We start from the raw sequence: 47,501 nt of genomic DNA, 5'->3' as shown, positions 1-47,501 counted from the left end.
TTCCGCTTGAGGCCGGCCGCTCTAGCGAGCCGCACCTTTGGGGTGATGAGTATTACTTTACGCAGGTTCCAGGGTTCCGGCAAATCCGGCCCGCCTGATGGCGTGTCGGAACAGCACTCCCCCGGAAACATGCGGATCCCCTCGTTTCGCCCGTACGCGGGGAAAACGAGGGGATCCGAAAATGGTGCGAACTAGTGCGTGAGCGTGACCTTGTTCAGGCCGGCCGGGGAATCCGGATCGAGTCCGCGCTGGAGCGCAAGCTCGAGGGCGAGTGACTGGAGCGGGATGGTCTCCAGGATCGGCACCCCTCCCATCGGGACCTGTGGCAGGGTGATGTGCGCATCGGCGAACTCGATCACACCCGGGCCCACCTCCAGTACGTCGGCACCCAGTGCGTGGGCCTTCTCGGCAAACTCGATCACCGAGTCTCGTCCCAGTGCGGTCCCGGTCAGCACCACCGCGACCGTTCCCGGAGTCACCTGGCCGAGCGGGCCGTGGATCGCATCGGCGGCGCTCCAGCCCGACGCGGCGATCGCGTTGGTTTCCATGAGCTTGAGCGCACCCTCGCGAGCCGAGGACATCGAGACTCCGCGGCCCACCACCACGATGCGCTCCCGTCCCGAGAGCAGGGCGAGCGCCGCGGCCGATGCCGAAGGGTCCGCTAGGAAGGCCTCGGCGCTGTCGGCGAGCAGATCAACCCGCGGCAGAATCGCGTCCCACTCCTCCCCCGCCGCACGCAGCACCAGTAGCACGATGGCCAGCAGTGAGGCGGTGTAGGTCTTGGTCGCGGCCACCGAGAGCTCGGGACCGGCGGACAGGTCCACTGCGACGTCCGCGAGCTCGGCCAGCGGGCTGTCACCGTTATTGGTGAGACTGAGCACCGGGGTACCACCCGCGCGGATCGACTCCACGGTGGCGATCAGGTCCGGGGAGCGTCCCGACTGAGAGATCGCGATGGCCAGCGCATTGGGGTAGCGCAGCTGCGGGGCATTCGGGTGCACGCTGGCCGGGGTGGCCAGCGCAACCGGGATCCCCAGCACCGCGTGAATCAGATACTGCGCGTAGTTGGCGGCGTGGTCGCTAGATCCGCGGGCCACCATCACGATCAGTTCGGGCTTGCCCTCGGTGATCAGCGCGGCCGCCGCATCAATCTGTGCGCGGGATTCGCGGACCAGCTCGCGCCAGCGCACGGGTTGTTCGGCGATCTCCGCACGCATCAGCGCACCGGGCACACGCACGTCTTTGTTCGGGGCATCCAGGTTGTTCTCGGTCGACATGGCTCCCAGGCTATAGTCTGCGCCGGGCTCCGTGGGGAATTCTTTTTCGCTCATGAGGTGAGCCCGGTGATCATCGCGATCAGCTCGTTGTGGGTGACCTCGTCGATGCGCTTGGTCGCCACCTGGGTCCCGCGGCGCAGGACCGTCACCCGATCGGCCACCCGGAAGACCTGTTCCATGTTGTGGCTGACGATCAGGACCCCGGCTCCACGCTCGCGCAGGCGCATGATGATCTGCTCCACCCGGGCGGTCTCGGCCACACCGAGGGCCGCGGTGGGCTCATCCATCAGCACCAGGCTGCTCGCCCAGTTGGTGGCCCGAGCGATGGCGATGCCCTGCCGCTGACCACCGGAGAGGTCGCTCAGCGGTGCCTTGGCCGAGGGGATACGCACGTCCAGCTCGTCCACCAGAGCCTGGGTCTGCGCCGCCATCTCGCGACGGTCCAGGGTCCCAAAGGGCTTCTTGCGTAGCTCGCGCCCCAGGAACATGTTCATGTAGACGGGCTGCAGGTCCACCAGGGCCAGGTCCTGATAGACCACCTCGACACCCTTGGTGCGGGCATCCGAGGGATCGCGGAAGTTGGTGGGGGCACCGTTCAAGCGGATCTCGCCGGCGGTGGGCTGGTACATCCCCGAGATGATCTTGACCAGGGTGGATTTGCCCGCTCCGTTATCGCCGACCAGGGCGACGATCTCACCGGGTTTGATCTGCAGGTCGAAGTGCTTGATCGCGACGATGCCACCAAAGTGCTTGGTGATCCCGTCCAGCTGGAGGGCAAAGGTGTCGGTACTGGTGCTCATGAGTTGCTCCCGGCGTTGTGGGCTGCGGTGTGGGTACCCGACGTACCGGTGGCGAAACCATCGGCGGCGTGGGTGAGGGGTGCCGAACCATCGGCGGACCAGATGCCCGCGAGGACCGGGTTTCCGGTGGAGAGGCCGGAGATCCCCGCGGTCAAACCGCGGGTGACAAACACCTGGGGGCGGAATCCGAAGATGACGGTATCCCCCGGGCAGGCCCGGTGCGCGCCCGCCCCCGGGATGGTGGCGTAGTAGTCGATGGCCGAGGCGTCGGGCATATCTACCTGCTGCGGGACCGCCGTAGCCGGGTCGTCCTGGGCACCGAGCACCAGCGCCTCGGTGCGTGCCGAACCCAGGACCGGGTCCACGTAGAGTCCGCCGCCAAACACATAGGCGCGGTCGTTCCACAGGTGCGAGACCTCGGAGACGTAGGCGATGGCCGGGTCCTCGGCGAGGTCCTGGACCGCGTGCAGCGGGGTGGTCCCGGTGAGCCCGTGTCCGGGCTCCACCTGGGTCGCCCCGGCTTCGGCGAGCGCGGGGAAGATCGCCGTCGAGGTGGTGCCGGGGGCATTCACCACGATGTTGTGCCGGCCCGCCCAGTCCAGCTCGTGCAGCGCCTCGGTCAGGGTCCCCAGGTTCGGGGTGGGCTTAGCGGTGCCGGATTCGGGATCGAACAGGGTCGCCGGGAAGGTGGTAATCCCGGCGAAACGCACTCCGGGGATCGCATCCAGGCGGTCGGCCACCCGGGCAATCTGGTCGGCCTCGAACCCGCCCTCGTGTCCCGGGTAGAAGCGGTCTCCGGGGGCGAAGATGCGGGCGAGCACATCCTGCTCTCGCCCCAGCTCCAGCGCCGCGGCACCGGCCTCGCGGGCCTTCTGCTCGGAGAAAACGGTCCAGTACAGCGGGTTCAGCGCGGCGGCGGTCGCCGCGCTGTGCCGCGGGATCTGGACCAGGTGTCCGAGGTGTCCGGTGGCCAGTCCGCCCGAGGCCGCGGCCACCGCACACTCGAGGTCTACCCCCACCGCGTGGGTGATTCCCCCGGCACGGATCGCGGCCGAGGCATCGGGGTTGCGGCCGATCTGCTTGGTCATCGCAAACGGGGTGAACCCAAAGCGGGCGGCCTCGGTCGCAATGTAACCGGCATTGCGGGTGACCGCATCCAGGTCGATTACATAGGTGTTCGGCGGGATCAATCCGTCGCGGTGGAACTGGGTGGCAACCCGCAGGAGTTCGGGGTTGCGGCGGCGCAGGAGATCAAGAAACATGACGGGTCCTAACTGCTCTTCTTGGCGCGGAGGGAGAGGGAGACGGCGATCAGGATGATCACGCCGCGCACGATCATCTGCTGGGCCACGGTGAGGCCGCCGAGCAGCAGGCCGTAGTTAATCATGCTCATGAACAAACTGCCCACCAGGGCGCCGATCATCGAGGCCTTACCACCGGTGAGCGCGGTGCCGCCGACGATGACCGCCGCCAGCACACTCATCAGGTCCGATCCACCCAGGGTGTAGGTTGCACCGGCCAGACGGCCCGAGTAGAGCAGACCCGCGAGACCCGCGGTCACCCCACTCAGGGCAAACACGATGAGCTTGACCCGGTTCACCCGAATCCCGCTGACCGAGGCGGCGGCCGCGCGGTTACCCACCGCAAGCACGTGGGCACCGAAGCGGCGCTGACGCAGCACATGCCAGCCCAGGGCCACCATCACGATGCTCCAGACCACCAGGATCGGCATCCCGGCGATGTCTCCGGCACCGAAGATCCAGCTGAAGACCGGCTCGGTCACCGGAACCGACTGCAGGTTGGTGAGCTGCTGGGCGAGCCCGGCGACCAGACCCATCGTGGCCAGGGTGACCAGGAAGGAGGGCAGGCGCACCAGGGTGACAAACAGTCCGTTGACCAGACCCACCACCGCGCCGATCGCCAATCCGGCGAGCGCCGCGAGCCACCACTGTCCGGTGGCCTGGAGGGAGACCGCGGCCACCAGGGCCGAGAGCGCAACCGTGGAGCCGATCGACAGGTCGATCTCGCCGAGGCTCAGCATGAACACCGTGCCCACCGCCATCACGGTGATCGGGGTCGCCTGAGTGATGATGGTCACCAGGGTGGTGGGGTTCACAAAGTTCGCCCCCTGGGTTGCGGCGAAGTAGATAAATACAACGATAAATCCGATGTAGACGACGTACTGCCGCCAGTTCACCCGGCGGAAACGACCGCCGACGGTGAGTGTTCCGTCTGCCTGGGTCACGGTCATGATGCTTCACTTTCTCTGGGGAGGGAGGAGGGGGTGATCGCCGCGGCGAGCGCGAGGTGGACGGCACCGTGCAGCGGGGCGTCATCGCCCAGTTCGCTGCTGCGGACACGCAGTCCCGGGCGTCCCAGACGCGCCAGCCAGTGATCAAGGGGGGCGAGGAGCTCGGGTCTGGACCCGATTCCCCCGCCGAGAATGTAGAGGCCCGGATCCACCACCGCGTCGATGGCGAGCAGGGTGTGGGCGAGCCAGCGCGCCTGGGTGTCCAGTGCCCGGATCGCGAGCGGATCCCCCGCCTCGGCCGCGGCGAAAACCTCGCGGGCGGTGTGCGGGGGTTCCCCGGCGGGCTGCGGGAGGCGCTGGGCCAGCACGTTGCCGGCCACAACCTCCTCGAGGGCACCGCGGCGCTGATTGCGGGGATCGAGAGGATCGCTGCCAAACGGAAGATATCCAACCTCCCCGGCGGCGCCGCTGACCCCAGGCCAGACGGACCCCGCAAGCACCAGTCCCACGCCGATCCCGGTGCCCACCGAGACAAAGGCGAAGCTCTCGCTCTCGCGGCCGGCACCGGCGTGCAGCTCGCCGAGGGCGGCGATGTTGACGTCGTTCTCGATCACCACCGGGTGACCCAGCCGACGCCGCAGCTCGGCGACCAGCGAAACCTCGCCCAATTCGCCGAGATTCGGCGCCTGGGTGAATCCGCTCCCATCGGGCAGCGGAACCCCGGCACCGCCGATAGCCGTGCCCACCACCAGTGCATCCGGGGCCAGGACCGAAAGCCGGGTGACGATATCGGTGAGCTGGGCGATCAGCGCGATTCCCGGACGGGTGGGCTCGGTGAGCCGGTGTAGGAGTCTGCCCCGGGTATCGGCCAGGGCCGCGCGCACCTTGGTGCCACCCAGGTCGATGCCCACCACCACGGCGGGGTGTGTGGCGGCACTCACAGTCCCAACACCTCCCCGGGACCGGTGGCCAGCAGGAGTTCAAGATTGGACTCGGAGACGCCGCGCTCGATCAGCATCGGCACAAACACCTCACCCAAATAGGAGTAGCCGTGCTGGCCGTGGGTATCGGGGTTCAGCCACACCTCGGCACCGGTGAGGTCCTGGGCCAGCAGGATGCGGCCGGCCAGACCCTCGGCGGCGAGCGCGGCCACCAGGTCGGCGCGGCCCCGATCGGAGCGGTGGAACGCGCGCTTGGGATACTCCCCCTCGCCGCGCTCCCCCGCGGGGGCCGGGCCCAGGAAGAAGTCCCAGTCCTGCTTGCCGATGGTGTCGATCGCGATTCGGGCGCCGGTGTCGAGGATCCGGCGGGGCAGGTCGGGGTCGAGCTGGGTATCGAGGTGGCCGATGACCACCCGGTCCAGATCCACACCCTCCGCGCGCAGCAGGGCGATCTGCTCCAGCGCCATCGAACCGTGGGTTGTGTGGGTCATGATCGACAACCCGGTCTCCCGGTGTGCGCGGGCGATGGCCCGCAGACACTTCTCCTCATGGGCGGAGATCACATTCAGTCCGGTGGCCTGCTCGCCAAAGACGCCGGCGCGTACCCCGGAGGATCCGATTCCTTCGGTGGCGTCGCGCACCAGGCGGGTGACCAGCTCATCGAGGCTGGCCTCGCGGGCCCACCCGGGCGAATACGACTCCAGGTACAGTGCGGTGCCCGAGATGATGTGCAGTCCGCTGCGCCGGGAAACCTCGCGCAGCAGGGCCGCGTTGTCCCCCTGGGCATCGCGACCCACAACCCCGTAGGGGCTGAGATCCACCACGGTGAAGAAGCCGAGTTCGGGGAGCCGAGACAAGGCATCCACCGCGAGATCCACCGCGTTCGCGGCGGCCGCCTCGCTGCCAGGGCCACCCACCTGCCAGGGGCCGGGGGTGAGGGAGAGCAGGTGCTCGTGGGGCATGATCCGCCCCAGTTCCGAAACCGGAACCGGACCGAGAACGGTCATTGCCTGGGTCATGATGTGCTCCTAGATCACACCCGACGGTGCGGGGAGAGGGGATGACGGGGAGGAAATGATGGGTGGCCGCGCGGGGGAACACGACCACCCATCGGTCTTTGGGGCGTGTTACTTGCCCACGCTCGCGGGGAGGTCGGAGCCGTAGTCGGCCTTCCAGGCGTCCTTGAGGTTGTCGCCGGTGACCGAGGTCGGGTCCGAGGCCACCAGGGCCGGGGCCGGCTTGTTCAGGACACCGAAGGCACCGGCGAGGGCCAGGCCCTGCCCGATTCCCAGCGAACCATTGCCCACCAGGCCGGCGACCGGACCGTTCCCCACCATGGCCGCGGCCAGGGTCGTGTCGAGGTCGTTGGTGACCACCTTGATGTCGGTGCGTCCGGCGGCCCGAATGGCGGCCACCACACCCTGAGCCGCGGTGGCCCAGGAGACGTAGATCGCCTTCATGTTCGGGTGCTTGGCGATCATCGCGGCGGCGATGGTCTGGGTCGCGGTCTCGTCGGCGAAACCCTCGCTGTCGACGATCTGCATCTTCGGGTAGGAGTAGCCCAGCCAGTCCTTGAAGGCCTGGTCGCGCTGGTTGGTGAACCAGAAGTTGGCGTTGTAGGAGAGGTAGCCAACCTCACCCTCACCCTTCATCTCCTTGCCGATGATGTCGGCGTTGGCTTTGCCGGCCTTGCTGAGGTCCTCGGTGACGATCGAGACGAAGTCCTTGCCCGCCTTATATCCGGCCGGCGGGGTGGTCATAATCACGAGCTTGGTGCCCGAGTCCACCACCGGCTGGAAAGCCTTGGCGGCGGAGGTGGGGTCCACGGCGATACCCACCACGATCGAGGGGTGCAGGGCGAGCACGGTCTGGACGTTATTGGCCTGGGTGGCCGCGTTGAAGCCGGCCTGGGTGCTGGCGACCACCTTGATGCCGAGTTTTTCGAACTCCTCGCGGGCACCCTTTTCTACGGCGGTCACGAAGTCGGAGGAGGTGTGCCAGACGAAGGCGGCGGTGAAGTTACCGGCCTTAACCTTGGCGATCTCGTCGGCGGTGAGCGAGAGCGCGCTGAGGGCGTCGGGCTTTTCGCCGTTGGGGCCGGCGAAGGTCAGGGTGGGCTGGGTGGCACTGCTGGTCGGCGTGGAGGCCGGACCGGAGGTGGCGGCACAGCCGCTGAGGGTGAGCGAGAGCGCGATGGCTCCGGCAATGGCGATGCGGGCGCCGAAGCGTCGGCCGGGGCGGGTGATGTGCATGGGGTGACCTTCCAGGTGCGACTGCTGATTGAGAGGGATATCGCGATCGGTTTTGCCCCCGAATAACCTGCCCACCATCGCGAACTCGATTCTGGTTTTATTTTCATCGAGCAATCAAATCTAAACTCGCGAATGTGTCGGGCGTGTTTCCAGGCCGTAAAAACCGCGATACGCCCACCGAGAACCCGAACATGCGGTACTTTTAGATTCAGGCTGAGCACAAAAGGGAGCACCATGGTCCAGGACACTCGAGAACTCAATCGCAGCGCCGTGCTCACCACCCTGCTGCTGGAGCGACCGGCCAGCCGCAAAAAACTCGCCACCGCCGCCGGGATCTCCGCCGCCACCGTGACCCGCGCCGTGGAACAGCTGATCGGCGAGAACCTGATTACCGAGACCCAGGAGATCGTCTCCGAGCAGCGCGGACGCCGGGCGGTGCAGCTCGACCTACGTGCAGACCTGGGCATCGTGGCCGGGGTGGATCTGGGTGCCAGCAAAACCCGGATCGTGATCGGCCATATCCACGGAACCCCGCTGGCCGTGCGCGAGCTGGCCACCCCCGGCACACTTGACCTCCCGGCGCTGATCGACTGGTTCGCCGGAGTCATCCTCGACCTCTCGGCCGGATTCGCCGCCCCCCTGCGCCAGGTCGCCCTCGGGGTCCCCGGCTCGCTGGAGATCCCTGAGCAGCGCATTTCCCACGCCCCCAACCTGCCGCAGATCGAGGGCACCGAATTCCTCGCCGCCCTGCGCACGGCACTGCCCTGCGCGGTCGTCTGCGATAACGACGCCAACTTTGCCCTGCTGGGCGAGCTGCACTTCGGTGCCGCCGCCCACTCCCCCAATGCCGCCCTGCTGAGCCTCGGGTTTGGACTGGGAAGCGCGCTGGCGATGGACGGTAGGGTTTTGCGTGGAACCCGCGGCCTGGTGGGTGAGTTCGGCCAGCTTCCGATCGGTCCGATGGGTGCCCGGCTTGAACACCTGGTCACCGGCGGCGGAATCCTGCGCCAGGCGGAGCTCGCGGGGATTGCACTGGAGAGCCCGGCCGATCTCTTCGTGAGCGATCCGGCCCCGCGCATCGCCGCACTCCGTCAGCAGTTTGAACAGGGACTGATGGTGGCCCTCACCGCGGTGTCGGTGTCATGCGACCCGGATACGGTGGTGCTCAGCGGCGGCCTCTCCCGCGCCCTCGCCCCCGAGCTGGCGCGCTATCAGGAACTGCTGGGCGGCCACCTCCGGCTCGCGCCGCGCCTGGAACTGGCAACCCTGGACGACTTCTCCGGCGCCGTGGGGGCGATGGTGTCGGCCCTGCAGCACTGCTACCGCGACCTGGGCGCACTCCCCGAGGCGCTCCCCCGACTGCCCCACGGGGTGCACGTCGATCGCGCACGCCTGGCGGCCCTGAAATCGGTTGAGCCGGTGGTGCCGGTCGGATAACCGATTCGGTGTGGTGGGAATAGATTCACTCCGATCCGGTTATTGTATGCAAATGCATCGAAATCGGTCGACCCTAGGAGAGCCATCATGACCAGACCCCTCGAGCTTGGACTCGACACCTTCGGCGATGCCACCGTCGACGCCACCGGCACCCGTCTGAGCGACGCCGAGGTTATCCGCAACGTGGTCGCCCAGGGTGTCCTGGCCGACCGGGTGGGAGTGGACTTCTTTGGCATCGGCGAGCACCACCGCGACGACTTCTCGGTCAGCGCCCCCGACATGATCCTGGCCTCACTGGCCGGTCAGACCTCGCGGATCAAGCTCGGCACCGCCGTGACCGTGCTCAGCAGCGATGACCCGATCCGCGTCTATGAGCGCTTCGCAACCCTCGACGCTCTCTCCAACGGGCGCGCCGAGGTCATCCTCGGCCGCGGCTCGTTCACCGAGTCCTTCCCGCTGTTCGGCTACGACCTCGCCGACTATGAGACCCTCTTCAGCGAGAAGCTGGACCTGTTTGCCACCCTGCGCAGCGAGGGTCCGGTGACCTGGTCGGGCACCATTCGCCCGCCCCTGAAGGACCAGCGTGTGTACCCGCGCACCGAGAAGGGCGCGGTGACCGCCTGGATCGGAGTGGGCGGTTCCCCCGAGTCCGTGGTGCGCTCGGTCGAGTACGGCATCCCGATGACCCTGGCGATCATCGGCGGCGACCCCGCACGCTTTGTCCCGTATGTGGACCTCTACCGCCGCGCGCAGGAGCAGGTCGGGTCCACCGGCATGCCGCTCGGCGTGCACTCCCCCGGACACATCGCCGCGACCGACGCCCAGGCCCGCGAGGAGCTGTGGCCGCACCAGCTGGTGATGCGTAACCGCATCGGTGCCGAGCGAGGCTGGCCGGCGATGACCGAGCAGGAGTACGTGGACGAAATCGAGCACGGGTCGCTGTATGTGGGTTCCCCGGACACCGTGGCGAAGAAGATCGCCCGGACCGTCAAGCTCCTGGGAACCGACCGGTTCGACCTCAAGTACGCTAACGGAACCATGCCACATGAGCAGCTGCTCTCGAGCATCGAGCTGTATGGGACCGAGGTGATCCCGCGGGTGCGGGCGATCCTGGATCGCGACTAACACGATAGACAACGGCCCCGGCCGGGAGAGATCCCGGTCGGGGCCGTTGCCGTGTGTGGAGCTAGAGCTCGGTTTCGGATTCCTCGAGGCGACGACGACGCAGGACAAACCATCCCACGGCGAGCGCGCCGAGGAGCAGGGCGCTGCTGGCCAACAGGGCGAGCGGCATCAGGTTTTCGGCCTCGAGACCGGCGGACACCAGCGCCCCCGCGGCCGCCGGGTGAGCCGAAAGCTTCGCGGAGGACGGACCGGTGCGCACCGTATCGTTCGGTGCCACGCTGGTCGGTGCCGGAGACGCCGTCGGAACCGCGGTCGGGTCCGGCGCCGAGGTCGGGTCCGGGCTCGCGGTCGGGTCCGGGCTCGCGGTCGGGTCCACGGGCGCGGCGGCGATCCGCGGATCCTCGATCCGCTCGGCTCCGTTCAGGCAGTGCTTGAGCTCCGACACCTTGTACCAGGTCGAGCCGGCGGCCACCGGAACACACGCATCGGTGAAGCCGATCTCCTGCTCGTTGTAGAGCATCCGCACCAGCGGGGTAAACGCCCGGCCGGTGGCCGGATCGGTGCCCACCCGGCCGGATACGTCCCACTGCACGTTGGCGGCCATCGGGGTCACAGCCTCCCCGCGCCACGGGTTGTTGGTGTAGTCAAACACGTCATTCAGTGACTGCGGGTGCGCGTTATCCGGGGCCTGCCGAGTGGATCCCGGGAGCTTGAGCAGGGCAGCAAACGGGATGATCGTCTCGGCGTGGGCGAAGCGGAATGTTGCGGCCACCTTATTCCCGGCCACCCGGTCATCGATGGTTGTGAAGAAGTCATCCAGCAGCGGCTGAGCCACCCGATAGGTATCGTCGTGCCCCGCGAGCCCCGGACCCTTCTCGTAGAAGTCCTCGGCGTCCAGCAGCGAGGCGAACCACTCCAGGTCGGCATCGCGCCCGTTGAGATAGGAACCAAAATCGAAGGTGTGGTCACCGGTGTTCTCGGCGGTCATGTCCGCACCGATGATGTAGAGGTTGTAGAGCGTCATGGCGGCATCCACCGGGGTCGCGATGACCTTCTTGGGGCTCCCGCAGGCCGACTTATCCTTGGCCGGATCGGCACCGGGCGCACAGCTCACCGCGCCCTTCTTAGTGCCATCCACGGTGTTGTACCAGACGTGACCAGGAGTCCCGATCTTGGCGATGAAGTCCGGGGTGAAGATGCCCGAGAGCACATCGTCGGCGGCGCTTACCGAACGCGGCAGAGCGTTGATGTAGTCGAGGGCCGCGGAAATGGTCCCGCCCGGGGCCGTCTGCGCGGCCACATAGGCCTCATAGGCCTGGGCACGCGCAAGCTCCGGTGAGCCGGCGGGCTTGGTGGTGCCGTCGGGGTTTTGTGATTTATGGAAGTAGAGCAGATCGGGGCGCGGTTCCGGAGTGATCCCCCGGGTCAACGCGCCGGCACCGGCCTTCGCCACCCCGGCCAGAAAGTTGGTGCCCGACTCGGTGGCGCGGGCCTCCCCCGAGGTTTCGGCGATGATCCGGTCGCCGTCCTTTTCGGCCTGGGCAAACAGGGCCGCGTTGCGGGCGACCGCGCGCTCCCCGAGACCCTGGTGCTGGGTCGCGCCCTGACCGGTCAGCTGGCCATAGCCGTTCTGCACGTTGGCGGCGGTGATCCCCCGCAGATCGGCCAGGAACCGCTGCCCGATCTCGGGACTCACAAACCCGTTTTCGGCGAGCGCGGTCTCGGACAGTCGGGTCAGCAGCGCATCGTACTTATACTCGGACAGCCCCCGCGATCCATGGCGGGCCACGGATTCGGTGAGCAGCGGGGTATAGCCATCCGGGGCGTGGGTGTATCCGGCCAGGGTCGCCGCGTCGGGCTCCCGATAGGGCTGCTTTGAGCTCAGGTGAGCGCCGGTCTCGGCACCGGCACCGGCGGCGACCGCGAGGGTCAGGGCAAATACTCCCGCGCCAAGCACAAGGCGTGCGGGGGTGGAACGAAGGGAAATCACGGATGTCCTAGACGGTGAGGTGTGCACGCCCGCGACATCACTCGCGGCGTGAGGGCCGCCTGCGACGCTATGTGTCGCGAATGAATGCCCGGTGTCTAGGCGGTAACATCCCCCGGACGGGGGTGCCACTTACCGGCCCGCACCATCCGAATTTCCCGCGTATCGTACTCCCACGCCTGGGCGGCCCCATCGGGAACAAAGCCGTGCTTGCGATAGAAGCGTTGGGCACGCGGGTTGGGGTCGAGCACCCATAAGACCGCGAGGGAGTCCGGGTCAAGGACGGAATTCAGGAGCCGCGCGCCGAGACCCGTCCCGTGTTGTTCAGCAAGGACATAGAGGACTTTGAGCTCGCTCGCTCCCGGGACATCCGGCTCCTCGGCGGGCCCAGACATCGCGATGCCCACCATGGTGCCCGCGATCTCGGCCACGTTTAAGAAACGATCGGATCCGATCGGCCTCGACAGCATTTTTCCCCACATATCCGCGCGACGCCGAGGCTCCTCGGGATCATCCAGTACCGCATCCGGCACGTCCCCCCGATAGGTTTCCTGCCAGGCACGAGCGTGCACGGCACCAATGGCGGCGGCGTCCGAGGCCCGAGCGGGACGAATGAGGGCGATGGGGATCATCCCAGGAATCTAACACCACGGGTGGGGAGACCTGGATGATTCGTGCCCGCACTCACCCACAAGCCCCCGTCACCGGCCGGGTGACGGGGGCTCGGAAAAACCTAGCAGCCGACGCGGGTGATACTGGCGCTGGTGTTGACCTGCGAGCCGGCCGGAACCACCAGCACCGGGGACGAACCGTTGTATCCGAAGGCGGTTCCCGAGGAGCGGGCGTTCGCCACCGACCGAACGGCGGATCCCAGCGGGGCCACCGAGTTCGTGGCCGTGCAGCTGGTGAATGAGATCTTTGATCCGGCCCCGCCCGTGGACGTATAGGCACACATGCTGCCCGTGGCACAGTTACCAACGGCGAAGGTCGAGAGACTCCCCTCCAGCACAATATTCAGGATGGTCTCACCGCCATTCCAGGTGACCTCACCCGGTCCGGTCTGCACACCACCGGGGAACTCAACCAAAACCTGGTTGACCCGGTCTTGAACCTGGTCGGAACGGCTCGGGGTGGCCGCCTGGGCGGCGGTGGTGCCACCGATCAGCAGCGTGGCCAGGAGTGCGGCGGCGGGGAGGACGCGGGCGCTCAGTTTCATGTGATGTTTCCCTTTCTAGAACCAGGCGTTGTAGTCAATTACTGCGGGTGCCTGGAGATCAGATCGGTCGGTGCCCGTATACACGTTTTCGTATGCGATTACACCGCGTGTGGGGGTCACCACCAAAACATCGAGGGTGCGTCCCGGATCGCGGGATTCGGTGCTGATGCTGACACCGGTCCGTCCGAGTCGGTCGGTCACGGTGCCGTCCACCCGAATATCCGGCAGAGTCGCGAGGAACGCCAGCATTTCTGCCTGCTGCAGGGAGGTCAGCGCCCGCTCCACCAGGAGGTTTTTGACCGCGGTGAAGTAGTCGCCCGTGCTCGGCGTTGCCCCCAGTCCCCCGCCGGAGCGCAGGTAGGCACCCCAGTCGGTGACCCCGTCGGGGCTGCTAAACAGATAGCCGTACTGGCCGGGCTGGTAGGTGTGTCGATCCAACAGGGTTCCGGGTGCGGGCCCGTCGGATCCGGAAAGCTGATGTCCGGCGGAATCAAAGTTGCCCGCCGCACGGCGCTCGGACACCGTGGATCCATCGGGCAGGCTGATGATGTCAAAGCGCTGCGGCACGATCGACCGGGGTGGATCATCGGGGGTAAAAGCCAGCGCCCAGTTTTGGAAGCGCACGCGTTGGGCCGCGGGCTGATGAGCCCCCCGCAGCGACTCGCTCATCGACTGCAGCAGGGTTTCGGGCTGCTGGTTGTCCAGGGGAACCGCAACCAGCGGCTGAGGGGTCACCGCACGGGCCAGCGGGGTCTGCCCGGGCCAGAGCGACATCGACGTGGCCGCCACCACAAGGATGGCGATGAGGGACGCAACAACCGCGAACGTGGGCACCCGGAACCGGCGAATGCGTGCAGCGCGGCCGTGGTTGGTGCCCCGGGATCGAAGACCCGTGTGGCTGTGAATGTGTGCGCTCGTGCTCTGAACACGCTCAAGGAGCGCGAGTTCGCGTTCACCGAGTGCGGAGCCGAGAGGAGTCGTGGCCGGATCGATGCCGGACATGAGCCTCGCGAGCGCGTCATTCCCCGTATTCATTTGCGTCCCCCATCGGTCATTCCAGCAACAAACGGCTCGCCCATCAGGACACGGAGTTTCTTCCGTGCCCGGCTGAGAATCGCCCAGGCCGACGCCACGGAACAGGAGAGAGCCACCGCAACTTCTGCGGCCCCAAGGCCCTCCCAATAGGTCAGCAGGATTGCTTCCCGTTCCCTGTCCGTGAGCTTCAACAGCGAGCGCCCGAGTGCGATCTTCTCCAGCGTGTCCGCGCCCTCCTCCTGCTCCGACAGCACGCGTTCGAGGGTCTCTTCGACGGCTCGTTTACGTTCGGCGGATCGGAAGTGGTCGTTGATCTTGTTGGATGCGACCCGATACAACCAGGGCAACTCGATCGAGTCTCCCTGTTGGTATCGGACCCAGGCGGCCGTAAACGTCTCGGCCGCGATGTCTTCGGCGAGCGCCGCGCTTGGTACGCGCCGCTCCGCATAGCGTCGAACAAGGACGTAGTTCGCATGGAACACGTGCTCGAACACCGCCGATTGCTGCCTAGTCATCCACTCAGTTTTCTTGCTTGCGTTGTTGCCTCCCACCCTGTCTATCGACGCAGTGGAGGATTCCTGACATTCAACCCGAAAAAATCTTTGAACGGTTAATAGGTCTCAACTGTTTCGTCCCGGATCATCAGGTGCTGGGTGGCGAGCTCCTGGACATCGGTCAGGGACTGGGTGGCCACCACAATCGTGGTCCCCGCCGCGTGCAGGTCGCGCAGGATCCGGATGACACGCTCTCGGTTGTCTGGATCCAGGTCCGAGAAGGGCTCATCCAAAATCAGGACCCGCGGATCCTCCATCAGGGCCTGGGCCAGTGCGAGCTGCTGAACCATGGCGGGTGAGTATCCGCGTACCCGGTGTGGGTTATCGGGCTCAAGGCCCACCCGGCGCATGGTGGCAACGAGGTGTTCCTCGCTCACCACCCCGGCAATGGCCGCCAGTGTGCGCAGGTTTTCCAGGCCGGTGCGTCCGGGGATAAACCGCGGACGATCGATGGTGATCCCAAAGCGTTCGGGGAAGGTCCGCCCGTAGGGAAGGTAGGCCGGGTCGATGCGCACGCTCCCACTATCGGGGGTGGTGAATCCGCACAGCATTCGCAGCAGCATCGATTTTCCGGTGCAGTGCGAACCGGTGATCACAGTGAAGGATCCCTCGAGGATGTCAAAACTCACGTCGCGATAGAGCGTGTTTCCGCGCACACACTTCCCCACCGCGGACACGGCAATCACCGGCACGGCCGGTGTTCCCGGGCGCTGCCGGGGCACCGAGTTGAGGGTGAACACTAGAGCAGACCGTCGGCGTTTTTGGCGGAGGAGCGCCACAGCGCCGCGGCGGCGAAGATGCTGGCGGCCACCAGGGCTCCGGCCGGGGCAAAGATCGGCGCACCCACGCTGGCGCCGTCGTGCAGGGCGCTGTAGGGGGCCACGACGTTGAGCCAGCCGATATCGGCGGGGATCAGATAGCCGAGCACGGCGGCAACCAGCATGGTGATACCCCAGGCGAGGACAACCTTTCGGGTGGACCAGACCAGCATGGTCGCCAGCGCACAAAAGACCAGCAGTGAGGCAAAGAGCCCCAGCAATCCCAGGTGGAACACCGCGGATTCGGCGACAAACATCGGCATCTGGTGTTCGAGCATCGCGGATCCGGTGACCAGCACGATCCCCACGCCGATCGTGAACGCGGCGGCGTGCGGAATCTCACGCATCAGGATCGCCGCGCTCCAGCGTCGATAGCTCCCGTGACGCAGGGCGGCGTACAGCTTCAGGCCACCATCGGCATCCTCGCTGCGCGCCAAAAACGCGCTGGCGTATCCGAGGGTGAGCAGGAGGGTCATGACGTAGTTCGGAATGTCTCCGTAGGCACCGGCAAAAAAGGCTTCGGTGATCCCGATTCCTCGGGCATCGGCCCCGAGGTGCGCGGTGGCCACCGAGAGCGCGGCAATCCCCAGCAGGATGACGGTGGATCCCAGCCGACTGCTCAGCATCGTGAACAGGGCGTGACGGATGGCGGCGCCGTTCAGGCGCCGCGTCACTCCCGGAACACCGGCATCGGGTACCCCGACTCCGAGGATTGATCCCACACTCTCTGCCACCGCTGATTCCCCTGTCCGCCGGTTTCGCCCCCTGGCAAAACCTCAGGTCCACAGACCCGCATCTACCTACTTAACGTCCCAGCGGGGAAATCCTGACAAAAGATTTTTAACGTTAGTTATGTGACAACGATGGGGTCCTCGATAACGATGCTCGAGCGGGGTGGCCATGCACAAAGTATCCGGAAACGACGAAAGGCTCCCCAGCTGGGGAGCCTTTCGATCAATTGTGCGCGAGGGGGGACTTGAACCCCCACGCCCTTACGGGCACTGGCACCTGAAGCCAGCGCGTCTGCCATTCCGCCACTCGCGCAATTGACACACTTTCGTGTATTCGTTCCTCACTTCCGTGCGGACTTCATGAGATTATCACAGCCCTCATTTGGATCCCTAATCGAGGGGCATTCTTCGGCACCGATGGGCGTGTCGCCCCGGTGTTACCCGGATTTTTTCGGCGCGAGTCCCGCCCGAAAACCTCCGGGAACCGGAAAAGATTTGAACAAATTCCAGGCCCGAGCGCGCGTTCTGAGATGCCAGGTTCAGCCTCGCCGACTAACATGGGCCTAGCCGATCGGCACCTCAACCAACACCCCGGGGAGATCTGTGGGCATTCTGGACAGTTTCGAGAAGGGTCTCGAGCGCGCCGTTAATGGTGCGTTCGCGAAGACCTTCCGCTCGGGATTGCAGCCGGTGGAAATCTCCTCGGCTCTTAAGCGTGAGCTGGACACCACGGCCGCCGTGGTGAGCCGAGATCGCATCCTGGCCGCCAACAGCTTTGCCGTGTACCTGGCCCCCACCGATTTCGAACGCATGTCGAAGATGGGCAGTGCTCTGGTGGAAGAGCTGGTGGCGATCGTCAAGAAGTACGGCCGAGCCCAGGGCTACACCTTCGCCGGCGCCGTGAGCATCTCGCTGCGCCCGGATCAGGGACTCAGCGAGGGCATCATGCGGGTGGACACCGAGGATCCGCAGACCGACGTGGTGTGGCTTCCCGCGCTGGATATTGCCGGTCAGCGCTATCCGCTGGCCCGAGCCCGCACCGTGATTGGACGCGGATCCGACGCCGATATCACCATTGCCGACCCCGGAACCTCACGGAAACACGTGGAGATCCTCTGGGATGGCAAGCGCGCCCAGGTCCACGACCTCGGTTCCACCAACGGCTCCGAGCTCAACGGACAGCGTGTCAGCCAGGCCCTGCTTGAGGACGGTTCGGTCATCCAGATCGGCCGCACCCAGATCACCTATCGCCTCCTGGCTCAGTCGGCACCCAAACCGGCCGAGAAAAACAACGACGGATTCTGGGGGAACCCCGTATGAGTGATCTCACCCTCCTCGTGCTTCGGCTGGGATTCCTGATCCTGCTCTGGCTCTTTGTTTTTGGCGTGGTCTATTCGCTGCGAGCCGACCTGTTTGGTCGCTCAGCCCGCAAGGTCAAACCCCGGGTGGCCGCCGCGGCTCCCGCACCCAAACCGGTGCCGGTCGCGGTTCCGCCCGCACCGGCGCCTCGTCCGGCAGCCCCAGCCCCGGTCTCCTCGGCCACCAGCCGCACCCGCGCCAACACCCACACCTGCGACCGCCTGGTGATCCTCTCCGGCCCGCGTGCCGGCCAGGACCGTCCGCTCGGCACCGGCCCGATCAGCATCGGCCGCTCCTCGGATTCCAATGTGATCCTCAAAGACGACTACACCTCGACCCACCACGCACGTCTGCTGCTCTGGGGCGAGGACTGGATGCTCCAGGATCTCGATTCCACCAACGGCACGTTCCTCGACGGCAAGCGAATTTCGGCTCCCACCCCGATCCATCTGGGTGACGTGATCAAGGTGGGGGCAACCACCTTCGAGCTGCGGTGATCGCATGACCGTCGGCGGTAAGAGCGCGGCACTCTCCCATGTGGGACGGGTGCGCAGCAACAATCAGGATTCCGGGTACGCCGGGAACTCGCTCTTTGTGGTCGCCGACGGCATGGGAGGGCACGCGGGTGGCGATGTGGCCAGCGCCGTGGCCCTGCGCCGCATCATCGAGGCGGATATCGACTACCCCACCGCTCAGGATGCCGCCGCCGCCCTGCAAACCGCGATAATCGCGGCCAACGGTCAGCTGACCGAGGCCGTCTTTGAACACCCCGAGCTCACCGGTATGGGCACCACGGTGGACGCCCTGGTCCGCGTGGGCGATGAGGTCGCGATCGCCCATATTGGCGACTCCCGCATCTACCTGCTGCGCGATGGTGAGCTCAGCCAGATCACCACCGATCACACCTTCGTCCAGCGTCTGGTGGATGCCGGTCGGATCACCGAGGAAGAAGCGCTGGTTCACCCGCGCCGCTCGGTACTGATGCGGGTTTTGGGCGACGTGGATCAGTCCCCCGAGGTGGATACCATCGTCCTGGGAACCCAGCCCGGGGATCGCTGGCTGCTGTGCTCGGATGGCCTCTCCGGTGTGGTGGATCGCGAACTTCTGCGTGCCACACTGATGGCCGACCTCTCCCCCGCCGAGGTGGCCGACCGGCTGGTGCGCTACACCCTGGATCGCGGCGCCCCGGACAATGTCACCGTGGTGATCTACGACGTTTCCACCGAGAGCGTAGAGGGCGACGTACAGACCGTCGGTTCCGCCGCGAAGCCCCTGGCCTTTGAGATCTCGGCGCCGCGCCGCACCAGCATCCTGCCGGCCCTGCGTCTGCCCGGAACCCGCGCTACCGCCGCGGCCACCCAGCTTCCGCCGGTTCCGGCCGGTGTGGAGTCCGACGAGTTTTATGGCGAGCTTCTGGAGGAGGACGCCCGTCGTATCCGGCGCCGCCGCCTCACCTGGGGTGTGGGAGCAATGGTTGTGCTGCTCGCGCTGCTGCTGGCAGCGGTCATCGGCTATTCCTGGACCCAGTCGCGCTACTTTGTGGGCCAGAGCCCCGACCGCAGCACGGTAACCATCTATCAGGGTGTGCCGCAGGATCTCGGTTTCATCTCGCTCTCCCATGAGTATCGCGATACCGATATCAAGCTCAGCAAGCTCCCGGAGTACGACCGTAATCTGGTCCGACAGAACGTCCCGGCCGACTCCCTCGATGATGCCGACGCGATCGTGAACCGACTCCGTCAGCTCAGCAAGGAGGGCGACCAGTGAGCACCGAAGCCCTGAACACGCGTGCGCCCGCGGCCGGTGGTGTCGCCCTCCAGGCCGATACCGGCGTGATCCGGACGATGCGAAAACTACGGATGCCCAAGACGCACCGTAACCGTGAACTCGCGCTGCTGATTTTTGCCTGCGTGGTCAACGCCGGTGCCCTGATGAGTGTTCAGCTGGGTGCTCTGGGGCAGATCGAACCCGAGATTCTGGCGCTGTGTGGGGCCCTGGCCTCGCTGGTATTCGGCCTGCACATCTGCCTGCGCTTTGTCGCCCGCGATGCCGACCCGATCATCCTGCCGGTGGCCACCGTGCTTAACGGCCTGGGTCTGGCGATGATCTACCGGATCGATGTGGCTCGCAACGTGTCGGGCTGGTCGGCTGCCTCGACCCGGCAGATCGTATGGAGCTCGATCGCGATCATCGCGGCGATCATCGTGATCCTGCTAATCCGCAACCACCGCGTGCTCTTCCGCTACACCTACCTCTTTGGGCTCGGCGCCTTCATCCTGCTCCTGCTGCCCCTGGTTCCCGGCCTGGGCCGTACCGTGGGCGGCGCGACCGTGTGGATCGGCATCGGCGACGTGGTCAACTTCCAGCCCGGTGAGATCGCCAAGATTTTCCTGGCTATCTTCTTCGCCGGTTATCTGGTGCGCACCCGCGACACCCTGGCCCTGGTGGGCAAGAAGTTCCTGGGCATTCGATTCCCCCGACTGCGGGATCTCGGGCCGATCTTTGTGGTCTGGCTGATGTCGATGGGCATCATCGTGTTCCAGCACGATATGGGTACCGCACTGCTGTACTTCGGCATGTTCACGATCATGATCTACGTGGCCACCGGACGCCTGAGCTGGGTACTGCTGGGTATGGCCCTGTTCCTCGGGGGCGCGTACTTTGCCAGTCAGCGACTCTCCTATGTGAGTGGCCGTTTTGATGCCTGGCTGGATCCGTTCTCGCAGGCAAACTACGACAAGGTTGGCGGGAGCTGGCAGCTCGTGCAGGGCATCTTTGGTCTCGCCCACGGTGGATTCACCGGGACCGGGCTCGGTCAGGGTCGCCCGAACCTCACCCCGCTGGCCGAGAGTGACTTCATCGTGACCAGCCTCGGCGAGGAGCTGGGGCTCGCCGGACTGTTCGCGATCCTCGCGCTGTTCCTGATCCTGGTCGCCCGCGGCCTACGGATCGGTTTCAGCACGCGTGATGACTTCGGCAAGCTCCTGGCCATCGGCCTGGCGTTCACGATCGCCCTACAGGTGTTCATCATGGTGGGCGGGGTGACCCGGGTGATCCCGCTGACCGGATTGGCGACGCCGTTCCTGGCCGCCGGCGGTTCGGCCCTGGTGGCCAACTGGATCATCGTCGCGCTGCTGCTCAAGCTCAGCGACGGTGCCAAGCCCGAACTCGAGGAGTCTCGCGATGCATAAGGAACTCCGCCGGGTCGGCGCGGTTGTGGTGCTGATGTTTGCCGCACTGTTTGTGTCCTCCACCGTGATTCAGGGTGTGCAGAGCGACGCGCTGGGCAAGGATCCCCGCAACACGCGAACCCGCTATGACAGTTACCAGGTGGAGCGCGGCCCGATCGTGCTCGCCGACGGCACGATCATTGCGCAGTCGGTGCCCTCCAACGATGAGTTCCGCTATCAGCGCGAGTACCCACAGGGGCCGCTCTATGCGGGCGTAACCGGCTATTTCAACCCGATTCAGGGTGCCACCGGTATTGAGCAGTCCATGAACGACTATCTCACCGGCACCTCGAGCGATCAGTTCCTCGCGGACCTGGCCCGGATCGTCAACGGCCAGCCCGCGCGCGGTGCCCGGGTTGAGCTCTCGATCGAGTCCAAGGTGCAGCAGGCGGCCTCCGAGGCCCTCGGGAATCGTCGCGGCGCCGTGGTGGCTATCGAACCCAAAACCGGCAAGATCCTGGCGATGGTGACCAACCCCACCTTTGATCCCAACGGGATGGCCTCACACAACTCGGATGCGGTCACCGCACTCTATAAGGACCTACTGGCCAACCCGCTGGACCCGCTGATCAACCGGGCCATCGGCGGAAACCTGAATCCTCCGGGTTCGAGCTTCAAGGTCATCGTGGCCGCCGCCGCCCTGGCCTCGGGCGAATACACGGCCGAGAGCGAGTTCCCCAACCCGCAGTTCATCGAGCTGCCCGGGACCAGCACCAAGGTGTACAACTTCACTCGTGAGGCCTGTGGCCCGGGCGAGACCGTCACCCTGGCCGAGGCGATCCGGCAGAGCTGTAACGTGCCGATGGCCGAACTGGGTATTCGTCTGGGGGCGGACAAGATCCGCGAGCAGGCCGAGAAGTTTGGGTTCAATACCCCGCTGGATGTGCCGCTGCGCGTCGAGCCGAGCGTCTACCCCAAGGGAGGCGACGTGCCCAGCACCGCGCTCTCGGCCTTCGGCCAGTGGGATGTACGCGCCTCGCCGATGCAGATGGCGATGGTTTCGGCCGGAATTGCCAACGGGGGCGTCATGATGAAACCCAACATGGTCAATCGGGTGATCGCTCCGAACCTGGATGTGGTCAAATCGTTCGACCCGGAGAAACTGCGCACGGTGGTGACGCCGGATCAGGCGTCGGAGCTGACCAAAATGATGATCGCCGCGGTCGCTACCGGGCAGTCCAATAATGCAAGAATAGAGGGGGTCGACGTGGCCGGAAAAACGGGCACCGCTCAAAACGGTGTCGATGATCCGTATACGCTCTGGTTTACCGGGTTTGCGCCCGCGCAAAACCCCGAAGTTGCGGTAGCGGTCGTGGTGGAAAACGACGGTGACCTGGGACACCATTCCTCGGGAAATATTGTTTCTTCTCCGATTGCAAAGAAAGTTATAGAGGCGGTGCTGAATAAATGAGACCCACGGCAGGACTGACCTTCGGGGGACGCTACGAGCTGGTTTCGCGAATCGCTATCGGCGGTATGGGCGAGGTCTGGCAGGCGACCGACTCGGTGATCGGACGTACCGTCGCGATCAAGATCCTCAAGGATGAGTACCTCGGCGACCCGAGCTTCCTCGAGCGTTTCCGCTCCGAGGCACGCCACGCGGCCCTGGTCAACCATGAGGGCATCGCCAATGTCTATGACTACGGTGAGGAGGAGGGCAGCGCGTTCCTCGTCATGGAGCTGGTGCCCGGCGAGGCGCTCTCCACGGTGCTTGAGCGCGAGCGTGTGCTCCCCTCGGATCGTGTGCTCGACATCGTCGCGCAGACCGCCCTGGCTCTCCAGGCGGCCCACTCGGCCGGTCTGGTGCACCGCGACATCAAGCCCGGCAACCTGCTGATCACCCCGGACCACCGGGTCAAGATCACCGACTTCGGTATCGCCCGGATCGCCGACCAGGTGCCGCTGACGGCCACCGGTCAGGTCATGGGGACCGTGCAGTACCTTTCCCCGGAGCAGGCGTCCGGTCACCCGGCATCGCCGTCCACCGACATCTACTCACTGGGCATCGTTGCCTATGAGGCACTGGCGGGCAAGCGTCCGTTCACCGGTGAGTCTCAGGTGGCCATCGCCATGGCGCAGATTAACGAGGCACCGCCGGAGCTTCCGGCGACCGTCGCCGAGCCCGTGCGCAACCTGGTCTTCTCGATGCTCGCGAAGAACCCGGCCGACCGCCCGGCTTCCTCGGTGCATGTGGCTCGTGCTGCCCAGGCACTGCGCCGCGGAGACGTGGCCGCGGCCACCGCCGCTGTGCCCTCGATCGCCGATGGCGTCGCGATCACCGGTGCCACCCAGCTGATCGGTTCCTCCGAGGCCGCCACGACCCTACTCAACACCTCGGCTACCCAGCGCCAGCAGCTTTTCGGGCTGGAGCCCGAGGCTGCAGACGCCGCCGAGGGTGCCGCAGACGAGGAAAAGAAGAAGCGGAGCCCGTGGACCTGGCCGCTGATCGCGCTGATCACGATCCTGGCCATCGTGCTGGGCTTCACGATCTTTGCGCTGGTCAAGCCCGGTGACGGTGGAGACGGGGCCACCAACACTCCGTCCAATACCGTGAGTTCCGACCCGTCGGATACCCCGTCCACGACGCCCACCCCCACCGAAACCACGGTGCTGGTGGATCCCAATGCGTACGTGGGAAAGAACGGCGATGAGGTCGTGAATGCACTGTCGGGGCTGGGGTTGAAGCCCACCCTGGCCACCGGTAACGCGGCCACAAGTCGCGACCAGGTCAATACCGTGAGCAAGCTCTCCAAGAGCGGCAATGTTCCGGTGGGGAGCGATATCGTGGTGACCGTCTACGGTCCGATGGCCACGATTCCCGCCCCGGGCAGCGCGCCCGCCGTGGCATGTGGGCCCAACGGCTGCGTGGAAAACTCCAAGGCCACCGTGACCTGGGCTCGCTATGACCAGTGCCCGGCCGGCCTGCAGCTTGAGGGCTACCGCATCACCGTGAACGGCGCCACGCTCTCGGGTTCGGGTACCGTGCCGCGCGACCAGACCTCGGTGGAAATCACCCTGGGCGGGTTCCCCGGACCGGCAACCATCTCGTATGTGGCCCTGTGTGGGGAAAACAACGAGTCGCCCGCATCGCCCACCACCTCGGTGCCGATCATCCAAGTGACCGTGCCCTCCAGCACGCCGTCGTCCACACCAAACAACTAGTACCAACCGGTGGCGTAAATCGTCGCCCACAGCACGGTCCCCGGCGGAAACGCCGGGGACCGTGTCATGATAGAAGCGATAGTGTCGCACGGGGAATCTGGAGAGTGTTGTGGCTGAGCAAGAGCGTCGGTTAGCTGACCGATACATCGTCGGAGCGCTGATTGGACGCGGCGGAATGGCCGACGTTTACCAGGCCACCGACACCAAGCTCGGCCGTACGGTCGCGCTCAAGATCCTCAAGGCCGACCTGGCCAGCGATCCGGCATTCAGACTGCGGTTCCGCCAGGAGGCTCAGGCGGCCTCGCGCATGGCCGACCCCACAATCGTTCGTGTCTATGACGCCGGCGAGGATGAGAGCCTGGACGCCTCGGGACACCGGGTTCTCCAGCCCTTCATCGTCATGGAGTATGTTCCCGGGCGCACGCTGCGCCAGGTGATCGCCGATCAGGGTGCCCTGTCCCCCGAGCGTGCCGTTCACATTGCCAGCAAGATTCTGACGGCGCTGGAGTACTCGCACCGAGCCGGTGTGGTTCACCGCGACATCAAGCCCGGCAACATCATGCTGGGTGCCGATGACGCAGTTAAGGTGATGGACTTTGGTATCGCCCGCGCCGTCTCGGACACCTCGGCCACCGTCGCGCAGACCACCGCGATCCTCGGCACCGCGTCCTATTTCTCCCCGGAGCAGGCCAAGGGCGAGACCGTGGATGCACGCACCGACCTGTACTCCACCGGCGTGGTGCTGTTTGAGATGCTCACCGGCCGCGCACCCTTCCGCGGGGAAACCGCCGTTGCGGTTGCCTATCAGCACGTGAGTGAGGCGCCGATGCGCCCCTCCGAGCTCAACCCGGGTGTCTCAACGGCCCTGGATATGGTGGTCGCCCGCGCGCTCAGCAAGAACCGTGATGACCGCTACCAGTCGGCCGCCGAGTTCCGTGAGGAGCTCATCGCCGCCGGTCAGGGTCAGGCACCCGCCGCGCGCCCCGAGCCCGAGGCCGCCACCATGCTGTTTGGTGCCACCGGCACCACCACCTCCAATGCCGAGCAGGCCCTGCGCCAGCTCACCGATGCCTCGGTGCAGACCAAAACCCAGCGTCGCCCCCCGGTGGTGTGGATTTGGGCCGGTGCCGCCGTGGTCGCGGTGATTCTGATCGCGATCCTGGTGTGGGTGCTCTCGCTCTCAAACACCGCGGACAACACCACTAAGCAAACCCTGCCGGATCTTGCCTCGATGAGTCAGCAGAACGCCGTGGACACCCTGCATGGGCTGAACCTGGTAGATAGCGTCTTCGAGGAAAACAGCGACACCGTCGCCACTGGGACGGTGATTCGGACCGATCCCGAGTCCGGCAGCGAGGTGGCCCCGGGCAGCGTGGTTAAGCTCTACGTTTCACTGGGTGCCAAGACCGTGGCCGTACCCGAGGTGCAGAACCTGAGCCAGGCCGACGCGACCGCAAAGCTTGCCGAGGCGGGACTCGAGGTGGGCACGATCAACTCGCAGAGCTCGCCCTCGGTTGCCAAGGACACCGTCATCTCCAGCACCCCGGCCGCCGGTGCCGCGGTCTCACCCGGCTCGCGGATCGATCTGACCGTCTCGGATGGCACCGTTCAGGTGAGCGATGTCCGCGGCAACAAGCTGGATGTGGCCACCTCAATGCTCGAAGCGCTGGGTCTGAACGTGGTACCGCGCCCGGACCCCACCTGTCCCGCGCAGCAGGACTCGATCGTGAACTCGCAGTCGGTAGCCCCGGGCTCGGCGCCGCAGGGCACCGAGGTTCAGCTGGGCTACTGCACCGGAACCACGGCACCGCCGAGCACCGACCCGTCCACGCCTCCGGCCGGCGGCTAATCGACCGAAACCAAAAAACCTCCCGCACACCGAGTGTGCGGGAGGTTTTTTGTGAACTGCTTAGCGACCGCTCGGCGTTGTCGCCAGCAGCGGGCTCAGGGTGCGCGCCCGCTCGGGTGCCTCGGCCAGGCCGGCCACCTCGAGCCAGTTGGCAATCATCTGGTAGCCACCCTCGGTGAGCACGCTCTCCGGGTGGAACTGGACTCCAAAGATGGGTGAGGTCGCATGCCGCAGACCCATGATCACGCCACCGGCGGTCCGCGAGGTCACCACGAGCTCGTCGGGGACCGTGTCATCCACCACCGCGAGCGAGTGATAGCGGGTCGCGGTAAAGGGCTGCGGGACCCCACGGTAGAAGGTGCTCTCATCGTGGGTCACGGCGGAGGTTTTGCCGTGCATCAGCTCCTCTGCCACGGTCACCGTGGCACCGAAGGCCTCGGCGATGGCCTGGTGTCCCAGGCATACACCGATCAGGGGCACCTGGTGGGCGTGAGCGGCCCGAACCATGGCAATGGACACTCCGGCGTCGCCGGGCGTTCCCGGGCCGGGAGAAACCAGAATAGCGTCGTACTCGTTCACCAGCCGGTCGGCCTCGGACGCGTCAAACGCATCGTTGCGAACAACCTCGGTCTCGGCGCCCAGCTGCTGCAGGTAGCCATTGAGGGTGTATACAAAGCTGTCGTAGTTATCAATGACTAAAACGCGGGTCATGGCCTTCACTTACTGTTCAATGGTGACTTCTTGATTATCTACGATCGACTGGACCCAGGGAAAGCCCCAGGTGACCAGCGCGTACACGGCGGCGCCGATCAGTACCAGGAGCAGGATCAGTCGGAGCCAGACCGGGCCGGGCAGGATGCGCCAGAGTGCTGCGTACATGTTAGCCCTCCACGGGGTTCAGCGATTTGGGCGCCCCATCGGCGCGCGGGGTAAAGGATTCAAACAGTCCGTAGGCGATGATTCGCTCGGCCGTCGACATGATCGGGTTACAGCTGGTGAGGGTGATGACCGACTGGGTGGCGGCCACCGAGTCCTCACGCGGAACCGCATTGAGCACATCCACCGCGGTGGGCGGCACGTATTCGGAGTTGCGGTAGCGGTAGGTGAACCAGCCCTCGGGTGTTTCGATCACGATCGCATCACCCACGCGGAGGTTAGCGACCTGGTTGAGCGGGGCACCGTGGGTATTGCGGTGACCGGCCAGCGCGAAGTTTCCGGGCTGCCCGGGGAGCTGGGTGTCGGAGTAGTGACCGATACCGGCCTTATCAAGGGTCTTGGCCTTGGACACACCGCCGGCCAGCGGAGCACCGTAGGACTCACCAAAGCGCGGAATACGCAGGTTGGCGAAGGTCTCTCCGTCTACCGGGGTAGGAATCACCGGTGCCGCACCCTCAAAGGCGGGGGCGGGGTTTTCCTTGGCGTCCTTGTCCCACTGCTGGGAGAGCGAGGCCGCGGCGCCGTCCTGCTGACCGCGCTCAACCATGTCGTTGTACCAGAGCTGCCACACCAGATAGAGCAGCATCAGTACGCCGGCGGTGAGCAGAATCTCCCCGAACGCTCCGATCACGCTGAAGCCCTCGAACGGACGCTTGCGGCGCCGCTTTCCGGAGCCTGCACCGGCCGCGGCCACGGGCGCCGCGGGCATGGCAACGGTCTGCGACTCATCATGACGTGAGGCTTCGAGTGCATCCGACGCGGACTGCGCGGTGGCAGGATCGGTCAGCCCAAACAGGGTCTCGATCGAGGGTGCGGACTCCCCGTGCGCAGGGGTCGGGACTGCAGCGGCTTCCGTCATGCTCTGGGGCACGACCGGTTCCGGTGCCACGGCGGGCTCGGCCGCCGCGGAAGATTCCGGCTGCTCGGGCACTCGGGCGGTGTCGCCGGCATCAAGAGGCACGGATGCAGACTCCGGCACGTCGGGCGTCGCAGAAGGCACGGATGCAGACTCCGGCACGTCGGGCGTCGCAGAAGGCACGGCGGGCTGGCGGGCGGCGAGGGCGTCGCGCTCTGCTGCCTGTTCGGCGGCCCGTTCGGCGGCGCGGCGCGCAGCGCGGGTGGGCGGAATCGAGCCGTCGGAATCGGAAGACATGGCCGTAATTCTATCCGCAGAGGGTGAAGTTTCGGCTGGCATTCGTCGCAGAGCCTGCGATCGCTGTCGCGGCTCGGCTACAATCGGGGACATGGCACGTGCAAAATCCAAGAAAACTCAGCCCGCGCAGGGCACCGAAACCAGCGGCGAGCCGGTACCCAACGCGGTCTGGTTCAAGCCGGTGATGTTCGGCTTCATGCTCCTCGGACTCGTCTGGATCATCGTCTTTTATGTGAGCCAGGGTGTGCTCCCGGTCCCGGCACTGGGCTCCTGGAACATTCTGGTCGGCTTCGGAATCGCGTTCATCGGATTCCTGATGACCACCCAGTGGCGATAATTACACTCAGGTAATTCCATCCACAGCGTCCTCCACAGTGTGGACAATTACACCGATGTAACTATCCCCAGGCTGTGGATAACCCTGGGGGTAACCCTGTGAATCCGTGTGGACAAGCACGTGGATAACCCGCCACACGCCCACAATGCTCAAACAAAACGCCGGCTCGGCATCCTCAACAGGATGCCGAGCCGGCGTTTTTGCTCCCCGGAATGCTAGCCGTAGGTGGGCACAAACAGGCGGAACAGCGAGAGCAGCACCATTACCGCGCCCAAACCGCCAACCAGGAGCCAGAACTTTCGCTTCTTGCCCTGGCCGCGGCACTCGTAGCAGATCCATCCAAAGATGGCGCCGCCGACCAGGCCGCCCAGGTGCGCCTGCCAGGAGATTCCGGCATTCGGCAAGAATCCGATCACCAGGTTGATTCCCACCAGAACCAGCAGGCTGCGCATCTCGTTACCGAGGCGCCGCTGAATGACGATAAAGGCACCCATCAGTCCGAAAATGGCACCGGATGCACCAACCACGGGCTGGTTGATCGGAGCGAGGAACATCACACCGAGCGAGCCGGCAAACCCGGCCATCAGATACAGGGTGAGGAACCTTCCCCGGCCCAGCTGCTGCTCGAGGGCTCGGCCGAAGATCCACAGCGTGTACATGTTCAGCAGGATGTGCAGGATGAAACCGGTGGAGTGCAGGAATACGGCTGTCAGCATCCGCCAGGGCTCAAACAGCTGCGGTTCAGAAAACAGCGGGGCGTACCAGAACGCCTGGGTGAAGCCGGGAATGATCCACTGCAGGATAAAGGCAACCACCGTGACTGCAATGATCACGTTGGTGACGCTGGCAAATCGCGGGGCGACTCCCCCGCGGGCACCCCAGCGTGAGGCGCGCTTCTGGGCGGTAGACATCGCGCCGCGCTGCTCACGCAGACACTCGGGGCAGATCACCCCCACCGCGGCCGGCGTCTGGCATTCTCCACAGATCGTGCGGCCGCAACGCTGGCAGAGCACAAAGCTCTGCCGGTCGGGATGGCGATAGCAGACATCGCTGGCCCGGGCCCCAAAATTTGAACTCATATTGTGACCCGGGCGCGCAGACTAGACTGCGGCGATGTCGATGCCCTCGATGACCACGTCATCGATCGGACGGTCACGGGCGTCGGTCGGAACCGCTGCCAGCTTGTCAACGATTGCGCGGCTGGCCTCATCCTCGACGGCGCCGAAGATGGTGTGCTTGCCGTGCAGCCAGGTGGTGGGGGCGACGGTGATGAAGAACTGCGAACCGTTGGTACCACGGCCACCGATCTTGCCCGCGTTGGCCATGGCCAGGATGTAGGGCGAGTCGAAGGTCAGGTCATCAACGATCTCGTCGTCGAACTTGTAGCCGGGGCCGCCGGTTCCGTTACCGAGCGGGTCGCCGCCCTGGATCATGAAGCCGGGGATGATGCGGTGGAAAACGGTGCCCTTGTAGAGGGGGGTGTTGCGCTTTTCACCGGTGCGCTCATCGGCCCACTCCTGCTCGCCGGTGGCGAGACCTACGAAGTTGTTTACCGTCTTCGGCGCGTGGTTGCCGTAGAGGTTCACGATGATGTCACCGTAGTTGGTGTGGATGGTTGCGACAGCGGTGTGCTTTGACATGGGTCAATTCTCGCATACTTGTTTTGTCAATCACCGTCCCGTTCCAAGGATTCGGTGGCAAGATGGTTAACCGACACGTCCAAAACGAGCAATGGAGGTCCAGAGTGAATCTGTCGCGTCAGCGCAAGAAAGAAATCAAGCGCCTCAAGGGAGATGCCAGTGCCCTCTGGGCCGCCCAGCAGGAACTGCTGGAGCACGCAAACGGGGTAGCACGTGAGGCTGGCCGTCAGGTCGGTAATTATGGCCGCGAGCAGGTTGTGCCCTCCGTGGTGCAGTCCTATGAGAGCCACGTTCAGCCGGTCGTAGACCGCGGTGTCTCGATCACCCGTGATGTGGTGGATGCCGCCAAGCACGGCATCGATCACAAGGTAGTCCCCGCCCTCGGCGCCGCCGTCGGTACGGTTCTGTCCATCGGCGATGTGGCACGCGATAAGCGTGTGCAGACCGCCCTCGCCCGGGTCAACCCCAAGGCCGCCGCCAAGCGCGCCCTGGTTGTTGCCGCCCCGCAGAAGAAGAAGCGTGGCGTGGGCAGCGTCCTGGCCATCGGTGCCGGTGTTCTGGCCGCCGCCGGGGTCGCCTACGCACTGTGGCAGACCTTCCGGGCCGATGATGAGCTCTGGGTCTCCGAAGACGAGCCGGCACAGTCCGACAGCTAGTCGTCCCAGAGACGTCGAGGGGCCCCGAGCGCAAGCTCGGGGCCCCTCACTGCGTTCTAGGACTCCTGGGCCCGCCAGAGCGCCAGTGCGGCGGGGACCAGGCTGACGGTACCCAGGTTTTCGACCTCATCCAGTTCATGCCAGGCCGCCCAGTCGGTTGATCCGTTCTCCTCATAGCGCAGCTCTCCCCCGGTGATCTTCGCCCGATAGACGATGCGCAGGTTGTGCAGCGGGACACGCCGGGTGGGATCCAGTCGCCGGTGTGCGGGGGTCACCAGGGAGTCGATGCCGATCAGGCCGGTCACCTCGGCGTTGAATCCCGTCTCCTCAAAGATCTCACGGACCACAGCATCGGCCGGGTCTTCCCCCGGATCGATACCGCCGCCGGGCAGCGTCCAGCCCGAATGCCCCCGCTCGTTCCAGTGCGCAAGCAGAATCTGGGAGCCATCGGTGATGATGCCGTACGCGGCGACGCGGATATCCATTCCCCCAAACTACAGCCGCGCGGCGCCGGGCAACAGCAAACCGAATGCACGTTCGTCGCAGATTCCGGGCAAAACAAAACCGCCCCGTCTTGCGACGAGGCGGTTTTTATCCTGTGGAGCCTAGGAGAATCGAACTCCTGACCTCCTGCTTGCAAAGCAGGCGCTCTACCAATTGAGCTAAGGCCCCAATTTTCGAAGGAAGTGAAACTTCCTCAGAGTGGGGCTACCAGGACTTGAACCTGGGACCTCTTCGTTATCAGCGAAGCGCTCTAACCGCCTGAGCTATAGCCCCCTGTGGACATCAATCAGAATACCGGAGGTATGAATGAATTCTCAAATCGAGCCCGCCGGGCGGCGTGTTCCGCGCAATTCCGGGCTTTGACGCGGGCGAGATTACCCGGTTAAACGCCGGTGTCGCTGCCCCAGAGGAGGCAGCGACACCGAGCCATATGACTAGTTGTTGGTGAAGCCCACCAGTACGCCACCGGTGACCTTCACGGCGAGGTTGTACAGCGCAGCCGAGATGGCTCCCAGCGCGGTCACCACCACGAGGTTCAGGATCGCCAGAACGGCGGCGAAGCCCATGATCCGGCCCAGGTCGAAGATCGCGGTCAGGTCGTTACCGTCCTGCGCCTCCTTGCCGGCGACGGTCTTGAACAGGTTGTTGATCTGCTCAAACACGCCGGTCTGCTGGAGCACCGTGTACACCAGGAAGAAGAACACAACGGTGATGATGGCGATCGCCACGGCCGCCAGGAAGGAGAGCTTCAGGGCCGACCAGAAGTCGATGTAGACCAGCTTCAGCCGCACCTGCTTGGTGTTCTGACGCTTATTCGATTTCTTTGCGAGCTTTTCGGCAACGCTAGTACTCATGCTTATTCTTCCTTCTCGGACGATTCCGTTACCGTCGGTGCGTCGGTCTCGTCTTCCCCGTTTTGTCCGTCAAGATTGCGGTCGCTGTTACGCGCAAGCGCAATAATACGGTCGTTATCTGCGAACCGGGCGAAGACAACACCCATGGTGTCGCGACCCTTGGCCGGAACTTCGGCCACGGCAGAGCGTACCACCTTGCCGCTGGCCAGGACCACGAGGACCTCGTCCTCATCGCCCACCACCAGGGCACCGGCGAGTTCGCCGCGGTCCTCGCTGAGCTTGGCAACCTTGATTCCGAGCCCGCCACGACCCTGGACGCGGTACTGTTCCACGTCCGTTCGCTTGGCAAATCCGCCCTCAGTCACCACAAAGACGAAGCCCTCTTCGCCGGCCGGCGGGAGTACCGAGGCCGAGAGCAGGTTGTCGTCGCCGCGGAACTTCATGCCGGTCACACCCGAGGTTGAACGACCCATCGGACGCAGCGCCTCATTATCCGCTGTGAATCTAATGGACATTCCCTGGCGGGACACCAGCATCAGGTCGCTGTCCTGCTCAACAAGCATCGCCGAGACCAGTTCGTCGCCCTCGCGCAGGTTGATCGCGATGATGCCACCGGTGCGGTTGGTGTCGTACTCGGACAGCGAGGTCTTCTTGACCAGACCGCCGCGGGTAGCGAGCACCAGGAACTCGGCGGCCGCATAGTCGCGGATGTCGAGGATCTGAGCGATCTCCTCCCCCGGCTGCAGCGCAAGCAGGTTGGCCACGTGCTGACCCTTGGCGTCACGACCGGCCTCGATGACCTCATAGGCCTTGGCACGGTACACGCGTCCGGTGTTGGTGAAGAACAGCAGCCAGTGGTGGGTGGTGGTCACAAAGAAGTGCTCCACCACGTCATCGGCACGCAGCTGGGCACCCTTGACGCCCTTGCCGCCGCGGTGCTGCGAGCGGTAGTTGTCGCTGCGGGTGCGCTTGATGTATCCGCCGCGGGTGACGGTCAGAACCATCTCCTCCTCGGGGATCAGGTCCTCGATGTTCATGTCGCCATCGAAGCCGTACATAATCTCGGTGCGACGGTCATCGCCGTAGCGGTCGACGATCTCGGTCAGCTCCTCGCTGACGATTTCGCGCTGACGCACGGGGCTGTCCAGGATCGCCTTGTATTCGGCGATTTCGCGCTCGAGCTCGGCGGCCCGATCGATGATCTTCTGACGCTCCAGGGCGGCCAGACGACGCAGCTGCATCGCCAGGATCGCATCGGCCTGCAGCTGGTCTACCTTCAGCAGCTCCATCAGGCCGGTGCGGGCCTTGTCCACGTCCGGTGAGCGACGGATCAGCGCGATGACCTCGTCCAGGGCATCCAGGGCCGCCAGGTAGCCGCGCTGGATGTGCGCGTCGGCCTCGGCCTTACGCAGACGGAACTGGGTGCGACGCACGATCACGTCGACCTGGTGGGCGGTCCAGGCGGTGATGAAGCCGTCCAGGGACAGGGTGCGCGGCACTCCGTCCACGATCGCCAGCATGTTGGCACCGAAGTTTTCCTGCAGCTGGGTGTGCTTGTACAGGTTGTTCAGCACAACCTTCGCCACGGCATCGCGCTTGAGTACGATGACCAGGCGCTGACCGGTACGACCCGAGGTCTCATCGCGAATGTCGGCGATACCCGCGAGCTTGCCGTCCTTGACCAGGTCGGCGATGCGAATGGCCAGGTTATCCGGGTTGACCTGGTAGGGCAGCTCGGTAACCACGAGGCAGGTACGACCCTGAATCTCCTCGACGTTGACCACCGCGCGCATCGTGATCGAGCCACGGCCGGTGCGGTAGGCGTCCTTGATGCCGTTGACACCGAGGATCTGGGCGCCGGTCGGGAAGTCCGGTCCCTTGATGCGCTCCATCAGCGCCTCGAGGACCTCTTCCCGCGGCGCCTCGGGGTTGGCCAGGTGCCACAGGGCACCGGCGGCTACCTCGCGCAGGTTGTGCGGCGGGATGTTGGTGGCCATACCCACGGCGATACCGACCGAGCCGTTGACCAGCAGGTTCGGGAACCGAGCCGGCAGGACCGCGGGCTCCTGGGTGCGACCGTCGTAGTTGTCCTGGAAGTCGACGGTGTCCTCGTCGATGTCGCGAACCATCTCCATGGCCAGCGGGGCCATCTTGGTTTCGGTGTATCGCGGGGCCGCGGCGCCGTCGTTACCCGGGGAACCGAAGTTTCCCTGGCCGAGTGCCAGCGGGTAGCGCAGCGACCAGGGCTGCACCAGGCGAACCAGGGCGTCGTAGATCGCCGAGTCACCGTGCGGGTGGAACTGACCCATCACGTCGCCGACCACGCGGGCGCACTTGGAGAACGCCTTCTCGGGGCGGTAACCACCGTCATACATCGCGTAGATCACGCGGCGGTGCACGGGCTTCAGGCCATCGCGCACCTCGGGCAGCGCACGACCCACGATCACGCTCATCGCGTAGTCGAGGTAGCTGCGCTGCATCTCCAGGCGCAGATCAACCTGGTCGATCTTGCCGTGCACGCCGTGGTCGATCTGCTCGGCGTTTTCTTCGGAGTTAGTTTCGTCGCTCATTTTGTCCTTCGTTACCTCTCGGCGCGGGAACCGGCCGGGTTCCGGAAGTGAAAGTCGGGCTGCGGCTGGGCCGCACTCACGCTAGATGTCAAGGAAGCGCACGTCCTTGGCGTTCTGCTGGATGAAGGTGCGTCGAGCCTCGACGTCCTCCCCCATCAGGGTCGAGAAGATCTCGTCCGCGGCGGCGCCGTCATCCATGGTGACCTGACGCAGGGTGCGGGTCTCGGGTGCCATCGTGGTTTCCCACAGCTCGCGGTAGTCCATCTCACCCAGACCCTTGTAGCGCTGGATGCCGTTGTCCTTGGGGATCCGCTTTCCGGCGGCCACACCCTTGGCCAGCAGGTCGTCGCGCTCCTCATCCGAGAAGACGTACTCGTGGGCGGAGTTTGACCACTTCAGGCGGTACAGCGGCGGCATCGCCAGGTACACGTAACCCTGGTCGATCAGCGGACGCATGTAGCGGAACAGCAGGGTCAGCAGCAGCGTGGTGATGTGCTGGCCGTCCACATCGGCATCGGCCATCAGCACGATCTTGTGGTACCGAGCCTTCTCGGGGTTGAAGTCCTCGCCGATGCCCGCACCGAATGCGGTGATCATGGCCTGCACCTCGGCATTACCCAGGGCGCGGTCCAGGCGAGCCTTTTCCACGTTCAGGATCTTGCCGCGCAGCGGGAGGATCGCCTGGGTCTCGGGGTTACGACCCTGCACGGCGCTACCGCCGGCGGAGTCACCCTCGACGATGAAGATCTCGGAGACCGAAGGGTCCTTGGACTGGCAGTCCTTGAGCTTTCCGGGCATACCGCCACCCTCCAGCAGGCCCTTACGACGCGCGGTTTCGCGAGCCTTCCGGGCGGCCAGACGTGCGGTTGCCGCCGACAGTGCCTTGGTGATGATCGCCTTGGCAATAATCGGGTTGCGCTCAAACCAGTCGGAGAGCTGATCGCCCACAACCTTCTGCACGAAGGCCTTGGCCTCGGTGTTACCCAGCTTGGTTTTGGTCTGGCCCTCGAACTGCGGCTCACCCAGCTTGATCGAGATGACGGCGGTCAGGCCCTCACGCACGTCATCACCGGAGAGATTGTCATCCTTGTCCTTGAGAATGTTCTTCTCGCGGGCGTAGCGGTTGACCAGGGTGGTCAGCGCGGCGCGGAAGCCTTCCTCGTGGGTTCCACCCTCATGGGTGTTGATGGTGTTGGCGTAGGTGTGGACGCTCTCGGAGTACGAGGTGGTCCACTGCATCGCGATTTCCAGCGCGATCTTGCGCTCGGTGTCCTCCTGCTCGAACGAGATGATCTCGTCGTTGACCAGTTCGGAACGCTTGGCACGGTTGAGGTGCTCCACGTAGTCCACCAGGCCGCGCTCATAGTGGAACACGTTGTGCTTCTTGGTGGGGACGGCTGCCTCTTCGCCGTCGACGGGCTCTTCGATCTCGTCCACACGCTCGTCGATCAGCTCGATGCGCAGTCCCTTGTTCAGGAACGCCATCTGCTGGAAGCGGGTGCGCAGGGTGTCGTAGTCGAACTCGACGGTTTCGAAGATCTCGGCGTTGGGCCAGAACGTGATGGTGGTTCCGGTCTCGTCGGTGGCCTCATCCTTGGACAGCGGCGCATCGGCGACACCGTTGTGGAAGGTCGCACGGTAGACATTACCCTGGCGCTTCACCTCGACGTCCAGACGGGTCGAGAGTGCGTTCACCACCGAGCTACCCACACCGTGCAGACCACCGGAAACGGCGTATCCGCCGCCGCCGAACTTACCGCCGGCGTGCAGGATGGTGAGCACCACCTCGACGGTGGACTTGCCCTCTACCGGGTGGATATCCACCGGGATTCCGCGGCCGTTGTCGACAACGCGCACGGCGCCGTCCTCGAGGATGGTAACGATGATGTTGTCGCAGTAGCCGGCCAATGCCTCATCTACCGAGTTGTCAACAATCTCGTAGACGAGGTGGTGCAGACCGCGAGGTCCTGTGGATCCGATGTACATACCGGGCCGCTTGCGGACCGCCTCGAGACCCTCAAGAACCTGAATCTGACTTGCGCCGTAGTCGCCTGACTGTGCCGACATATTCGGTTCTGATGACATATGAAATTGGGCTCCAAACCGTCGTGAATTCGACCTCCTCAGTCTACCAAGAATTGCCGCATTTGGGCGGCTATTTTGGCTTCTACGGCGGGTTTTTTGGCCGGTCGACCACTTTTGTTGGGTTACCCGTAGGTGTCGCGCACACCACGGCCCTGAACGGATCGTGGACCACGTTTGAAGGAAGGGACGTTCGGTCCGACAAAGCGGATGCCCTCGATGCCCGCCTCGGGGTAGCGCAGGGCGATCTGTTTGAGGATCTCCAACCGCATCAAACGCAGCTGGGTGGCCCAGGCGGTGGACTCACATTGCACACTCAGCGTCCCGTTTTCCACGGCGATCGGGCTCGAGTGTTTGGCGGTCTCCTCCCCCGCCAGCGCGATCCAGTTCGCCATCAGCTCGGCCTGGGACAGGTTCGAGTCCCATCCCAGCTGAACCGTCAGCGCGCTCATCACGTCTCCGAGCCCGCGGGGCTCACGACCCGGGCTAAACGGCAAACTCTGCCCGGAATCCCGCGGATCCTGGCGCTTTTTGCGCGATCTGGGCCGGGTTCCGGTGAACAAAAACTTGAAGTGTTCGTACACCGCCATGGCCTCGGCCGGACGATTATCCTTCGGCGAAGGCATCGATCACCTCCGGATCCACCACCGTGCCCGAGCGGATATGCACGATGTGCGCGGTGAGCTCCTCGGGGATATCCTCAAGCACCGCGGCGGTAATAAACACCTGCTCATAGCGCGAGATGATGGTTGCCAGGCGGGCGCGGCGCCGCTGATCCAGCTCGGCAAACACGTCGTCAAGGATCAGCACCGGGTCTCCCAGCAGCGAATCCCGACGCAGAATCTCCGCCGAGGCGATCTTCAGCGCCAGCGCAAACGACCAGGATTCGCCGTGGCTCGCATAGCCCTTCACCGGCAGCCCGTTGAGATCAAAACGCACATCATCGCGGTGCGCGCCCACCAGGGTCACGCCACGATCAAGCTCAGAGCGCCGTTTTTCGGCCAGGGCGGCCCGGAAGGTCGCGATAATCTGCCCGCGGTCGGCGCCGCCGGAAGGATCCCACACCACGTTTTCGGGATCATCGGTCTCGGTATCGTTGCCCAGAATCGACAGCACGGGCACCAGGCCGGGCCGGTGATCGGCGCCGACAACCTCGGAGTACGCGGTGCGGATGGGCACCTGCAGGTCCGAAATCAGCGCGAGCCGCTCGGCGATAATCTCGCTACCCAGCGCAACCAGCTTGTCATCCCAGATTTCCAGGGTGGTGAGCTGAGATTCCTTGACGCCGGTGGCACGGGCGGATTTCAGCAGCGTATTGCGCTGCCGCAGCACCCGCTCATAGTCGGCCAGTACTCCGGCCAGCCGCGGGGTGCGCAGCACAAGCAGCTGATCCAGGAAGCGGCGCCGCGCGGACGGATCGCCCCGGATGATTCCGAGGTCTTCGGGGGCAAACAGCACACTCGAGAAGTAGCGCGGCAACTCACGCGGCTTAATCTGGCCGCGGTTGATCTGCGCCCGATTGGCGGCGCCCCGGTTGATCTGTACTTCGGCCAACAGATCGCGGCCATTGTGGTGCAGTTTTGCGCGGATAACCGCCGAATTCTGACCCGCACGGATCATCGGCGCGTCCCCGGAAACCCGGTGCGAACCGAGTGTGGACAGATAGCCCAGAGCCTCAACCAAATTGGTTTTACCCTGGCCATTCTTGCCCACAAACAGGTTCGCACCCGGGCTCACGGCGACATCCGCACTCGCGTAATTACGAAAATCCGCGAGATTCAGATGCGTCACGATCATGTCATCACCCCGTTAGTGGCGTGGCGGCACGAGTCGTGCCGCGGGTTATTACTCCGCGGACTTGACCGAGTGTCCACCGAACTGGTTGCGCAGTGCGGCGACGGCCTTCATCGCGGGGGAGTCTTCCTGACGCGACACGAAGCGCGCGAAGATCGACGCGGCAATGGTCGGCACGGCGACGGCGTTGTTGATGGCTTCTTCGATGGTCCAACGGCCCTCGCCGGAGTCCTCCACGTAGCCCTCGATCTCGGCCAGGGTCGGGTCTTCCTTGAGTGCCAGAACCAGCAGGTCCAGCAGCCACGAGCGCACAACGGTGCCGCGCTGCCATGCCTCGAAGGTTCCGGGAACGTCCTTGATCAGGTCCTTGCGAGCCTCAAGCAGCTCGAAACCCTCGGCGAATGCCTGCATCATGGCGTACTCGATACCGTTGTGAACCATCTTGGCGTAGTGACCGGCACCGATTTCACCGACGTGCACGAAGCCCTCTTCGCGGGGGCCCTCGGGACGCAGTGCATCAAAGACGGGCATGACGCGCTCAACCTGCTCGGCCGAGCCACCAACCATGAGGCCGTAACCGTTCTCGACACCCCAGACGCCACCGGAAACACCGGCGTCCACGTAGTCGATGCCCTTTTCGCCGAGTTCCTTGGCGTGCTCGAAGTCATCGGAGAAGCGGCTGTTACCACCGTCGATGACCAGGTCACCGGGCTCAAGCAGGCCACCCAGCTCGGTGATGACCGAGTCGGTGATCTTGCCGGCGGGAACCATGACCCACACGGTGCGAGGGGCGGGCAGAGCCGCGACCATCTCGGCCACCGAAGCAGCGTCGGAAACCTCGGGATTGCGGTCGTAACCGGTTACCTCGATGCCTCCAGCACGCAGGCGGGTGCGCATGTTTCCACCCATTTTGCCCAGGCCGATCAGTCCAATGTGCATTTCTTCTTCTTCCATCTGTGAGTCTCGGGGGAGGACTCGGGTTAGCGCAGCAGCAGGTTGGGCTGCAGCAGGTACTTGTAGCTGTCAGCACCGGGCTGGTCCTTGGAGGACTGCGCGGTGATGAGCATCGGTCCCGGCTTGTTCGTGTTCTCCGACTTGGTGAACGAGAATCGAACAAATTCGCTCCGAACGGCATTTAGGCCGTCGATCAGGAACGCGGGCTTCAGCGACAGCACGATGTCCTCGCCGGTCAGCAGCGCATCGATCTTCTCGGATGCCTGTGCCTGCTCGGAACCTACTGCCTCCATCACGAGACCGTCGATCGTGAACGTGAACCGCAGCGCCGCTTCGCGCTCCAGTACCAGCGACACACGTCGGACGGCTTCGATGAGTTCTCCGGTGTTGATCACCGCGTAGTTCTCGGTGGTCTCGGGGAAGAGGCGACGCACCGGGGGGAAGGTGCCCTTGATCAGCAGCGAGGTCACGGTCTTGTTGTCCGCAGAGAACGCGATCAGCTCGCGGTCATCCTTGCTGGTGAAGGCCACCGAGATGTTTCCCGAGTGACCGAAGGTCTTTCCGACCTCCTGGAGGGTTCGTGCGGGAACCAGTGCGGTGATGGGATCGCCACCACCGATTTCACCGGAATCCCAGTCGATCTCACGAACCGCAACGCGATAACGGTCAGTGGCAACCAGGCCGAGGTGGTTTTCGGCAACCTCAAGCTGCACACCGGTGATGACCGGGGTGACATCGTCCCGCGAAGCGGCCACGGCAACCTGTGCCACGGCGGCGGAGAACTCGTCGGCGGGAACAAGACCGGACTGACCCGAGATTTCGGGAATGCTCGGGTATTCCTCAACCGGCATCGAGAGCAGCGTGAAGCTGGCGGAGCCACAGGTCACCAGGATGCGGTTGTCCTCGGTGGCAAACTGCACCGGAGCATTGGGCAAACGGCTAGCAATGTCGGCCAGAAGACGCCCGGAAACAAGAATCGACCCTGATTCTTCAATTTCGGCAACGATCCTCGTCTGCGCGGACACCTCGTAGTCAAAACTCGAGAGAGTTAGGCCGGTGTCGTTGGTTTCAATCAGCACACCACTCAGGATCGGCAGCGTGGTTCGCTGCGGGAGCAGTTTTACCGCGAATGAGACGGCTTCGCTGAAGACATCGCGATTGACGCTAAATCGCACTTTGAGTTCCCCTGTCGTTTAGAAGCTCTGGAAACACCATGTTAGCCGTGCTTGCTGAGTTTTTGTGTTTCACGGGTAGCTACCCGTGCTTGATCACGCTCGATTTGAGCTCGGCCGAGCCGCAAAGGTTGTTGGGCCAGTAATTTCATTTAAGAATCTTTAATCGTGTTAACCGTTGTGGAAACTGTGGATAAGTCTGTTAATCCCGGGAATCCGTTGGGCAAGCGGGGGCGCCGACCCTGTGTGTGGTTTGTGTGATTCGCTGTGGGAGCCGGGAGGGCGAACCGCGTGATTTAAGGCTTTTTTCACAAGGCGCCTCGTTAAGTGAACAGGTTTCCCCGAATCTGTCCACAGGTTTCCACACAGTTATCCACATTGTGCACTTGGGGACGATCCCCCAAAATCTGTGGATAAGTGGCGTTAGGCAGCCCCTCTCCGGGGACAAAAAATTCTTAATGGGACGCCTCGTATGACCACATTTTGGGCGCGTCACATCCCAAAACAGCCTCGAAGATCGCCCAAGCGCAATGTCTTGGGTGCGCTTAAAAACGTTCTCAGAGGCTGTTTTTTCGCAAAAACCCCCGATACGGATCTCGGAGGGATCGGTATCGGGGGTCAAAAAGTGGATTTAGCCGTTAAAACGGTGTCCCTGCTTGATTCTGCTGGTGAGCTCTGTGACCTGGTTATAGATCGAACGGCGCTCCTGCATCAGGTCGCCAATCTTCTTATTCGCGTACATCACGGTGGTGTGATCCCGTCCGCCGAAGAGCTGACCGATCTTGGGCAGTGAGAGGTTGGTGAGCTCACGGCACAGATACATGGCGATCTGGCGTGAGGTGGCGATGGCCTGCGAACGGCTGGAACCGTAGAGGTCATCCACGCTGAGCTTGAAGTAGGCGGCGGTGGTGTTGATGATGTCCACCGGGGAGATCACGTTGTCCTCGTCGAGGGTGATGACATCCTTCAGCACCGTCTGCACCAGGTTCATATCCACCGGGGTGCGGTTCAGACTCGCGAATGCGGTCACCCGAATCAGGGTTCCCTCAAGCTCACGGATGTTCGAGGAAACCTTGGACGCGATGAACTCCAGCACCTCATCCGGGATCAGCAGCTTCTCGCTCAGCGCCTTCTTCCGCAGAATCGCGATTCGCGTCTCCAGGTCGGGCGCCTGGACATCGGTAATCAGACCCCATTCGAAGCGCGAGCGCATCCGATCCTCGAAACCGGTCAGGGCCTTGGGGGGCAGGTCGGAGGTGATCACGACCTGCTTGTTGTGGTCGTGCAGGGTGTTGAAGGTGTGGAAGAACGCCTCCTGGGTTTCGGCCTTGCCCTGCAGGAACTGGATGTCGTCGATCATCAGGATGTCGATGTCGCGGTAGCGCGCCTGGAAGGCGGAGCCACGGTTGTTGGCGATCGAGTTGATGAAGTCGTTGGTGAATTCTTCGCTGGAGACATAGCGGACACGGATGCCCGGGTACAGGCTCATCGCATAGTGCCCGATCGCGTGCATCAGGTGGGTCTTACCCAGACCCGATTCACCGTAGACAAAGAGCGGGTTGTACGCCTTGGCCGGTGCCTCGGCCACGGCGACGGTTGCCGCATGGGCAAAACGGTTGGACTGTCCGATCACAAAGTTGTCAAACGAGTACTTCGGGTTCAGCCGGGTGTCATTCTGTCGTGCGGGGTGAATCTGCTCCCCCACCGGGCTCGGAATCGGCGCCGCGGTTTCGGGGGTGTAGATCCCGGCTTCGGGATCGGTGGCCGGGAGCTCCACCTCGGGTTCGTCGTCAATCATCTCGGGATTGACCACCACCGCGAAGGTTTTGGCGCCGTGGGTCTGCTCGGTCTGACCGAGAGCCTGGATCAGCGGTGCCTTCATTCGGGTGTTCAGCTGCCCGGCGGTGAACTCATTGGGCACCTCCAGATAGAAGGTTCCGGCCATCACACCCTTGGGGATTACCAGGTTGAGGAAGCCGTGCAGCGGCGGAGTGACGCGGGAATCCTGCGACATTGCGTCGAGCACAAGCTGCCAGGATTGCTGGGTCTCGTCGAGCTGATTGGACATATCTCCCCAAAAGTTATTCACAGGCTTATCCACGGAATTCGTCGAAATCGCGTATCTACCGGGATTCAGGCCCCCGTATCTGGGGATAACTGACTCACTCACGCTAACCGCTTATGCACCGATCGGCCAAATCTAGCGGAAAAATCACCCCCGCGTTAGTCTGGCGCGAAGCTGTGTATCTGTGGATAATTGATGTTTTGAGCAACTTCGGTTTGACCCCGCGCGTGTTAGGCCGTAGTTTTAATTGGTTGACGTAGCCTTCGGGCACCCAGTTTTTCTCTGCCTTTACGAACCGGGCAGTGAATGTCCTACCCAAGAGTGAGTGATTATGAGCAAGAGAACTTTCCAGCCGAACAACCGTCGTCGCGCCAAGGTGCACGGCTTCCGTCTGCGTATGCGCACCCGTGCGGGTCGCGCAATCCTGTCGGCGCGCCGCCGCAAGGGGCGCACCGAGCTCTCGGCCTAATAGCGCCGAAGCCCCAAGCGAAACGCACATCACCGTGCTAGCCTCCGAACTCCGTATCACCACGGGCGCCGATTACAAGCGTCTGGTGCGTCGGGGACGTCGGAACGTTGGCGCGGTGACTGTTGCATATATGCACATGAACCCGAATGGCGGTCCTCCGCGATTCGGGTTCATTGTTGCAAAGAACGTGGGTAATGCCGTCACCCGGAATCGAGTGCGGCGGCGCCTCAAAGCGGCGAGTTTTGAGCTCCGCGAGAGCTTTCCACCCGGCGCCGAAATTGTCTATCGGGCCTTCCCCTCGGCGGCCACCGCCGAGTTCGATGCGTTCCGGTCCGATGTTGAATCATCCTCGTCCAGGCTTGCGCCAAAATGATTGTGGTTGACACGCTTCTGCTGGTCCCACGCAATATTGGCTTGGCGATCCTGATGCTCTACCGCCGGTTGATCTCCCCTCTGTACGGGGATGTCTGCCGGTACTATCCCTCGTGTTCGGCCTACACCCTGGGCTCGATTCAGCAGCGTGGCCTGCTTCTCGGGTCCCTGCGTGGGGCTATTCGAATTCTGCGGTGCAACCCCTGGGCCGCCGGCGGCATCGATGATGTCCCGCCGAAGAAACATTTCCGCTACACCACTACGACGCGCGGCTTTGTCGTGGCTTCGACCCAGAGAAAGGGCTGACCCAAGCGATGGACTTCCTAGGAACTATTCTGTGGCCACTGAAATGGGTGGTCGAGCTCCTGCTGGTCTCCTGGCACTGGCTGCTGACCTTCTTCGGCATGGACTCTGCCGCCGGCATCACCTGGGTGCTGTCGATCGTGGGCCTCGTGCTCGTGGTGCGTACCGCCCTGATTCCGCTGTTTGTGAAGCAGATCAAGAACCAGCGTCGGATGATGGAGGTCGCTCCTCAGCTGAAGAAGATTCAGGACAAGTACAAGGGCAAGCGCGACCAGCTTTCTCGTGAGGCGATGAGCCGCGAGACCATGGCCCTGTACAAGAACACCGGAACGAACCCGCTGGGTTCCTGCCTTCCGCTGCTCGTGCAGATGCCGATCTTCTTCTCGCTGTTCTCCGTGCTGAACGGTGCGCAGAACTCGAAGGCTGGTGTGGGACCGCTGAACGCGTCTCTCGCCAAGGAATTTGGTGAGGCGCGACTGTTCGGTGGTGCACCGCTGCACTCGAGCTTCCAGTCAGCCATGAACGACCCGGCAGGCCCCCAGGTTCTGGTGATGGTTATCGCCGCGATCATGGTTGTGGTCATGACCGCATCGCAGTTCATCACCCAGCTGCAGATCGTCTCCAAGAACATGTCGGATGAGACCAAGGCCTCCCCGATGTTCAAGCAGCAGCGCATCCTGCTCTACATCCTGCCCTTCGTCTTCCTGTTCTCCGGATTCGCCTTCCCGCTGGGCGTGATGTTCTACTGGCTGACCACGAATATCTGGACCATGGTTCAGCAGTTCATCATCATCCGCAACATGCCGATGCCCGGTTCTGAGGCCGCGCGTGAGCGTGAGGCTCGCCTGGCTCGCAAGGGCAAGCTGGAGCCGAAGGCTGATGCTGCCACCATCGTTGTGGAGGAGCGTAAGCCCGTGCAGCGCCAGCAGCCGATGGGCAAGAACCGCGCCAAGAAGGCCGGCGGAAACCCGCAGCAGAACGGCGCTGCTTCACAGCAGCCCAAGAAGAACGACGACGGATCCAGCTCGTCGAACAACACCCCGAGGAAGTGACCGTGATGACTGAACTCTCCCACTCCCCCGTCGCTCGCGAGGCTCGCGATCAGGAACCCACCCTGGCCGAGCTCGAAGAAGAAGGCGAAATTGCGGCTGATTACATCGAAGAATTCCTCGATATCGCAGACGTTGATGGCGATATCAATATCGACGTACGCAATGGTCGGGCTTACCTTGCGGTGACCGAGAGCGACGAGGCTGATTCCAACCTTTCGGTCCTCTCCCACACCGAGACCGTCAACGCACTCCAGGAGCTCACTCGCCTGGCCGTGCAGAGTAAGACCGGTGCGTTCTCACGCCTGATCCTCGATATTGGGGGCTCACGTGCGGCTCGTGAGGCGGAGCTGTCGCGTCTGGTGGACCGCGCCGCCGAGCAGCTGGAGGCCGGCGCTACGTCGGCCGCGCTGCCCCCAATGTCGAGCTACGAGCGCAAGCTTGTTCACGACCTGGTGGCAGCCCGTGGATTCGTGTCCAACTCCTCCGGCGAGGGTCGCGACCGACACACGGTCATCACTCGCTCTTAGCGTTTATCGGCACCTTTTTGGGGCCGTCCGCACACCTTTTCGGGCCCCGTGTTTCACGTGAAACACGGGGCCTTTTAACCATCAAAGGGACATCATGACCATCGAAAACCTCGAGGCCGAGCCGGCCGAAGCCGGCGTCATTCTGGGAGAACAGCTTCCCGTGGCGCGGGCCTTCACCGAAAACCTGGCACGCCGTGGCGAGGAGCTGGGCCTCATTGGACCGCTCGAGCTTCCCCGCCTGTGGAGCCGGCACATCCTGAACTCGGCGCTTGTCGCTCCCCTGCTTCGTCCGGGTCTCGTCGGTGATATTGGAACGGGGGCAGGTCTGCCCGGACTGGTGCTGGCGATCGCCCGCCCCGACGTGAATTTTGTGTTGATCGAGCCCATGGAGCGCCGCGTTGCGTGGCTCAACAGTCAGGTTGATGAACTTGGACTCACCAACACCACCGTCATTCGCGCCCGTGCCGAGGAGGTTTCTCTGGACGTCCCTCTCGATCAGGTGACCGCTCGGGCGGTGAGCGCGTTCCGTAAGCTTCTCCCGCTGACCGCTCCCCTGCTTCGCGATGGCGGCGAACTGGTTCTGATGAAGGGAATCAATGCCGAGGCCGAGGTTGCCGCGGCGATCAAGGAGATCCGCCGGTTCAAGGTTTCCGATATTCGCGTGGACGTGCTGGGTGAGGGAGTGACCTCGGAGGTCACCCGCGTGGTGCGAGGTTTTGTTCGCGCCTAGTCTCTGGGATCAAATTGCCCCTGCCGAGTCTCTCGGCAGGGGCAATTTTGCTTTCGCTTAAAAAGTTTCACTTCTGTGGAAAGTGTAGCGTTCATGTCTTGTCGTCGAAAATTCGTGTTTTGATGTCAAAAAGTGGTGTGTCCAGATCGATTCTCCTGGAAAGTTCCGTTTTATTGGCCGAGCTTTTGGACGTAACAGCCCGCAGAATACGTTTTTCGTTTGTGGCCAAGTAAATTCCAGGTCAGACCCTATTTTGATTCCGCCCTGTGATCTTGGATTGCCGTTTTTCGCAAATTGACGGCCGAAGCATGGTCAGCGCGATGATTGACACCTTTCAGGGGGATTGCCTCGTGGTGCCTCTCATATCGCGCTCCCAATGCCCGCTCCCTCGGTTCTGTATCCACCTCCGACCGGAGTTCGGAGGGCGCTCGGATCTCCGGCGTCTGTCTCGACGGACCACTCTCCTCGTTCAGTATTTGGATTCAAACGGATGCCTCGCCACCGAGATATTGGATGCTCTTAGTCGCGAGGGTGCGGCATCAGTTGCACTGGCTAGACACGTTTGCTCCCCCAGCACTGTCGTTTCTCGCACGCAATCACTGCGTGTTTCACGTGAAACATTTCTCCAACGATTGGGCACTAGGAAGGCATTCTGAGTTCCTTCGTGGCCCGTTTGGCTATCGCGTGGCACATGCCATCAAGTCGGCGGCCCATCTATTCACCGCGATTGGGTCTCGCAGACGAACGCGACATACTGGCCAAATTCGGCACGGTTGACACCACTACGACGTTCTCCCCTACCTAGACGTGGCAGGCTCGGCACTTCTGCGGACGCTAGTCACCGGGGCGATAACAACTGAGTATTTTGGACAACCCTATATCGATCCTCGGCGCACTGTATGTCCATTAGCCGAGGGAAAACCCCCGTTTTCGGCATCCGAGAGACTGCGCTGTAGCTGTGCATGTGCCGAAACTAGAGTCTAATTCGACCTATTTGTGTCCTCTGATGCCTTGGTCTGTCGCGCTGCTTCTGTCGTGCCTTTGCCATCACATTGTCAGTGAGGGCAGTCCCCAGGGATGTTCGAAAGGACACTCTGCGTCGCAAGATCACGCCGCAATCTCAAGTCTCGACTAGCCTCCTCATGACCTGGTGCGTGGGGTTGACTGGGAGTTCCTCAAAATGGCTCATATGGGGAACAGTGCGATCGTTGTGTACCGTCCATGCTCGAACTGGAGACACTTCGTGCCCCGCTGCGCCGATGTTTCACGTGAAACACTCGCAAAAGCCTGCGGGCGTCGACCGCGGA

At 63.9% G+C, this 47,501-nt stretch carries 45 protein-coding genes and 3 tRNA genes; 17 read left to right on the top strand and 31 right to left on the bottom strand.

Annotated features, from left to right (window positions below; translation table 11 throughout):
* Positions 1 to 191: 191 nt before the first annotated feature.
* The 7 genes from D9V34_RS05565 to D9V34_RS05535 form a co-directional block, all read right to left on the bottom strand.
* On the bottom strand, positions 192 to 1,277 hold the full coding sequence (locus D9V34_RS05565; protein WP_183091867.1) for an SIS domain-containing protein: 1,086 nt from the start codon (positions 1,275 to 1,277) through the stop codon (positions 192 to 194).
* A gap of 50 nt (positions 1,278 to 1,327) precedes the next feature.
* On the bottom strand, positions 1,328 to 2,077 hold the full coding sequence (locus D9V34_RS05560; RefSeq protein ID WP_121687892.1) for an ATP-binding cassette domain-containing protein: 750 nt from the start codon (positions 2,075 to 2,077) through the stop codon (positions 1,328 to 1,330).
* On the bottom strand, positions 2,074 to 3,339 hold the full coding sequence (locus tag D9V34_RS05555) for an alanine racemase (protein ID WP_121687891.1): 1,266 nt from the start codon (positions 3,337 to 3,339) through the stop codon (positions 2,074 to 2,076). The genes D9V34_RS05560 and D9V34_RS05555 overlap by 4 nt, the downstream gene beginning before the upstream one ends.
* Before the next feature lie 8 nt (positions 3,340 to 3,347).
* Complete coding sequence (locus D9V34_RS05550; RefSeq protein ID WP_121687890.1) at positions 3,348 to 4,328, bottom strand: ABC transporter permease; 981 nt, start codon at positions 4,326 to 4,328, stop codon at positions 3,348 to 3,350.
* The gene (locus tag D9V34_RS05545) at positions 4,325 to 5,269 is read right to left on the bottom strand and encodes an ROK family protein (protein WP_121687889.1); all 945 of its coding nucleotides are present in this window, start codon (positions 5,267 to 5,269) and stop codon (positions 4,325 to 4,327) included. The genes D9V34_RS05550 and D9V34_RS05545 overlap by 4 nt, the downstream gene beginning before the upstream one ends.
* On the bottom strand, positions 5,266 to 6,288 hold the full coding sequence (locus D9V34_RS05540; protein WP_121687888.1) for a phosphotriesterase family protein: 1,023 nt from the start codon (positions 6,286 to 6,288) through the stop codon (positions 5,266 to 5,268). Before D9V34_RS05540 ends, D9V34_RS05545 begins: the two co-directional genes overlap by 4 nt.
* A gap of 108 nt (positions 6,289 to 6,396) precedes the next feature.
* The gene (locus D9V34_RS05535; protein WP_030147546.1) at positions 6,397 to 7,521 is read right to left on the bottom strand and encodes a substrate-binding domain-containing protein; all 1,125 of its coding nucleotides are present in this window, start codon (positions 7,519 to 7,521) and stop codon (positions 6,397 to 6,399) included.
* 234 nt (positions 7,522 to 7,755) lie between these two features.
* Between D9V34_RS05535 and D9V34_RS05530 the strand changes: the two genes are divergently transcribed.
* Complete coding sequence (locus D9V34_RS05530; RefSeq protein WP_183091866.1) at positions 7,756 to 8,958, top strand: ROK family transcriptional regulator; 1,203 nt, start codon at positions 7,756 to 7,758, stop codon at positions 8,956 to 8,958.
* A gap of 87 nt (positions 8,959 to 9,045) precedes the next feature.
* The gene (locus D9V34_RS05525) at positions 9,046 to 10,083 is read left to right on the top strand and encodes an LLM class flavin-dependent oxidoreductase (RefSeq protein WP_121687886.1); all 1,038 of its coding nucleotides are present in this window, start codon (positions 9,046 to 9,048) and stop codon (positions 10,081 to 10,083) included.
* Between the two features lie 61 nt (positions 10,084 to 10,144).
* Here the strand turns inward: D9V34_RS05525 and D9V34_RS05520 are convergent, their stop codons facing one another.
* The 8 genes from D9V34_RS05520 to D9V34_RS05490 all read right to left on the bottom strand — a co-directional run bounded on the left by D9V34_RS05520 (position 10,145) and on the right by D9V34_RS05490 (position 16,737).
* On the bottom strand, positions 10,145 to 12,073 hold the full coding sequence (locus tag D9V34_RS05520) for a histidine acid phosphatase (RefSeq protein WP_121687885.1): 1,929 nt from the start codon (positions 12,071 to 12,073) through the stop codon (positions 10,145 to 10,147).
* A gap of 95 nt (positions 12,074 to 12,168) precedes the next feature.
* Positions 12,169 to 12,702, bottom strand: a complete 534-nt coding sequence (locus tag D9V34_RS05515) for a GNAT family N-acetyltransferase (RefSeq protein ID WP_121687884.1) — start codon at positions 12,700 to 12,702, stop codon at positions 12,169 to 12,171.
* A 101-nt stretch (positions 12,703 to 12,803) separates the two neighbouring features.
* Positions 12,804 to 13,286, bottom strand: a complete 483-nt coding sequence (locus D9V34_RS05510) for a hypothetical protein (RefSeq protein ID WP_121687883.1) — start codon at positions 13,284 to 13,286, stop codon at positions 12,804 to 12,806.
* 15 nt (positions 13,287 to 13,301) lie between these two features.
* Positions 13,302 to 14,321: a hypothetical protein gene (locus D9V34_RS05505; RefSeq protein ID WP_147441624.1), complete on the bottom strand. Its 1,020-nt coding sequence runs from the start codon at positions 14,319 to 14,321 to the stop codon at positions 13,302 to 13,304.
* Positions 14,318 to 14,836 (bottom strand): RNA polymerase sigma factor, encoded by a 519-nt coding sequence (locus D9V34_RS05500; RefSeq protein WP_121687881.1) that lies wholly within the window; start codon positions 14,834 to 14,836, stop codon positions 14,318 to 14,320. The genes D9V34_RS05505 and D9V34_RS05500 overlap by 4 nt, the downstream gene beginning before the upstream one ends.
* 95 nt (positions 14,837 to 14,931) lie before the next feature.
* Positions 14,932 to 15,615 carry an ATP-binding cassette domain-containing protein gene (locus D9V34_RS05495; protein WP_183091865.1) on the bottom strand — a complete coding sequence of 228 codons (684 nt, stop codon included), beginning with the start codon at positions 15,613 to 15,615 and terminating at the stop codon, positions 14,932 to 14,934.
* The gene (locus tag D9V34_RS17745) at positions 15,615 to 16,427 is read right to left on the bottom strand and encodes a hypothetical protein (RefSeq protein ID WP_183091864.1); all 813 of its coding nucleotides are present in this window, start codon (positions 16,425 to 16,427) and stop codon (positions 15,615 to 15,617) included. Before D9V34_RS17745 ends, D9V34_RS05495 begins: the two co-directional genes overlap by 1 nt.
* A 227-nt stretch (positions 16,428 to 16,654) precedes the next feature.
* A tRNA-Leu gene (locus D9V34_RS05490) sits at positions 16,655 to 16,737 on the bottom strand.
* A 290-nt stretch (positions 16,738 to 17,027) separates the two neighbouring features.
* On the opposite strand from D9V34_RS05490, the gene D9V34_RS05485 reads away from it, so the two are divergent.
* From D9V34_RS05485 to pknB, 7 genes are all read left to right on the top strand, one after another.
* Positions 17,028 to 17,744, top strand: a complete 717-nt coding sequence (locus D9V34_RS05485; RefSeq protein WP_121687879.1) for an FHA domain-containing protein — start codon at positions 17,028 to 17,030, stop codon at positions 17,742 to 17,744.
* Entirely contained in the window at positions 17,741 to 18,280 is a 540-nt protein-coding gene (locus D9V34_RS05480; RefSeq protein WP_121687878.1) for an FHA domain-containing protein FhaB/FipA, read from the top strand. Before D9V34_RS05485 ends, D9V34_RS05480 begins: the two co-directional genes overlap by 4 nt.
* A gap of 4 nt (positions 18,281 to 18,284) precedes the next feature.
* Positions 18,285 to 19,550 carry a PP2C family protein-serine/threonine phosphatase gene (locus tag D9V34_RS05475; protein ID WP_121687877.1) on the top strand — a complete coding sequence of 422 codons (1,266 nt, stop codon included), beginning with the start codon at positions 18,285 to 18,287 and terminating at the stop codon, positions 19,548 to 19,550.
* A gap of 77 nt (positions 19,551 to 19,627) precedes the next feature.
* Positions 19,628 to 20,974 (top strand): FtsW/RodA/SpoVE family cell cycle protein, encoded by a 1,347-nt coding sequence (locus tag D9V34_RS05470; RefSeq protein WP_245991926.1) that lies wholly within the window; start codon positions 19,628 to 19,630, stop codon positions 20,972 to 20,974.
* On the top strand, positions 20,967 to 22,424 hold the full coding sequence (locus D9V34_RS05465; protein ID WP_121687876.1) for a peptidoglycan D,D-transpeptidase FtsI family protein: 1,458 nt from the start codon (positions 20,967 to 20,969) through the stop codon (positions 22,422 to 22,424). The genes D9V34_RS05470 and D9V34_RS05465 overlap by 8 nt, the downstream gene beginning before the upstream one ends.
* Positions 22,421 to 24,175, top strand: coding sequence for a protein kinase domain-containing protein (locus D9V34_RS05460; RefSeq protein WP_121687875.1), 1,755 nt, complete (start codon positions 22,421 to 22,423; stop codon positions 24,173 to 24,175). The genes D9V34_RS05465 and D9V34_RS05460 overlap by 4 nt, the downstream gene beginning before the upstream one ends.
* Before the next feature lie 109 nt (positions 24,176 to 24,284).
* On the top strand, positions 24,285 to 26,024 hold the full coding sequence (gene pknB / locus D9V34_RS05455; RefSeq protein ID WP_121687874.1) for a Stk1 family PASTA domain-containing Ser/Thr kinase: 1,740 nt from the start codon (positions 24,285 to 24,287) through the stop codon (positions 26,022 to 26,024).
* Between the two features lie 60 nt (positions 26,025 to 26,084).
* Here the strand turns inward: pknB and D9V34_RS05450 are convergent, their stop codons facing one another.
* Genes D9V34_RS05450 through D9V34_RS18080 form a run of 3 tightly spaced genes read right to left on the bottom strand, consistent with a single transcriptional unit; the run spans position 26,085 to position 28,113 of the window.
* On the bottom strand, positions 26,085 to 26,735 hold the full coding sequence (locus tag D9V34_RS05450) for an aminodeoxychorismate/anthranilate synthase component II (protein ID WP_121687896.1): 651 nt from the start codon (positions 26,733 to 26,735) through the stop codon (positions 26,085 to 26,087).
* A gap of 9 nt (positions 26,736 to 26,744) precedes the next feature.
* Positions 26,745 to 26,903 carry a hypothetical protein gene (locus D9V34_RS17740; protein ID WP_183091863.1) on the bottom strand — a complete coding sequence of 53 codons (159 nt, stop codon included), beginning with the start codon at positions 26,901 to 26,903 and terminating at the stop codon, positions 26,745 to 26,747.
* A 1-nt stretch (position 26,904) separates the two neighbouring features.
* A complete protein-coding gene (locus tag D9V34_RS18080) occupies positions 26,905 to 28,113 on the bottom strand; it encodes a class E sortase (protein WP_245991924.1) in 1,209 nt (402 codons plus the stop codon).
* Between the two features lie 91 nt (positions 28,114 to 28,204).
* On the opposite strand from D9V34_RS18080, the gene D9V34_RS05440 reads away from it, so the two are divergent.
* Positions 28,205 to 28,450, top strand: a complete 246-nt coding sequence (locus D9V34_RS05440; protein WP_030147564.1) for a cell division protein CrgA — start codon at positions 28,205 to 28,207, stop codon at positions 28,448 to 28,450.
* 215 nt (positions 28,451 to 28,665) lie between these two features.
* Here the strand turns inward: D9V34_RS05440 and D9V34_RS05435 are convergent, their stop codons facing one another.
* Positions 28,666 to 29,529: a rhomboid family intramembrane serine protease gene (locus tag D9V34_RS05435; RefSeq protein ID WP_121687873.1), complete on the bottom strand. Its 864-nt coding sequence runs from the start codon at positions 29,527 to 29,529 to the stop codon at positions 28,666 to 28,668.
* Between the two features lie 21 nt (positions 29,530 to 29,550).
* A complete protein-coding gene (locus D9V34_RS05430) occupies positions 29,551 to 30,090 on the bottom strand; it encodes a peptidylprolyl isomerase (protein WP_030147566.1) in 540 nt (179 codons plus the stop codon).
* A 104-nt stretch (positions 30,091 to 30,194) separates the two neighbouring features.
* Here D9V34_RS05430 and D9V34_RS05425 point away from each other — a divergent pair, with 104 nt between their 5' ends.
* Positions 30,195 to 30,746: a DNA helicase gene (locus D9V34_RS05425; RefSeq protein ID WP_121687872.1), complete on the top strand. Its 552-nt coding sequence runs from the start codon at positions 30,195 to 30,197 to the stop codon at positions 30,744 to 30,746.
* Between the two features lie 56 nt (positions 30,747 to 30,802).
* On the opposite strand, the gene D9V34_RS05420 is transcribed toward D9V34_RS05425, so the two are convergent.
* The 11 genes from D9V34_RS05420 to dnaA all read right to left on the bottom strand — a co-directional run bounded on the left by D9V34_RS05420 (position 30,803) and on the right by dnaA (position 42,744).
* Complete coding sequence (locus D9V34_RS05420) at positions 30,803 to 31,231, bottom strand: NUDIX hydrolase (RefSeq protein ID WP_121687871.1); 429 nt, start codon at positions 31,229 to 31,231, stop codon at positions 30,803 to 30,805.
* 114 nt (positions 31,232 to 31,345) lie between these two features.
* Positions 31,346 to 31,418: transfer RNA gene (locus D9V34_RS05415), tRNA-Ala, on the bottom strand.
* A gap of 31 nt (positions 31,419 to 31,449) precedes the next feature.
* A tRNA-Ile gene (locus tag D9V34_RS05410) sits at positions 31,450 to 31,523 on the bottom strand.
* 161 nt (positions 31,524 to 31,684) lie between these two features.
* Entirely contained in the window at positions 31,685 to 32,104 is a 420-nt protein-coding gene (locus tag D9V34_RS05405) for a DUF3566 domain-containing protein (RefSeq protein ID WP_121687870.1), read from the bottom strand.
* Positions 32,105 to 32,106: 2 nt separating this feature from the next.
* Positions 32,107 to 34,674, bottom strand: a complete 2,568-nt coding sequence (gene gyrA, locus D9V34_RS05400) for a DNA gyrase subunit A (protein ID WP_121687869.1) — start codon at positions 34,672 to 34,674, stop codon at positions 32,107 to 32,109.
* Between the two features lie 81 nt (positions 34,675 to 34,755).
* Entirely contained in the window at positions 34,756 to 36,759 is a 2,004-nt protein-coding gene (gene gyrB, locus D9V34_RS05395) for a DNA topoisomerase (ATP-hydrolyzing) subunit B (RefSeq protein WP_121687868.1), read from the bottom strand.
* A gap of 122 nt (positions 36,760 to 36,881) precedes the next feature.
* Positions 36,882 to 37,382 carry a DciA family protein gene (locus D9V34_RS05390; RefSeq protein WP_030147572.1) on the bottom strand — a complete coding sequence of 167 codons (501 nt, stop codon included), beginning with the start codon at positions 37,380 to 37,382 and terminating at the stop codon, positions 36,882 to 36,884.
* Complete coding sequence (gene recF / locus D9V34_RS05385) at positions 37,363 to 38,553, bottom strand: DNA replication/repair protein RecF (RefSeq protein WP_121687867.1); 1,191 nt, start codon at positions 38,551 to 38,553, stop codon at positions 37,363 to 37,365. Before recF ends, D9V34_RS05390 begins: the two co-directional genes overlap by 20 nt.
* A 48-nt stretch (positions 38,554 to 38,601) precedes the next feature.
* Positions 38,602 to 39,504, bottom strand: a complete 903-nt coding sequence (gene gnd / locus D9V34_RS05380) for a phosphogluconate dehydrogenase (NAD(+)-dependent, decarboxylating) (protein ID WP_259180149.1) — start codon at positions 39,502 to 39,504, stop codon at positions 38,602 to 38,604.
* A gap of 26 nt (positions 39,505 to 39,530) precedes the next feature.
* Positions 39,531 to 40,679: a DNA polymerase III subunit beta gene (gene dnaN, locus D9V34_RS05375; protein ID WP_121687865.1), complete on the bottom strand. Its 1,149-nt coding sequence runs from the start codon at positions 40,677 to 40,679 to the stop codon at positions 39,531 to 39,533.
* Positions 40,680 to 41,307: 628 nt separating this feature from the next.
* A complete protein-coding gene (gene dnaA, locus D9V34_RS05370; RefSeq protein ID WP_121687864.1) occupies positions 41,308 to 42,744 on the bottom strand; it encodes a chromosomal replication initiator protein DnaA in 1,437 nt (478 codons plus the stop codon).
* Between the two features lie 328 nt (positions 42,745 to 43,072).
* Between dnaA and rpmH the strand changes: the two genes are divergently transcribed.
* From rpmH to rsmG, 6 genes are all read left to right on the top strand, one after another.
* Positions 43,073 to 43,210 (top strand): 50S ribosomal protein L34, encoded by a 138-nt coding sequence (gene rpmH, locus D9V34_RS05365; RefSeq protein WP_022895130.1) that lies wholly within the window; start codon positions 43,073 to 43,075, stop codon positions 43,208 to 43,210.
* Positions 43,149 to 43,583 carry a ribonuclease P protein component gene (gene rnpA / locus D9V34_RS05360; protein ID WP_342772984.1) on the top strand — a complete coding sequence of 145 codons (435 nt, stop codon included), beginning with the start codon at positions 43,149 to 43,151 and terminating at the stop codon, positions 43,581 to 43,583. The genes rpmH and rnpA overlap by 62 nt, the downstream gene beginning before the upstream one ends.
* Positions 43,580 to 43,888, top strand: coding sequence for a membrane protein insertion efficiency factor YidD (gene yidD / locus D9V34_RS05355; RefSeq protein WP_121687863.1), 309 nt, complete (start codon positions 43,580 to 43,582; stop codon positions 43,886 to 43,888). Before rnpA ends, yidD begins: the two co-directional genes overlap by 4 nt.
* 8 nt (positions 43,889 to 43,896) lie before the next feature.
* Positions 43,897 to 44,937, top strand: a complete 1,041-nt coding sequence (gene yidC / locus D9V34_RS05350; protein WP_121687862.1) for a membrane protein insertase YidC — start codon at positions 43,897 to 43,899, stop codon at positions 44,935 to 44,937.
* A 5-nt stretch (positions 44,938 to 44,942) separates the two neighbouring features.
* Positions 44,943 to 45,464: a Jag family protein gene (locus D9V34_RS05345; RefSeq protein ID WP_030147580.1), complete on the top strand. Its 522-nt coding sequence runs from the start codon at positions 44,943 to 44,945 to the stop codon at positions 45,462 to 45,464.
* Positions 45,465 to 45,558: 94 nt separating this feature from the next.
* Positions 45,559 to 46,194, top strand: coding sequence for a 16S rRNA (guanine(527)-N(7))-methyltransferase RsmG (gene rsmG, locus D9V34_RS05340; protein ID WP_183091862.1), 636 nt, complete (start codon positions 45,559 to 45,561; stop codon positions 46,192 to 46,194).
* Positions 46,195 to 47,501 lie beyond the last annotated feature (1,307 nt).

This window comes from Mycetocola lacteus, assembly GCF_003667575.1.
Lineage (GTDB): Bacteria > Actinomycetota > Actinomycetes > Actinomycetales > Microbacteriaceae > Mycetocola > Mycetocola lacteus.
This window is presented reverse-complemented; position numbering and strand designations above follow the sequence as displayed.

Coding starts and splice junctions, on each gene's coding strand:
- D9V34_RS05565 (WP_183091867.1), bottom strand. CDS start 1,277: ATGTCGACCGAGAACAACCTGGATGCCCCGAACAAAGACGTGCGTGTG.
- D9V34_RS05560 (WP_121687892.1), bottom strand. CDS start 2,077: ATGAGCACCAGTACCGACACCTTTGCCCTCCAGCTGGACGGGATCACC.
- D9V34_RS05555 (WP_121687891.1), bottom strand. CDS start 3,339: ATGTTTCTTGATCTCCTGCGCCGCCGCAACCCCGAACTCCTGCGGGTT.
- D9V34_RS05550 (WP_121687890.1), bottom strand. CDS start 4,328: ATGACCGTGACCCAGGCAGACGGAACACTCACCGTCGGCGGTCGTTTC.
- D9V34_RS05540 (WP_121687888.1), bottom strand. CDS start 6,288: ATGACCCAGGCAATGACCGTTCTCGGTCCGGTTCCGGTTTCGGAACTG.
- D9V34_RS05535 (WP_030147546.1), bottom strand. CDS start 7,521: ATGCACATCACCCGCCCCGGCCGACGCTTCGGCGCCCGCATCGCCATT.
- D9V34_RS05530 (WP_183091866.1), top strand. CDS start 7,756: ATGGTCCAGGACACTCGAGAACTCAATCGCAGCGCCGTGCTCACCACC.
- D9V34_RS05525 (WP_121687886.1), top strand. CDS start 9,046: ATGACCAGACCCCTCGAGCTTGGACTCGACACCTTCGGCGATGCCACC.
- D9V34_RS05515 (WP_121687884.1), bottom strand. CDS start 12,702: ATGATCCCCATCGCCCTCATTCGTCCCGCTCGGGCCTCGGACGCCGCC.
- D9V34_RS05510 (WP_121687883.1), bottom strand. CDS start 13,286: ATGAAACTGAGCGCCCGCGTCCTCCCCGCCGCCGCACTCCTGGCCACG.
- D9V34_RS05505 (WP_147441624.1), bottom strand. CDS start 14,321: ATGAATACGGGGAATGACGCGCTCGCGAGGCTCATGTCCGGCATCGAT.
- D9V34_RS05500 (WP_121687881.1), bottom strand. CDS start 14,836: ATGACTAGGCAGCAATCGGCGGTGTTCGAGCACGTGTTCCATGCGAAC.
- D9V34_RS05480 (WP_121687878.1), top strand. CDS start 17,741: ATGAGTGATCTCACCCTCCTCGTGCTTCGGCTGGGATTCCTGATCCTG.
- D9V34_RS05475 (WP_121687877.1), top strand. CDS start 18,285: ATGACCGTCGGCGGTAAGAGCGCGGCACTCTCCCATGTGGGACGGGTG.
- D9V34_RS05470 (WP_245991926.1), top strand. CDS start 19,628: ATGCGAAAACTACGGATGCCCAAGACGCACCGTAACCGTGAACTCGCG.
- D9V34_RS05465 (WP_121687876.1), top strand. CDS start 20,967: ATGCATAAGGAACTCCGCCGGGTCGGCGCGGTTGTGGTGCTGATGTTT.
- D9V34_RS05460 (WP_121687875.1), top strand. CDS start 22,421: ATGAGACCCACGGCAGGACTGACCTTCGGGGGACGCTACGAGCTGGTT.
- D9V34_RS05450 (WP_121687896.1), bottom strand. CDS start 26,735: ATGACCCGCGTTTTAGTCATTGATAACTACGACAGCTTTGTATACACC.
- D9V34_RS17740 (WP_183091863.1), bottom strand. CDS start 26,903: ATGTACGCAGCACTCTGGCGCATCCTGCCCGGCCCGGTCTGGCTCCGA.
- D9V34_RS18080 (WP_245991924.1), bottom strand. CDS start 28,113: ATGTCTTCCGATTCCGACGGCTCGATTCCGCCCACCCGCGCTGCGCGC.
- D9V34_RS05440 (WP_030147564.1), top strand. CDS start 28,205: ATGGCACGTGCAAAATCCAAGAAAACTCAGCCCGCGCAGGGCACCGAA.
- D9V34_RS05435 (WP_121687873.1), bottom strand. CDS start 29,529: ATGAGTTCAAATTTTGGGGCCCGGGCCAGCGATGTCTGCTATCGCCAT.
- D9V34_RS05430 (WP_030147566.1), bottom strand. CDS start 30,090: ATGTCAAAGCACACCGCTGTCGCAACCATCCACACCAACTACGGTGAC.
- D9V34_RS05420 (WP_121687871.1), bottom strand. CDS start 31,231: ATGGATATCCGCGTCGCCGCGTACGGCATCATCACCGATGGCTCCCAG.
- D9V34_RS05405 (WP_121687870.1), bottom strand. CDS start 32,104: ATGAGTACTAGCGTTGCCGAAAAGCTCGCAAAGAAATCGAATAAGCGT.
- gyrA (WP_121687869.1), bottom strand. CDS start 34,674: ATGAGCGACGAAACTAACTCCGAAGAAAACGCCGAGCAGATCGACCAC.
- gyrB (WP_121687868.1), bottom strand. CDS start 36,759: ATGTCATCAGAACCGAATATGTCGGCACAGTCAGGCGACTACGGCGCA.
- D9V34_RS05390 (WP_030147572.1), bottom strand. CDS start 37,382: ATGCCTTCGCCGAAGGATAATCGTCCGGCCGAGGCCATGGCGGTGTAC.
- recF (WP_121687867.1), bottom strand. CDS start 38,553: ATGATCGTGACGCATCTGAATCTCGCGGATTTTCGTAATTACGCGAGT.
- gnd (WP_259180149.1), bottom strand. CDS start 39,504: ATGGAAGAAGAAGAAATGCACATTGGACTGATCGGCCTGGGCAAAATG.
- dnaA (WP_121687864.1), bottom strand. CDS start 42,744: ATGTCCAATCAGCTCGACGAGACCCAGCAATCCTGGCAGCTTGTGCTC.
- rpmH (WP_022895130.1), top strand. CDS start 43,073: ATGAGCAAGAGAACTTTCCAGCCGAACAACCGTCGTCGCGCCAAGGTG.
- yidD (WP_121687863.1), top strand. CDS start 43,580: ATGATTGTGGTTGACACGCTTCTGCTGGTCCCACGCAATATTGGCTTG.
- yidC (WP_121687862.1), top strand. CDS start 43,897: ATGGACTTCCTAGGAACTATTCTGTGGCCACTGAAATGGGTGGTCGAG.
- D9V34_RS05345 (WP_030147580.1), top strand. CDS start 44,943: ATGACTGAACTCTCCCACTCCCCCGTCGCTCGCGAGGCTCGCGATCAG.
- rsmG (WP_183091862.1), top strand. CDS start 45,559: ATGACCATCGAAAACCTCGAGGCCGAGCCGGCCGAAGCCGGCGTCATT.